Origin of the sequence: Chryseobacterium gambrini (assembly GCF_900156825.1) — a bacterium.
Lineage (GTDB): Bacteria > Bacteroidota > Bacteroidia > Flavobacteriales > Weeksellaceae > Chryseobacterium > Chryseobacterium gambrini.
This window is the reverse complement of the sequence record NZ_FTOV01000012.1, coordinates 57,672-109,669: the sequence shown is the minus strand read 5'-3', so window position 1 is coordinate 109,669 and position 51,998 is coordinate 57,672. Positions and strand designations below refer to the sequence as shown.

43 protein-coding genes (1 of these 43 only partly in view) are annotated in these 51,998 nt (G+C 35.6%); 9 read left to right on the top strand and 34 right to left on the bottom strand.

Annotated elements, in window-relative coordinates; all coding sequences use genetic code 11:
- Window positions 1–721 precede the first annotated feature (721 nt).
- Genes BW951_RS18060 through BW951_RS18050 form a run of 3 tightly spaced genes read left to right on the top strand, consistent with a single transcriptional unit; the run spans window position 722 to window position 3,590 of the window.
- On the top strand, window positions 722–1,924 hold the full coding sequence (locus BW951_RS18060; protein ID WP_072410600.1) for a di-heme oxidoredictase family protein: 1,203 nt from the start codon (window positions 722–724) through the stop codon (window positions 1,922–1,924).
- 2 nt (window positions 1,925–1,926) lie between these two features.
- Window positions 1,927–2,373: a QcrA and Rieske domain-containing protein gene (locus BW951_RS18055; protein ID WP_051879933.1), complete on the top strand. Its 447-nt coding sequence runs from the start codon at window positions 1,927–1,929 to the stop codon at window positions 2,371–2,373.
- A complete protein-coding gene (locus BW951_RS18050; protein ID WP_034975904.1) occupies window positions 2,370–3,590 on the top strand; it encodes a hypothetical protein in 1,221 nt (406 codons plus the stop codon). Before BW951_RS18055 ends, BW951_RS18050 begins: the two co-directional genes overlap by 4 nt.
- Before the next feature lie 285 nt (window positions 3,591–3,875).
- Here the strand turns inward: BW951_RS18050 and BW951_RS18045 are convergent, their stop codons facing one another.
- From BW951_RS18045 to BW951_RS17880, 34 genes are all read right to left on the bottom strand, one after another.
- On the bottom strand, window positions 3,876–4,070 hold the full coding sequence (locus BW951_RS18045; RefSeq protein WP_034975906.1) for a hypothetical protein: 195 nt from the start codon (window positions 4,068–4,070) through the stop codon (window positions 3,876–3,878).
- A gap of 444 nt (window positions 4,071–4,514) precedes the next feature.
- On the bottom strand, window positions 4,515–5,306 hold the full coding sequence (locus BW951_RS18040; RefSeq protein WP_034975909.1) for a phosphatase PAP2 family protein: 792 nt from the start codon (window positions 5,304–5,306) through the stop codon (window positions 4,515–4,517).
- A gap of 210 nt (window positions 5,307–5,516) precedes the next feature.
- Window positions 5,517–7,565: a heavy metal translocating P-type ATPase gene (locus tag BW951_RS18035; protein WP_040995614.1), complete on the bottom strand. Its 2,049-nt coding sequence runs from the start codon at window positions 7,563–7,565 to the stop codon at window positions 5,517–5,519.
- Between the two features lie 27 nt (window positions 7,566–7,592).
- Window positions 7,593–8,054, bottom strand: a complete 462-nt coding sequence (locus BW951_RS18030; protein ID WP_034975913.1) for an MgtC/SapB family protein — start codon at window positions 8,052–8,054, stop codon at window positions 7,593–7,595.
- Between the two features lie 11 nt (window positions 8,055–8,065).
- Complete coding sequence (locus BW951_RS18025) at window positions 8,066–9,796, bottom strand: LTA synthase family protein (RefSeq protein WP_228400877.1); 1,731 nt, start codon at window positions 9,794–9,796, stop codon at window positions 8,066–8,068.
- A gap of 374 nt (window positions 9,797–10,170) precedes the next feature.
- Window positions 10,171–11,067 carry a cation diffusion facilitator family transporter gene (locus tag BW951_RS18020; RefSeq protein WP_072410598.1) on the bottom strand — a complete coding sequence of 299 codons (897 nt, stop codon included), beginning with the start codon at window positions 11,065–11,067 and terminating at the stop codon, window positions 10,171–10,173.
- Between the two features lie 26 nt (window positions 11,068–11,093).
- A complete protein-coding gene (locus BW951_RS18015; RefSeq protein ID WP_028123473.1) occupies window positions 11,094–11,972 on the bottom strand; it encodes a bestrophin family protein in 879 nt (292 codons plus the stop codon).
- Between the two features lie 125 nt (window positions 11,973–12,097).
- The gene (locus BW951_RS18010; RefSeq protein ID WP_028123472.1) at window positions 12,098–13,372 is read right to left on the bottom strand and encodes an efflux RND transporter periplasmic adaptor subunit; all 1,275 of its coding nucleotides are present in this window, start codon (window positions 13,370–13,372) and stop codon (window positions 12,098–12,100) included.
- Window position 13,373: 1 nt separating this feature from the next.
- Complete coding sequence (locus tag BW951_RS18005) at window positions 13,374–17,738, bottom strand: CusA/CzcA family heavy metal efflux RND transporter (RefSeq protein ID WP_072410604.1); 4,365 nt, start codon at window positions 17,736–17,738, stop codon at window positions 13,374–13,376.
- Between the two features lie 159 nt (window positions 17,739–17,897).
- Window positions 17,898–18,227, bottom strand: coding sequence for a DUF6660 family protein (locus BW951_RS23190; RefSeq protein ID WP_072410597.1), 330 nt, complete (start codon window positions 18,225–18,227; stop codon window positions 17,898–17,900).
- A gap of 193 nt (window positions 18,228–18,420) precedes the next feature.
- Window positions 18,421–23,580, bottom strand: a complete 5,160-nt coding sequence (locus BW951_RS17995; protein ID WP_042279187.1) for a helicase-related protein — start codon at window positions 23,578–23,580, stop codon at window positions 18,421–18,423.
- Window positions 23,577–24,257, bottom strand: a complete 681-nt coding sequence (locus tag BW951_RS17990; protein WP_034975921.1) for a hypothetical protein — start codon at window positions 24,255–24,257, stop codon at window positions 23,577–23,579. The genes BW951_RS17995 and BW951_RS17990 overlap by 4 nt, the downstream gene beginning before the upstream one ends.
- 79 nt (window positions 24,258–24,336) lie before the next feature.
- The gene (locus BW951_RS17985) at window positions 24,337–26,319 is read right to left on the bottom strand and encodes a hypothetical protein (RefSeq protein WP_076395293.1); all 1,983 of its coding nucleotides are present in this window, start codon (window positions 26,317–26,319) and stop codon (window positions 24,337–24,339) included.
- Window positions 26,320–26,336: 17 nt separating this feature from the next.
- Window positions 26,337–27,050 carry a hypothetical protein gene (locus BW951_RS17980; protein WP_076395291.1) on the bottom strand — a complete coding sequence of 238 codons (714 nt, stop codon included), beginning with the start codon at window positions 27,048–27,050 and terminating at the stop codon, window positions 26,337–26,339.
- Window positions 27,040–27,915, bottom strand: coding sequence for a M23 family metallopeptidase (locus tag BW951_RS17975; RefSeq protein WP_076395298.1), 876 nt, complete (start codon window positions 27,913–27,915; stop codon window positions 27,040–27,042). The genes BW951_RS17980 and BW951_RS17975 overlap by 11 nt, the downstream gene beginning before the upstream one ends.
- 1 nt (window position 27,916) lies before the next feature.
- A complete protein-coding gene (locus BW951_RS17970) occupies window positions 27,917–29,908 on the bottom strand; it encodes a type IV secretion system DNA-binding domain-containing protein (RefSeq protein ID WP_076395289.1) in 1,992 nt (663 codons plus the stop codon).
- Window positions 29,909–29,959: 51 nt separating this feature from the next.
- Window positions 29,960–30,265, bottom strand: a complete 306-nt coding sequence (locus BW951_RS17965; protein ID WP_123902444.1) for a hypothetical protein — start codon at window positions 30,263–30,265, stop codon at window positions 29,960–29,962.
- Window positions 30,266–30,281: 16 nt separating this feature from the next.
- Complete coding sequence (locus BW951_RS17960; RefSeq protein ID WP_076395287.1) at window positions 30,282–31,151, bottom strand: DUF4138 domain-containing protein; 870 nt, start codon at window positions 31,149–31,151, stop codon at window positions 30,282–30,284.
- 4 nt (window positions 31,152–31,155) lie between these two features.
- Entirely contained in the window at window positions 31,156–32,361 is a 1,206-nt protein-coding gene (gene traM, locus BW951_RS17955; protein ID WP_074231926.1) for a conjugative transposon protein TraM, read from the bottom strand.
- Window positions 32,357–32,710, bottom strand: a complete 354-nt coding sequence (locus BW951_RS17950) for a hypothetical protein (protein WP_074231900.1) — start codon at window positions 32,708–32,710, stop codon at window positions 32,357–32,359. The genes traM and BW951_RS17950 overlap by 5 nt, the downstream gene beginning before the upstream one ends.
- 2 nt (window positions 32,711–32,712) lie before the next feature.
- A complete protein-coding gene (gene traK / locus BW951_RS17945; RefSeq protein ID WP_074231899.1) occupies window positions 32,713–33,327 on the bottom strand; it encodes a conjugative transposon protein TraK in 615 nt (204 codons plus the stop codon).
- 54 nt (window positions 33,328–33,381) lie between these two features.
- Window positions 33,382–34,617: a TraJ family protein gene (locus tag BW951_RS17940; RefSeq protein WP_074231898.1), complete on the bottom strand. Its 1,236-nt coding sequence runs from the start codon at window positions 34,615–34,617 to the stop codon at window positions 33,382–33,384.
- A gap of 2 nt (window positions 34,618–34,619) precedes the next feature.
- Window positions 34,620–35,450 carry a hypothetical protein gene (locus BW951_RS17935; protein ID WP_034975929.1) on the bottom strand — a complete coding sequence of 277 codons (831 nt, stop codon included), beginning with the start codon at window positions 35,448–35,450 and terminating at the stop codon, window positions 34,620–34,622.
- Window positions 35,451–35,456: 6 nt separating this feature from the next.
- A complete protein-coding gene (locus BW951_RS17930; protein WP_074231897.1) occupies window positions 35,457–36,125 on the bottom strand; it encodes a hypothetical protein in 669 nt (222 codons plus the stop codon).
- A 48-nt stretch (window positions 36,126–36,173) separates the two neighbouring features.
- Window positions 36,174–36,857 (bottom strand): hypothetical protein, encoded by a 684-nt coding sequence (locus BW951_RS17925; RefSeq protein ID WP_074231896.1) that lies wholly within the window; start codon window positions 36,855–36,857, stop codon window positions 36,174–36,176.
- Window positions 36,858–36,867: 10 nt separating this feature from the next.
- Window positions 36,868–37,536 carry a hypothetical protein gene (locus tag BW951_RS17920; RefSeq protein WP_074231895.1) on the bottom strand — a complete coding sequence of 223 codons (669 nt, stop codon included), beginning with the start codon at window positions 37,534–37,536 and terminating at the stop codon, window positions 36,868–36,870.
- The gene (locus tag BW951_RS17915) at window positions 37,523–40,597 is read right to left on the bottom strand and encodes a TraG family conjugative transposon ATPase (protein ID WP_175608845.1); all 3,075 of its coding nucleotides are present in this window, start codon (window positions 40,595–40,597) and stop codon (window positions 37,523–37,525) included. The genes BW951_RS17920 and BW951_RS17915 overlap by 14 nt, the downstream gene beginning before the upstream one ends.
- Entirely contained in the window at window positions 40,569–40,883 is a 315-nt protein-coding gene (locus BW951_RS17910; protein WP_074231894.1) for a DUF4133 domain-containing protein, read from the bottom strand. Before BW951_RS17910 ends, BW951_RS17915 begins: the two co-directional genes overlap by 29 nt.
- A 1-nt stretch (window position 40,884) precedes the next feature.
- Window positions 40,885–41,205, bottom strand: a complete 321-nt coding sequence (locus BW951_RS17905; protein ID WP_378086794.1) for a DUF4134 domain-containing protein — start codon at window positions 41,203–41,205, stop codon at window positions 40,885–40,887.
- A 135-nt stretch (window positions 41,206–41,340) separates the two neighbouring features.
- On the bottom strand, window positions 41,341–41,934 hold the full coding sequence (locus BW951_RS17900) for a hypothetical protein (RefSeq protein WP_123891965.1): 594 nt from the start codon (window positions 41,932–41,934) through the stop codon (window positions 41,341–41,343).
- Between the two features lie 45 nt (window positions 41,935–41,979).
- Window positions 41,980–42,630 carry a ParA family protein gene (locus BW951_RS17895; protein WP_034741346.1) on the bottom strand — a complete coding sequence of 217 codons (651 nt, stop codon included), beginning with the start codon at window positions 42,628–42,630 and terminating at the stop codon, window positions 41,980–41,982.
- A 74-nt stretch (window positions 42,631–42,704) separates the two neighbouring features.
- Window positions 42,705–44,195 carry a relaxase/mobilization nuclease domain-containing protein gene (locus tag BW951_RS17890; protein ID WP_074231891.1) on the bottom strand — a complete coding sequence of 497 codons (1,491 nt, stop codon included), beginning with the start codon at window positions 44,193–44,195 and terminating at the stop codon, window positions 42,705–42,707.
- Window positions 44,192–44,416 carry a hypothetical protein gene (locus tag BW951_RS23080; protein WP_228418842.1) on the bottom strand — a complete coding sequence of 75 codons (225 nt, stop codon included), beginning with the start codon at window positions 44,414–44,416 and terminating at the stop codon, window positions 44,192–44,194. Before BW951_RS23080 ends, BW951_RS17890 begins: the two co-directional genes overlap by 4 nt.
- Window positions 44,417–44,556: 140 nt before the next feature.
- On the bottom strand, window positions 44,557–45,369 hold the full coding sequence (locus tag BW951_RS17880; protein ID WP_034741349.1) for a hypothetical protein: 813 nt from the start codon (window positions 45,367–45,369) through the stop codon (window positions 44,557–44,559).
- Window positions 45,370–46,443: 1,074 nt separating this feature from the next.
- Here BW951_RS17880 and BW951_RS17870 point away from each other — a divergent pair.
- The 6 genes from BW951_RS17870 to BW951_RS17845 all read left to right on the top strand — a co-directional run.
- Window positions 46,444–46,773 carry an ArsR/SmtB family transcription factor gene (locus tag BW951_RS17870; RefSeq protein ID WP_028122609.1) on the top strand — a complete coding sequence of 110 codons (330 nt, stop codon included), beginning with the start codon at window positions 46,444–46,446 and terminating at the stop codon, window positions 46,771–46,773.
- 59 nt (window positions 46,774–46,832) lie between these two features.
- Window positions 46,833–47,297 carry a DUF6428 family protein gene (locus tag BW951_RS17865; protein WP_028122608.1) on the top strand — a complete coding sequence of 155 codons (465 nt, stop codon included), beginning with the start codon at window positions 46,833–46,835 and terminating at the stop codon, window positions 47,295–47,297.
- A 19-nt stretch (window positions 47,298–47,316) separates the two neighbouring features.
- Complete coding sequence (locus BW951_RS17860) at window positions 47,317–47,931, top strand: arsenate-mycothiol transferase ArsC (RefSeq protein ID WP_034741354.1); 615 nt, start codon at window positions 47,317–47,319, stop codon at window positions 47,929–47,931.
- Window positions 47,932–47,934: 3 nt separating this feature from the next.
- Window positions 47,935–48,978, top strand: coding sequence for an ACR3 family arsenite efflux transporter (arsB, locus tag BW951_RS17855; RefSeq protein ID WP_034741357.1), 1,044 nt, complete (start codon window positions 47,935–47,937; stop codon window positions 48,976–48,978).
- Window positions 48,979–49,193: 215 nt separating this feature from the next.
- Window positions 49,194–49,757: a helix-turn-helix domain-containing protein gene (locus tag BW951_RS17850; RefSeq protein ID WP_028122606.1), complete on the top strand. Its 564-nt coding sequence runs from the start codon at window positions 49,194–49,196 to the stop codon at window positions 49,755–49,757.
- Between the two features lie 83 nt (window positions 49,758–49,840).
- Window positions 49,841–51,998, top strand: the 5' portion of a protein-coding gene (locus BW951_RS17845) for a heavy metal translocating P-type ATPase (protein WP_034741361.1). Its footprint extends 383 nt past the window's final position; only the first 2,158 of its 2,541 coding nucleotides appear in the window; its start codon is at window positions 49,841–49,843; its stop codon lies beyond the right edge, outside the window.

Sequence of the window (51,998 nt, the reverse complement as noted above, 5' to 3'; positions counted from 1 at the left end):
CCGCCGTGACAGGGCGGCATTCTAACCAGCTGAACTACCGGATCAATTTTGTTTTAAAAGTAAATTGAGAAAACTTCTGCGATCCGGACGGGACTTGTTCTTATTTGAAAAACTCCCTATCCATAAGCTTTATGTCGTTCTCTTATTTTTAGGTCACCGAATAGGTCACTTTAATAAACAAAAATAGAGTGCGTCGTTTTTACTGGTGCAAAGATATGTTTTTTTTTATTTTTCACAAATAAATGTAGATCTTTTTTCTATCTCTTCCATAATCCACAGATTTTCAAATAACAAATATACCCTGCCCTAATCATTTTTCGCTTTTGATATAAATCCCCAAACCAAAAATCATTAATGAACTATCATCCTTTTTATCTTTGGTAAGTTTAGATGGTAAAATTGTATAATTTACAAAAAATAATTACCTACTACTATTAAGACGGTCAACCTTAGCACTTGGCAACCAACTGTTTCGTCTGGCTATTAAAATTTGTACACTAGGACTGTTCAATATCCACATTAATTTACTATGCGATAAAGGTTATTGTTTTTCAAGAAAAATATCCTAACAGCACATATCCTGAGATTAAATTCCGTTTCAAATTATCTAATCTTTATTTATAGTGTTTGCTATAAATGCACAGCAGTCATAAAAATAATTAGACATAGCGAAATAAAAAGTTAGATTAATCTAACTTTTTATTATATTTGAAAAAAAAACGTGAGCAAGAGATATATACCTATTATTATAATTTTCTATCTTCTTTTTCTGATCGTACAAGCTTGTGATAAACTTCAGCCTGAAGCGATAGATGAGAGTGAATTACTTGATGGCTCCATTGTGGGGTTATCATATGCTGAAAACCAACAATTTTTGCGAGGGGATATCGCCTTTAACGATGAAACCTTCACGGTCGGGAAAGGTCTTGGTCCAACCTTCGTGGCAACAAGTTGTGGAAGCTGTCATGCTGGTGATGGAAAAGGGACTCCCTTTACTACTCTTATACGTTTTGGACAGACTGACGAAACAGGAAATTTATTTTTGCTTTTAGGTGGTCCTCAATTGCAAAATAGGGCGATACCAGGTTATACTCCGGAAGCAATTCCTCCCGGAGCAACATTTTCTAAATTTACTCCGCCTGCCAATACCGGATTAGGTTTTATTGAATTGGTTTCTGATATGGATATTTTGGCAATGGCTGACCCTTTTGATACAAATAATGATGGCATCTCAGGAGTCCCCAATTATATTGATCTTCCGGCATATCAAGCACCATTCTTCTTTGCTGTAACAAAAGGAGGGAAGTATATCGGAAGATTTGGTAAAAAGGCATCCACATACAGTTTACTACAACAAACCGTTAATGCTTACAATCAAGATATGGGCATTACTTCAACTTTTAATCCTCACGATGTTTATTCAGGAATGAATGTTGATCCCGAAGTTTCTGATAAGACCATCGCAGATGTTGTATTTTATCTTCGTACATTGAAAACACCTATTCAGCGAGACGCAGAAAATAGTATCATTAAACAAGGTCAGACTATATTTTCTCAGATAAGTTGTAATAAATGTCATGTCCCGGAACTGAAAACTTCATCCTCCTCAATTTCACCATTATCCAATAAAAAGTTTTATCCGTACACAGACTTATTACTTCATGATATGGGTGCTTCTTTGGATGACAACTATACGGAAGGCACTGCGAAAACTTATGAATGGCGTACGCCTGCACTGTGGGGGTTAGGTTTATCTCCAAAATCACAAGGCGGTCAATACTTCTTAATGCATGATGGCAGGGCAAAAAGTATAGAAGAAGCAATACAGCTTCACGGGGGAGAGGCTGCAACCAGCAGAACCAATTACACTCAATTACCAGTCCAAGAAAAAGAAGCTATTATTAAATTTTTGAAATCCTTATAATTATGGACAGACTTGAATTTCTCAAAAAATGCAGTTTGGTCTGTTTAGGCTTTACTGCAATTCCTCCCATTCTTTCAGGGTGTATAAGCAATAAAATGATTTCAGGAGCGATTAAAGACGATTATATCATATTGCCTTTGGAGGATTTTATGGATACAAAATATCCTGACAAAAAATTATCCTATGTAATTATTCAAAATGAATCTCTCAAATATCCCATTTGTGTATTTCGTTTTTCGGAAACTGAGTATGAAGCATTATGGATGCAATGTACCCATCAGGGTAGCCAGTTACAAGTATTTGGAGATAAGCTACAGTGTCCTGCACATGGTAGTGAATTTTCCAACCAAGGTTTAGTACAAAACGGTCCTGCTGATCAGACCTTAAGAAAATTTCCAGTATACATAGAATCGGATTTTTTGAAAATTTCTTTAAAAAAACCGGTATGAAAAAAATTATCTATCTAATTATAATTTTAATTTTTCAGGAAGCCACAGCACAGATAGATTCTGAATTACTAAAAAGAATACCTGTAGACAGTTCTCGCTCTTTGAACATGGATGCCGTTTACAAGCGTCCCTTCTTAGGATTAGGGAAAGTGCCTGTCTCTATTGGTGGCTATGCGGAAGCCAATTGGCAGCATATCAGCACTGATGGTATATCTGATGGACATCAATTTCAATTACGTAGGATGACACTTTTTGTATCTTCTACAATTTCCTCAAAAATTAAATTTCTGAGTGAAATAGAATTAGAAGAAGGAGGTAAAGAGATTAATATTGAATTTGCTGCCATTGATGTAGAGTTTAATCCCTTGCTTAATTTGAGAGGAGGAATTATTATGAATCCAATTGGTGCTTTCAACCAAAATCATGACGGTCCGAAATGGGAGTTTACCGATCGTCCTATATCTGCTACAGAAATGTTGCCTGCTACATTCAGTAATGCTGGTTTCGGATTTTATGGAAAAATGTATAAAGCCGAGTGGATGTTCGGATACGAGGTATATCTATCAGGAAATTTTGATAATTCAATTATTGACAATAATCAAAACAAAACGTACTTACCTGCTGCCAAAAGTAATCCTGAACGTTTTGAAGAAATTAACAGCGGTGTTCCTCTTTTAACAGCAAAAATTGCCACAAGACATGAAAAAGCAGGAGAATTTGGAGTCTCTTATATGGGAGGAATCTATAATAAATTTCAGGATGAAGGTCTTCAGGTTGACGATAAAAGAAGGGTTCGGGTATTTGCATTGGATTATAATAATACACTTCCAAACCTTGGAACTTTAATTACTGCAGAATGGGCTTGGGTTAAAGTAGATGTCCCGGAAACTTATACACAACAATATGGAGACAGGCAGCATGGAGGATTTATAGACATTGTTCAGCCAATAATTAAAAGAAAAATTTTGGATTGGGAAAGAGCAACCGTTAATCTTGCATGCCGTTTAGAGTATGTAGATTGGAACGTAGGTCATTTCAGAGAAGACAACAGCAAAATTGGAGAAGATTTATGGAGTATTATGCCTGCAATCAGTTTTAGACCCAATGCACAAACTGTTTTTAGACTTAATTATAGATTTCAGAAACAGAAAGACATTTTTGCGAACCCTGCGGCAAAAACTGTAGGCTTCAGCTTTGGTATTTCAACGTATTTCTAATAATTTGCCTCCGCAGATCTTAGGATTGAGCAAAAAGTCATTCTTGAGTTAATACTCCGTGGATATTCTTTATGTTTTTGTTAAGGGACAAAAAGCAAGAAAGACTGTTTCGTAGGATTACTGGAATTAGCGAATTCAATCTAGATTTTATACATAACGACTCAATTAAATATTAATATTTGAAAATGCTCACTTATGAAGAAAGATTAAAATACGGTACATTATATTATTAAAAATATACTGAATTCCAGTATTGAAATTCAGTATTTATAAGAACTATGCTATTTACTTCTTATTCTCATCATGATGTTCTTTCTCATCGTGATGTTCTTTTTCTTGATGATGCTCGGCCTCATCGTGATGCTCCGGCTCATCTGCATGTTCAGGACCCTCGTGATGTTCCTTGTGCGGATGATGTTCTTTGTGTTCGTGATGTTCTGGATGGTCGTGTGTCTCTTTTTTTTGATCTTCGCTGTTCATAACATTTTAATTTAAAGGTGAATATTAATTTATATATGTTGTTATTTGTGAAAGGCAAATAAGATGCCAAAACAAAGCTATAATCTACTGATTTTAAATACTTTCCATTGTTTTAAACAATATTGCTTCAAACATCTAAATAATTTTAAATGTCCTTTAAAAACGTGATATGTTAAAACATTACTCTAAAAAAATATTATTTCTATCTGTCCATAGTTAACTATTGATCGTTTTAGGAAGTAGATTGATTAGTTTTTACTTTGATGATATTTAAAATGATGGTCTTTGACAGGATGAAAATATTTCTTAAATCCATATGTTATAAGAGATAGTATCAGGATACTAAAAACTATCAAATAGAATATATCTTCTGACGCAAGCCGATGCTTTCCCCTCCTGATTATTCGTCTCCTAAATCGTCTTTTAAATCCCATAATTTCTCATTTAAAAAAATAGCTGGTAATTCAAACCCAAACTTTTCTGCTGATAACTCTTCTGGAAATAAGGAGAAATCATAGATAATGTTTTTTCATTCTTACTTTTAAATAAAGTTTTGATCTTTGGATATAACCAATATGCTATCTCAGTAGAAAAAATTCCGATACCAGCACCAGACAGGACATCTGTAACCCAATGCTTATTATTGATGATTCTGTACACACTAGTAAAAATGGCAAACGGATATCCTGACAGACTGATCCAATAATTGCTGTCCCTATATTCTCTGAACATAAACTGTGCAGTTGAAAATGCGATCGCTGCATGACCTGAGGGAAATGACATATAATTTGATTGATCAGGCCGCTCCCTGCCGATCAATGATTTTGAAGGAATAACTATTGCCAATAAGATAGCTTGTGATGTTGCTAAAATGATCGTTCGATCTTTTAAGTTATGTTTCCCTCGAACACCCGCTATGTTTAAACCATAAACGAGCGCAGCTGGTACAAATAAGGTATAGTTGTCTAATTTTGAATTGTTTAATGTATGATCGTTTACCTCCCTTCTCACATCATAATCAAACTTTTTGATTTCAGGAATTGTAAAACCAATTGCACCTGCCGATATCAAGCTAACCGGAACAATAAGTTTTTTATAATCCAAAGTATCATCTCTTATTATTAAAGAATCTTGTTGAGCAGTTTTTTGCAATGACAAACTATCCTGAGCATAAATACTTAGAGAGAATTTCAGTAAAAGGATTAGTATTGAGTTTTTTTTTACATAAGTCCACATAAAAATTATATTTCTGATTTTTATTGTTCGGATCTAACATTAATAGTATTCAATTTTATATCGTAAAATTGGATGTAACTTCCCTGTTCCCATCTTTTATGGGAACTCAATCTTAATAATATGAGTGGAGGCAAATTTTCCTTAGAATTGTAATATCCTAAGGAAACAGGATACTAGAATTTGCTCTATTTTTATCTGTGATAATCTCTTTTAAAATTTCATTCTTTGAATCCTGACTGCATTGAGTATTGCAATCAAAGCAACTCCCACATCAGCAAATACAGCTTCCCACATCGTAGCCAGTCCACCAGCTCCAAGTACGAGCACGATGGCTTTTACAACAAAGGCAAGAATGATATTCTGCCAGACGATCCTTTTGGTCTTCTTTCCAATATTGATCGCCATAGGTATTTTTGATGGTTTATCATCCTGGATCACAACATCGGCAGTTTCGATGGTCGCATCGCTGCCAAGTCCACCCATTGCTATTCCAACATCACTTAATGCTACTACAGGCGCATCATTTACACCATCACCAACAAAAGCCACACTTTCATTTCTTGCTTTGATTTCTTTGACCTTGTTGACCTTATCTTCCGGAAGCAGGTCTCCAAAAGCATTGTCAATACCGATCTGCTCAGCCACATATTTTACTACAGTTGTCTTGTCACCACTTAGCATAGTCGCTTTTACATTCAAGCTATGAAGTTTTTCAACTGCTTGCTTTGCATCGTCCTTGATTCGGTCGGCAATCGTAATGAATCCTGCAAATTTTCCATCATATGCGATAGCTATCACCGTATATACGATTTTGGATGGGTCTACATCATAACCGATCTTAAATTTATCCAATAGTTTAAAATTACCCACCAGGATTTCCTTCCCATTAGCTCTCGCTTTAAGCCCATGCCCTGCAATTTCTTCAGTATCCTCTAAATTGATCGAATTGTTGATCTCTCCTACAAACTCGTGAACAGCAGTAGCCACAGGATGGGTACTTTTACTTTCAACAACATTGACCAATTGGAGAATCTCATCTTTGTCAAATCCTTCTTTAATGGTAACGTCCTGAACTTTGAAAACACCTTCTGTCATAGTTCCGGTCTTATCCATTACCACATTCTGAATCTCAGCGATCTTATCCAAAAAGTTGCTTCCTTTAAATAATATACCATTGCGGCTCGCTGCTCCGATACCTCCAAAATAGCCAAGCGGGATAGAGATCACCAATGCACACGGACAAGATATAACTAAGAAAATCAATGCTCTGTACAACCAATCTCTGAAAACATAATCATCAACAAAGAAATAAGGTACTAAGCAGATCAAAACAGCTAATGCAACCACAATTGGGGTGTAAATTCTTGCAAATTTTCTGATAAAAAGTTCAGTCGGAGCTTTTTGAGCTGTTGCATTTTGTACCAGTTCAAGGATCTTACTGAGTTTGCTATCCTCATAAGCTGTATTAACCTTAATCAAAGCTACGCTGTTCATATTGATCATTCCGGCTAAAACTGTTTCACCTTTATTTTTAGAATCAGGTTTGCTCTCTCCTGTTAACGCTGCGGTATTGAAAGACGCAGAATCGGAGATCAGTTCTCCGTCCAATGCCAGTTTTTCTCCTGATTTTAACTGAATCGTATCCCCGATTTTGGCTTCGGCAGCTTTGATTTTTTTAGGCTGATTATTTTCAATAATCGTTACCTCATCAGGACGTTGATCTAAAAGAGCCTTAATATTGGTTTTAGCTCTCGACACAGCCAGAGTCTGAAAAACCTCTCCTACTGCATAGAACAACATAACCGCTACTCCTTCAGGAAATTCTCCGATAATGAAAGCCCCTATCGTTGCAATGCTCATAAGGAAAAATTCTGAAAACACATCACCTTGTTTGATACTTTCAAATGCCTCTTTTAAAACCGGTAGGCCTACCGGTAGATAAGCAACACCGTACCAGACAATACGTACCCAGTCTTTAAACCATTCAGGCTTAATGTAATTGTCCAATGCAATGCCTGCTAATAACAATACCAAAGAAATAATCGCAGGCAAGAACATCTGAAACGCTGTTTTATCAGTTTCTGCATGATCATGTCCATCATCATCTGTATGTTGATGATCTTCCGTTTTCTTCTTTGGAGCGCAGCATCCGTCTTCTTCAACTAATTTTTTGGCTCCAGCATCTTTATAGATTTTGCCTTCCTGTGGAGTACAGCAGAGCTGCTTTCCATTTTCGTCGTAGATGTGTTTATGTTCCATAATAATATTATTTTTATGATTTTTAGGTTACTTTATATATATATCCTGGTCTGATTGTCTTCCGGTTTTTAGAATTTTTTTATACCAGCCAAATTTGTTAATACTTAAGATGAACAAGGTAAGAACAGTTGCTAAAAAAGATAACAAAAACATGTTCAGTGCAAGGGCAGATCCTATTGCCGATGCAGCCCATAAAGCAGTGGATGTTGTAAGCCCCTGCATGCTTTTGGAACTATCTTTAAATGCCAGTCCAGCTCCGATAAATCCTAAACCGGCAGGTATCGCCGCCAACATTCTCGCTATTGCAGATTTATCATCTGTAAGATGCGAGGCAACTGCCACAAATAAGCAAGAAGCCATACAGAGAACGCCAAAAGTGCGAACCCCTGCATCTTTATGGGCAGTTTCTCTTTCGAAACCTATTATCGCGCCAAAAAACAGTGCTAATAATAATTTTCCGGCAAGTAAAAGTTCAAATTTTAGATCCATTTTATATCACTTTATCTAGTTGTGGTTATATTTCCCTTTTTAATCCGCTTCTGTTTTAATCCTTCATTCTTGAAAAGATAGTAGGCCGACTGATAATTTGCTATCGCTTTTTTTACATACTGTTCAGACAGCATCTCTGGATTTTGTTTATTTTTCTCCTTGTCATACAAATACGTCTCTGTTTTTTGCTGTGGACCTAGAATAACCAATTTGTTGTTTTCCATATATCCAAGTTTCTGATAGGTACTTACAAATATTCTTGGAATATAGCTTTCGCCTAAAACATTTTTACCATAAAGATTACTCTGATATGTCCAACCTAAAAGTGCGAAAAGTGTTGGATACAAATCGATCTGAGAGCACATTTTTTCAATTCTGAATGGTTCGTTGTCGTTCAGGTTGACAATCATTGCAGGGATATGGTATTTTGCGACATCGATATCGTTCTTGCCCGCACTGCTGGCACAATGATCTGCAACAATTATAACAATGGTATTTTTGTACCAGGATTTATTCTTTATCTTTTTAAAAAACTGACCGATCGCATAATCTGTGTATTTCACGGCGCCTTCCCTTCCCGATCCCGAGGGAATATCAATCTTTCCTTCAGGATATGTATAAGGACGATGATTGGAAGTGTTCATTACAAAATCGTAAAAAGGTTTCCCCGCTGCAAATTTTTGATCTGCTTGCTTTATCACCTGATCATAAAGATTTTCATCACTAATACCCCAGGCATTTTCAAAAGTGACCTCATTGTCTTCTATTGGTATTCTTGGAGACTGATAATCTTCCCCTACAAAAGAATTTCTTTTCCTGTCAACAATTGTGTATCCATTATTACCGAAATAATTATTCATATTATCAAAATATCCATCACCACCATATAAGAATGAAGTATCATATCCCTTTTGACCGAAGATAGATCCTACAGTGGTCAGATTATCGTTGTCTTTCCTACGAACAATACTATTCCCCGGTGTAGGCGGAACGGCAAGTGAAAGTGCCTCCATTCCTCGCACGGTTCTTGTTCCGGTAGCATACATATTGGTAAATAAAATGCTTCGATTCGCCAATGAGTCCAACGTAGGTGTCAGATTCTGATTGTTGCCAAATGTTTTCATAAAGTCTGCACTGAAACTTTCCAATGTGATCATAATAACATTGGGCTTCTCAGAGGAGTCATCTCCCTTAATGTTACGTACAATTGAGAAATCTTTTGATACATAATGTGAGTCAGTTTCCTGCAGATCAGTTCTCACAATATTAAACGCCTCTCTATTATCGATGAGTGTGTAGAAGTGCTCATAATTGATCTCGTTATTTTTATAAGCTGAAAAAAAAGAATAGATTCCTGATTTTGACAACTCATTCCTATACCTGTTCTCACTGCTCTCTGCTAAACTGTTGTCAATAAAAAATGTGTAGAAGACTGAAATAAAAAGCAATCCTAAAAAAATAGTGAATCGCTGTATAAAAGGTGTACTGCCTTCAAAATTATCTGTGAAATAATGCCTCTTATAGAAAAGTAAAAATACCAAAGAGGTCATTAGTAACATGGCTGTAATGAGCAATGGCAAAGGATATGATTCATTAATATTATTGATTACTTCATAGGTATAAACCAAATAATCAACTGCAATAAAATTAAACCGACTTTCAAATTCCTGCCAGAATGTTACTTCAGCAAAAAATGAAAACAACAATATAAGCACAGCTACAGTAAAACAAAAAAAAGTCATAGCTCTATTGAAAAGCGAATTATTATATTTCTGGGGAAACAAAAGCAGATATAGGCTGTATGGTAGCACAAAAAATACCCCTACACCAATATCAAACAAAAATCCCATAGCAAATACTTTCAACAATGAAATAAAACTAAGATCAGCTTTTTGAATGCTGGCCACAGAAAGCCCTATCCTAAGAAAAAAGGACAAGATCATGTATAATAAGAAAAAATTAGTGAGCAGGCTATAAGTGCTTCTCTTAATTTTAATTAGTCTCATAAACAAGTTTTATAAGTGATTAAAACATTATTATCCTTTGAAATCAATTTTATGTGATAGAGAACTAACCATTAGATTTTATTTATTATCAATCTATTTTTACCGTTCATCTATAAGTGTATTACACTTTCATCATAGCCTTCATATTCGATTTGAAAAGTGGTGTGGGTTATTTTAAAATCTGTTGTCACTTTGTCTGTTAATATTTTCAGGATTTCGTTGCGATTTTTATTTTCATCTGCAATCACATGAGCACTCATGGCATTAACGCCTGACGTAAGAGACCAAACATGAAGATCGTGGAGTCCCTTGATTTCCGGGAGTTCTTCCAGTGATGCTCTAAGCTTGCTGATATCTACATCTTTCGGTGTACCTTCCAATAAGACATTAACCGCTTCCATAAGCAACTTTAAGGTTCTGGGAATGATTAATAGACCTATTGCCGCAGAAATGATCGGATCTGCGTAATACCATTGTGTTGTCAGCATTATCACACCTGCGATCATTACTCCTACGGATGTCAGCATATCCGACAAGACCTCAAAATAAGCACCTTTCATATTAAGACTTTCATTGGAGTCCTTTCTTATGATAAGGATACCGATGATATTGACCACAAAACCAATTCCTGCAACGATCATCATGGAGCCACTTTGCACTTCAGGAGGATTTTTAAATCTTTGAAATGCCTCATATAAAACAAATAATGAGATACCCAATAGCACAACAGCATTAATCACAGCAGCCAAAATCTCTGTGCGATAGTACCCAAATGTTTTTTCAGGACTAGCCTTTCTCTCACCAATTTTGATTGCAATAAATGCTAGGAGTAAACCGACAACATCTGTTAGCATGTGAGCAGCATCCGCAAGCAATGCAAGACTTTTTGTTGCAATTCCTCCAATGACTTCAGCAATAAGATAAGTACCACTTAGTGCTAGGACGATGAGTAAATTTTTCTTATGTCTGCTTGATGCAGATCCAGTCTGTTTATTTGTGTCGCTCATAATTTTATGTATTTACTAGATTGACTCTACATTTCGAAGTAAGTATTATTTTCTTTTTTAACAGGAATATCATTTTCTTTGATCATCTGTAAAATATTGATTTCTATAGTTTGTGCAATAGATGTCATTGGCGTATCCACAGGAGTATTCTCGAAAGGATCCTGCATGATGATTGCTGTTTTCTCAATGGCTATAAATAGCAGAGGAATAGTGATCGTTGTAATAATTTCCAAGGTGAGCTGGGAATCTTCCAATCCGAAAGGGAGTATAAAAGCAAAAACATATATAAGAGTATGCAGTAAAATACTATAGGCACGTGGAAATACCGTATTTTTCAATCTTTCACATTTTCCCATATTGTCACACAGCCTCATGAGAACTTCGTTAAGCTGAACCTCCTTGAAATCTGATACCAATCCTTTTTCGGCTATTTGTCTTAAGTGATAAGAATGTTCATCCAAAATTGCATTGGGTATATTAACAGCGTTAATCTGATGCATATTCAAATACTCCCCTACTTTACCGGAAAAAGGCTGTTTTCTTAATGCTTCGCCTAACGCATAGACCCATACGATTTGTCTTTCTGCAAATATTTTAACGTCCGCACTATCCTGAGGAATGAACTGAATAATTAATCGGATAAGAGACCTGGAATCATTAACAATAGCACCCCAAACGGTTCTTGCTTCCCACCATCTCTCGTATGACTGCGCCGTCCTAAATGCAAGTAGCAGTGATACAGCAGTTCCTAAAATTGCGGGAATGCTTAATGGAATTGATATTTTTTTGAAAATAGGATGCAGATCCAACAAACCTATACCTACAGCAAGTATAACAATCAGTAATATTTGGCTTTTAATTTGATCAATAAAATACCAGATTGAAATTTTCTTGTTTAGTAACATAACTTTTGTTTATAGATTTGATATAACATTATGATACGTAGTTCACGATTTAATTCGATTCGTAGCATAATGTTATTTTTTATTACAGCTGAAACTTTTATATAAAGGCTTTCGTAATAATAAATCTAATCTTCATGCCCTCCTGAATTAGATAATTTAGCATTGACGAAGAATGCACCTTTTACCACAATGTTTGTATCAGGTGCAATTTTGGTCACTGGAGTGATTGCAGTATAACCTAGATCTGAAGAACCTTTAACAATTTCTATTTTCTCAAAATTCAATGTTTTTCCTTGATTCTTGGTATGCGCTGCCTCTTTTGTACCTTCCTCTTTCTCACCCCCTTCTTCCTCTTCAGCATGTTCTTCAGGCTTTTTAGAAGTCTGTATGAAAACATAGAATTTACCGTCAGCTTCCACGATTGCTTCATCAGGAACGGCAGCGGTGCTTGAGTTTCCAAGGCTTACCATTCCGGTAACATTCATCCCATCGATCAACCCCACTTTATTTCCTGTAACACTCGCATGTACAGAGATCGTTTTACTCTCATTTTCGAATGACGACCCGATACTAAATACGGTAGCGTTATACAAAGTTTCCGGATTATTGGTCAGCTTAAACTGTACAGTTTGTCCAACTTTCATTTTAGGTAGATCCTTTTCAAAAACCTGAAGATCTAAATGGATAGAACTATTATCAATAATATCAAGAACTGGTGATGCCACATCAACATAACTTCCAATCTGCGCATTGATACTGCTTACGGTTCCACTGATCGGTGAAGTTATAACCAACCCAGATCGTAGATTACCATTGCTTACTTTACCCGGGCTGATCCCCATAAGCTGGAGCTGTCTCTGTAGTGATGATCTTTGGGTTCTTAAACTTTTTAATTCAGCATCAGAGCTTTGCAGATTCTTTTTTGCTCCGGCATCATTATCAAATAGTTCACGTTGCCTTCTATATTCCTGTTCAGCAAACGCGATCCTGCTGTTCACTGTAAGATATTGCTCCTGAAGCTGAATATACTCGGGATTATTGATTGATGCAATTACCTGCCCTTTCCTCACATGATCTCCTATCTGTACATTTAATGTCTTAATCACCCCACCATACAGAGAGGTAACGGTAGCTTTTCTATTGTTGGGAACACTCAATACACCATTGGCTTTAACAAGTGAGGTCAGATCTTTCATCTCAATTTTACCTAAGGAGATTCCGACTGCTTTCATTTGTTCTTCTGTTAATGCCGCGATCGTTTGCGGTGCCTCTTCATGAGCCTCCTCTACCTGTTCGGTTTTTGCTTTTACTTCCGTTTCCTCAGAGGCTTCTTTTTTTCCACAGCTTAAGACTAAAAAAGAAATTAACAGCGTAGATACTATATTATATTTAATTTTCATTTTATTTGTTTATGATAGAATTAATGGTAATAACAGATTGATTAACCTGTTGAATCGATTCGAGATACTTTAATTGAATATTGGTAGAAGTCTGAAGCGCAAAAAGATATTCAACGTAGGAAATTTCTCCTGTTTTATATCCCAATTGTCCGGCTTTAGCTATTTTCTCAGCATTGGGTATAGCCTGATTAATATAATAATTATATTGCTCTACATCCTGCTGATATTGATTCAAAGCGTTTTCCAGTTGCGCTTCCAGCTGTTTTTGCTGTAATTTTGCATTAGATTCCGCTACTTGCTTTTGGAACTCCCAAGATTGCATTCTCGCTTTTGTAGCACCGAAAGTCAGGGGAATCGTAACGCCAATAGTTGCTGCGTGAAATCTATTTCCCGCATTAAAATTCCGATCCATACCATTGATCGTCTGGGTACCGATTAAAGACTGATTGGTGTAACCTATACTGAAATCAGGTAGGCCCAGAGACCTTTCAACGTTTTTATTTTTTTCTGCTATGGTCATCTCCTGATAGTAAGACCTTACTGTTGGATGATTCGCTATTGACGCGCTGTCAAATACATAATTAGCTTTCAGGGGCTCATAATTTGTGTTATAAGGAACCGAGATGTCTCCCGAAGTATTCAATAAGGTTTTTAAGTTTTTGTATGCATTATTCAAATAAACTTCATTTTGCTTCAACAACAAATTGATCTCCCCTTTCTGAGTTTCTGCAGTATTGATCTCTATCTTTTTAATATCTCCTGATTTAAATCTGACCGTAGCAATTCTTATAAAATCCTGATATAAACTATCCAGATTTTTTAATTTTGACTGGTTAAATTGCAGATATTCGATCTGATAGTAATAGGTCCTAACCTGTCTTGCAAGTTCGTTGACCGAAATCTCCTTATTGATCTGCTTTCCTTTGATCTGTTCAGCGATAAGTTCTCTTCTTGCTTTAAACAATGTTGGAAACGGAATACTTTGAGATATAGAAAAAGATTGATCGAATTTTTTACTGTTGTATTGGCCTAACTGAGCATCTAAACTCATTTTTGGAAGTTCTTTAGCAGTAGGTTTCAGTGCCTCTGTTACTTTAATATCCAAATCTTTCGACCGCATTAAATTATTGTTGGTCAATGCGATGCTCGTAGCTTCCTCAACTGTAACAGGGGTACCTTGTTGTGCGTTAAAGGTCTGTCCAATGAATAAAAAACCTAAAACTAAAACCGCTGTCAGTGGCTTATTACCTGAAGGCTTTTTGATTTTTAGTTTAGTACTGAAGATAATGTATAACATCGGTAAAACAAAAAGAGTCAAGAAAGTTGCTGTAACCAGTCCCCCGATTACAACGGTCGCCAAAGGTTTCTGAACTTCTGCCCCGGCTCCGGTTGAAATTGCCATAGGTAAAAATCCTAATGATGCGACTGTGGCTGTCATTAAAACAGGTCTCAGACGAGTTTTAGTTCCTTCCATCACACGTTTTAAAATATTGGTTTCACCTTCCTTCTCTAACTCGTTAAATGTTCCGATCAACACAATACCATTAAGTACCGCTACACCAAATAATGCAATAAACCCAATTCCCGCGCTGATACTAAAAGGCATACCGCGAAGCATTAACGCGAATATACCGCCGATAGCACTCATTGGAATTGCCGTAAAGATCAAGGCAGCCTGCTTTAGCGAACCAAAAGTAAAATATAACAGCATAAAGATCAAAAATAATGATACAGGTACAGCAATGGTCAGTCGTTTACTGGCAGCTTTAAGATTCTCAAATTGTCCGCCATATGTATAATAATATCCTGATGGTAATTTTTCTTTATTAAGCTTCTGCTGGATTTCTTCTACTACACTTTCTACATCTCGGCCTTTTACGTTAAAACCAATGACGATTCTCCTTTTACCTGCCTCACGACTAATCTGTGCGGGGCCAAGTTTATAATTGATATTGGACACCTGTGAAAGCGGGATCTGTATTCCTGTCTTCGTAGACACCATCAGATTGTTGACATCATCAATACTGGTTCTATGTAAACTATCCAAACGAACCACCAGATCAAACCTTCTTTCATTCTCAAATACCTGACCTGCAGCCTGACCTGCAAAAGCAGTACTTACAGCAGTATTTACGTCTTCAATATTCAGCCCGTAATTAGCCATTCTTGTGCGGTCATATTCAACATTAATTTGCGGAAGACCACTAACACGTTCGATCTGTGGAGCACTCGCACCATTAACAGACTGAATAATTTTTGCTGTTTTATCCGCATATATCGCTAAAGAATCTAAATTTTCACCGAAAATTTTAACCGCTACATCTTGTCTGATTCCTGTCATCAACTCATTGAAACGCATCTGGATCGGTTGATTTTTTTCGAAAAATACCCCGGGAATAGCTTCAAGCTTTTCAGAGATCTCATCTGCTAATTCATCATATGATTTTTTTGTTTTCCATTCACTTTGCGGTTTTAAGATCACCATCATATCAGTAGCTTCAGGAGGCATTGGATCAGTAGGCACTTCAGCAGCACCGGTCTTCCCTACAACCATTTTAACTTCGTCAAACTGCTTGATCAGCCTGGAGGCCTGCATAGAGGTTTCAATACTCTGACTTAATGAACTTCCCTGTGGAAGAATACAGTGAAAAGCAAAATCACCTTCTTGGAGTTGAGGGATAAACTCGCCCCCCATTCTTCCAAATATAAATAATGAAACTGCAAATAATGCAACAGTAACACTTACTAACCAATATTTTACTTTTAAAGCTTTCTCTAGTAGAGGTTGATAGATTTTTTGGAGTCGGTTCATCATTTTATCTGAGAAATTTTCTTTATGCGAGATTTTCTTCGATAAAAAAAGTGCACTCATCATTGGAATATAGGTCAATGATAATATCAATGCACCAAAGATTGCAAAACCTACAGTTTTAGCCATCGGAGTAAACATCTTACCCTCAACACCTACTAACGTTAAAATAGGAATGTAGACAATCAAAATAATAATCTCCCCAAATGCTGCGCTGCTTCTGATTTTAGAAGCTGAAAGAAATACCTCTTCATCCATCTCAGACTGGGTAAGAAGACGTGTTGTTTTCCGCAATCCTAAGTGATGAAGAGTCGCTTCAACAATAATAACAGCTCCGTCGACAATTAATCCAAAATCAATCGCCCCTAAACTCATTAAGTTGGCACTTACTCCGAAAACGTTCATCATTCCCAAAGCAAAGAGTAAGGACAACGGAATGGCAGATGCCACAATAAGACCGGCTCGTAAATTACCGAGAAATACTACCAGCACAAAAATCACTATCAACGCTCCTTCGATAAGATTTTTCTCGACAGTATCAATAGCTCTGCCAACTAGATTAGTTCTGTCTAAATAAGGCTCAATAATCACATCAGTAGGTAAAGATTTTTGAATAGTTGGTATTTTTTCTTTGATTAATTGCACTACCTCATTACTATTAGCACCTTTAAGCATCATCACCACTCCACCTACAGCATCCACCTCACCATTAAATGTCATGGCACCATATCGAACCGCACTTCCCAAACGAACCTCAGCAACATCTTTAATGAATATAGGCACACTCCCTGTTTCATTTTTAACTACAACATTCCCAACATCTTCAAGAGAGGTCACAAGTCCAATTCCACGGATAAAATAAGCATTAGGCTTTTTGTCAATGTAGGCTCCGCCTGTGTTCTGATTATTTTTTTCAAGAGCTGCAAAAATATCAGAAATACTAACTCCCATCGCTCGTAGACGATCAGGGTTAACAGCGACCTCATATTGTTTTAGCTGTCCTCCGAAGCTGTTAATCTCTGCAACTCCGGGAGTACCATTAAGCTGTCTTCGAACGATCCAGTCCTGCATTGTACGAAGTTCTTTGGAATCGTATTTTTTCTCACTTCCTTTCTTTGGATGAAGGATGTATTGATATACTTCCCCAAGTCCTGTACTTACCGGAGCCAACTCTGGTGTGCCAATTCCTTTTGGAATTTCTTCAGCAGCCTGCTTCAGCTTTTCACTGATCAATTGGCGGGCAAAATAAACGTCAACCTCTTCTTTAAATACAACAGTGATTACAGACAAACCGAATCGTGAAATACTTCTGGTCTCCTCAATATCAGGAACATTAGCAATACTCTGTTCTATAGGGAATGTCACCAACTGTTCAACTTCCTGACCGGCCAAAGTAGGACATACCGTGATTATTTGAACCTGATTGTTGGTGATGTCGGGTGTGGCATCGATCGGAAGTTTGGTTGCGCTCCAAACTCCCCAAATAATCAACAACAAGGTCATTATACCAATGACAATCTTGTTCTTGATGCTAAATCTTATGATTTTATCTAACATGAGAATATAATTTTTATTGAATGTCACAACTACCTTTTGGAACAACTATTTGTTCTAAAAATCGAGCGACAAAAATGAGTAAGAATACAACGCAATGCTATTGCAATGTTTCCATAACTGTTTTGACGAAAGACAATTCTTCCGTCTGATTAACAAAAATTATATTTTAGGAGGTTGCCATATCTGATCGTACACCAAATATGCAAAGTCATTCTTTATGAAAAGAATTTTTTTAGAATAGTACTCTTTTATCTGTTTACGATATTCTAAAACAGGATTTATTTTGAGCGAAGTAACGCTGATTCTGCAGCAATTACAATAACAAAAAGGAGAACAAGAATCTGTTTTTGAATGAGCATCGTTTTGCTCAGATTTTATATAGGAATATGATACATTTTCATTTTTTGATTGCGCTTTTGCAACATCCATGCATGGCATTAATGATAATGCCATGAAGTAGACTGTAAAAAGCAATCTTAGAAAATTCATGCGACAAAGTTAATTATTTTACATTTATAAATATATATTAAATTTTATCTATTTTTTTAAAATTTATTACTAACAAGACTTTTAAAAAAAATTATTTATACTACAGTATCTTACAAAGCACAAATCTCTTTTAATAATCCGTACTAAACAATCAATATAAATATATCTTACTAAGCTATATACAAATAAATAACTACCTTCTTCGGACAACATTCTGAAAATTATCTAAGTAAATATTCTCTTTTTGGTTTAATACTTTATCTATAAAATCTACTGTTGTTAAATTGTTATATAAAACTGTATTTTCCCTCGCTCTTTCTCTCACATAATTTCTATTTTCATTCGCTTTAAGCTGTTCCTCTTTTTCTATTCTGTATTGAACTACTAAATTTTCTCTAACTGCTGGAAGCTCTTCCAGCTTTTTATCCAGTTCCGCAATTTTATCTTCAGTCATTTTGGTTTGATATTCAATTTGAGTAACATCTATTCCTTTCTGAGCTAAATTTTCAATTACTTCTTGTACTTGAACTTTATGAAGTTCAATTGTTTTTTGATATGATGGTAATTGGGTTGCCCAATATTCAGCATTTGCATCGCCATTTTTCGAATAGCCTTCAATTCTATTATATGAATGCTCGGCTTGGGTTACCAATTCTTTTACTTTCAAAACATCTTCATATTTTCTCAGAACAAATGCACTATCGGCCAAATGTTTATTTTTTTCACTTTCAATCTTCTTTTTAATGAGTTCGATTTCGATATTGGCTCTGGTTTCGGGATTGGTAATGATGGAGGTTTTTAATTCTTGAGTCCTGATGTCTGAAATATCCAAAACATCGGCTCCTTTTTTCATTGCTTCTAAATATCTTGCCTGTTTGGATTGCAGTTTTTGAAGCATAAACACATCAATACTGTCATTGGTCAGCATAAAATTAACCCGCACATTTTCGTTCTTGTTTCCTTGCCTCCAGGCTCGTCCTTCCACTTGTCGGAGTGACGTAAAATTATATGGCAACGTAAGCATATAAACATCGGTTGTGTTTTCCTGAAGGTTCATTCCTTCCTGAATGGCTTCACTTCCAATAACTACTTTTATTTTTCCTTCATTAAAATCATTTTGAATAGAAATTCTTTGGTTTTTATTGGTCGCCCCGGTAATGATTCCGATTTCTTCGGGTTTGTAACCAATTTCTGTTATGAGATATTCTTTTATTTTTGGAAACTGAGCAACTGCTAATTCAGAATACACAATTTGTCCTGAGTCAGGAAGATCTTTTTTGTTCTGCCTTATCAAATCCATCGTGTCTTTTAACTTCGGAGAATTTTCTATGAATTTTTTTATTGAAGGTTCTTCGCCATCATAAAATGGCGATAAATACGGTGAAATAGCAATCAATCTGGCATTGAGAATATGTGTTAAAATTGCTCCTTTTTCAGTCTCACTGAAATTTTCATTGAGCAGCTCATACTGTTCTCTTGTGAGATCATTCTGTTCAATTTTATATTCTTTGTTAATTTTGTTGGGACGAATTAATTCAGGATTGTCTTCTTCTCCTTTTATATCAATGAATTCCGAAAGTAATTGTTGAAACAGCGAATTATTTTTAAATCTCCGAACGTTGGCTTTAAATTTCACATCACCCTTTGCATCAATTTCCATATCATTATCCGCTTCCATAAAGGTCTCGAAGAAAGTATTGACGTTGAAATATCCCGATTCTTCTAATCTTTTATTTGCTATTAAAGAAAGAATGGAATAATATTCCAAAGGCTTGTTGGTAAAAGGCGTTGCGGAAAGCAAGGTCACATTTCTTCCGTCGTTTTTGTCTTGAATGTACTGAGCTGCCATCCAGGTATTGATTCCCAGTTTGGAAGTCTGTTGGTTTTGACTTCTAAAATCGGACGCAAATCTTCGGTCCTCAATTTTTACTTTTCCTACAATATGATTGGCATTGTGAACTTCGTCGTAAGTCAAATGGTCGAATCCAAAATCTTCCCAGTCATAGATTTTACCACGCTTCATTTTTCCCTCAATCTCCTTTTCTTTCTGAAACTCAATTTGGAGGTCTCTTTCGGTATTGGTAACGCCCTTCATTTCACTTGCAGAGATGTAACTGAATTTTGACGAAAGTTCTTCGGTTATTTCTGATGAAAATCCAATATTGTTAAAACCTTCATAAGTAACGATGGTTATTTCTCCGTCTTTATTATCAAATTTTGAAAGGTCATAATCTTTCCCCAAATTCCCTAAAACATTAACTTTCGCGTTGGGAATCGTTTCAAAAATCGTTTCCACCCATTGTTTCATAATGCTGTCATTCGGAACTACGATGATTGGTCTTTTCGCATTTCCTCTTTCCATTGCTTCGTGCATTGAAAGGATTCCGGACAATGTTTTTCCATAACCCACTTCGTGCGCTAAAAGTCCTACGCCTTTTGTGGTCTGTCTTCCGATTCCCGCCTTCTGAACCTCTGCTAATCTAAATTCCTTTCCTTTGAAATTCTTATGAATCTTTGAAAACAATGGGAATTTAGAATAATCCGGAACGTGGATGTTATTGTAATTGCGGTTAAAATCTTTTACAAAACGAGTTCTAATGTCATCTGATAATTCTTCACGTACAAATTTGTAAAACAAATCATTCGCAGCAGCTTTTCGTCTTTCTCTGACTAACGCATTTCGCTCTTTATCGCTTCCTGTAACCGTTTCATTATCTACAAAGCTTCGCACTTCCCAAGCTGAAGAACCCGCAAAGGCTTCACTTGACAAAGTGCCTACAAAGTCTTTGAATCTTTCCGCAAGATTGTAATCTACAATGACTGATTCGGTACGTTTTGTAATATGATTATATTGGTCTTTTTCTATTTGGCCTAACTCAAATTTGTGCACGAACTCGTGGTTCGGACTGATATAAATTTCATCTAAAGATTTCGCTTTTGGTAGAACATTTTCTAATAATGCTTTTTGTTTTTCGTACTGATTTTCCGTTCCACCAACAGCATTTTTATCTGCAAAATCTTTTTCGAGCTGCTCTAACTTCGCATAAATATTTCCTTCTGCATAATAAAAATCGTGAATCCAAACTCCATCAGAATAATTTGAAAATTTGGAATGTTTTTCGTGATTGTTGAGCGTTCCATCGTAAGATGTATCTCTGAATGCTTCAATTTGTTCTTTCGTAATGTTTGAACTATTTTGCAAGGAAGTATTTACAATTTCATCCTGTTTGGAGAATTGATATTTTAAAATTCCTTTCTTTATGGAAGGCTCCGTTTGGACTTTATATTCCTTCTCAGTTCTCGTATTGTGAATAGAAATTATTCTATCACTTTTTTCTATCAATTCTTTTAATTTTTCTTCTGAAAACGATGCTGGTTTTGTGATTAAATCTTCGCGCAGTTTTTCATACTTTCTTATTTCAGTCGTAATGGTGGGAGATTTAAACTTGATGTTATTGAGTTTAGAAAGTACCAATTCAATTTTTTCTTGAGTTTCTGTTAAATTCAACTCATCTATTTTCTCCGCAATAATTTCTTTTTTTACAGGAACTTTTGTAACAGAATTGGACTCAGTATTTTCTAAAAACAAATCTTCAAAAAGATTTCCGATTCTCTCGGTTTCTTTTTTATTTTTAAATTGTTCAATCTTAAAGAGAGCTTCATCCAAATTTCCGTGGATATAATTTTCCAAACGCCCAAAACGATTGGTTTTCTCACGGTTTTCCCCGAGAACTCTTGTGTGATTATTTTCAAAATATTTGGAAATATCCGCAGAAATCTGGTGATTGTTTTTTTTGAGAATGATAATATCCGTTCCGATTTGTGTTCCTGCAAAAGCGCCATTGGGTAAACGGAAACCTTCCAAAACACTAGCATTCTGTAAATTCTTTTGTCGGTTGAGCCAACCTGATGGAAGAACCATCGCCAAAACGCCGTTGGGTTTCAAAGAATCTAATGACCGTTTAACAAAATAATCTTCGTATTTTGAAATTTTAGGTTCTTCGCCTAATCCTTTGTAAAGCCCACGATGTTCGCCATAAGGCGGATTTCCGATGACCAAATCATATCTTTCTGAAAAATCTTTTGAGTCTTTTTTATTACCTCTGTCATCAATAAATTCAGTTTCAAACGAACGAAGGTTGATCTCGACTTCGGGATGTAGAATTTTTGCAATTTTCGCCGTGGTTTCGTTGATTTCAAAGCCTGTAATTTTAGAATTTACAGATAATTCGCGAGTGGCATAGATAAAATTTCCTGTACCAACGCTGGGTTCTAAAACAGAAATTTCTTTTTGAGTTTTGAAATGGTCTTTGATTAAATTGCGGACTGCATCGACAATTTTATCTTGTGTGTAATATTCATCTAAAATCCCTCTGCCTTCTTTTGCGGTTCCGCCACTTTGGAATTGATTGCAGATTTCTTTTAAATCATCCGTGACTTTCAGATTTTCTTTGAGAAGAATTCTGTTGTCATTAGAAACAAAACAAGCTGCAGAAACTACTTCCGCAACTTGTTCATTATTAAGTTTTCGCCCTTTATATTTTGAAATGAGAACATCTAGCTCTACCTTATTTGTTGAATTTTCACTTACCTCGGAAGGTCTTCTATCGGATCTTCTTCTATCGGATATAGCTCTCCCGGATACGATTCCGCCCAAGGAATATTCTCTTCCCTCATTTTTTTCATCATTTTGCGGTTGTGTTCCTCCATTGGATCCTCTTCCTCGGTTTCGGTTTCCCAAATCGCTCCGTTCTGTGCCTGCAAGTCCATTTCCAGCATTGTTGCTGCCCACTGCTTGTCCGCTTTCGTAACTTCCGTTTTGCTCGGATTGGATTTTTGAGCCAAGTTCTCCAGTGTTTTGTTCAGGTGTTCCGTTTCCCACTTGCTGAGGATCGGATGTTGTTCCGGATTCAATTGCATTGCTTTCATTTTCAGAAATTTTTGGTTCAACTAAATTAGTATTTTTATCTTGAAAATTGAGTTTATTCTCTAAATATTCGGTCAGGTCTTGATTCCCATTTTCAGAAATTTCATACAACGGACGAACGTCTTTGATATTTTTGCCATTAAATTCTGTAAGAATTTTTCTGGTTATTGCATTTCCTGTTCTGTCCCCGCTCAGACATAAAAACATTTTGCCATCATAATTCTGGTATCTATTGAGGAACTTTTTGCTATTGGAACCGGAATTTAAGGTAATAATTGTTCTATTATTGACTTGCTTGTTCAATTGAAGAAGCTCCAAGAATGAAAGCATATCCTTACTGTTTGTGAAAACAATAAGTTCCTTTTTATTTCCTTCAACTACAGAAATGTCATCATTTATCTCATTAAAAAAATCTTCATCTTTCACTTTTTTCTGTTTTTTATGAAGTGGTTAAATTCAAAAATTTCTTTGGCTTCACTGTCCCAGTTTTTTCTTGATATTAATTGAAGCGTCACGAATATGTCCGTCTTTTTATTGTAAGAATCAATCCTTTCGAGCCTTCCGTGGTAGTCCTTTTCCGCGTGTTTGTAAATAGAGTACGGTAAAATAGTATCCGTTGGATAAATGTAAAACCGGGTGTACATCCAAGGTGAGTTGATTTCAAATCGTTTGTATTTTTTCTTAAACAAAACCGTATCATTCAGATTTTTTCTGTTTCTGTAATTGGGGATTTTTTCCTGAGAAAACAATGTTCCTCCTTTTTTCTTTTCAACCGAAAGCGGCTTTTGTTTCTTTATGATGTCTGACAGAATAATTTTGCCGGGATTTTCATTTTCAATAGTATAGCACAATGAATCTTTAATGAAATAAATCTGTTGGGTTATTTCGGGAGCATCAACATCCGGAATCCTTTCTATTATGGAATCTCCTGAATAATTAAGGCTTGACAAATGAAAACTTTGGATATTGTTCAGATTTTTGGAAACATCAAAATATACATTGGAGACAACATCGATTCCTCCTTTTTCGGATTTGATTTCTTTGTGGCAGGAAGTGCTTACAAAAAGAAAAAACAAGCTGGGTAGTATTAAAAGTTTTTTCATAGATATAGGGTTTAAAAAAGCGGCAGCCTAATTAATTTGACTTACCGCTGGGAAATAAATGATTGGTTGTAAGTGTTATCTATCGTTTAATACTTTGTTCTTTCACGTTATTTTTTTCGTGCTTGTTGTCTTGTTCCAAACCTTCTAAAGGCTTGTTGGTATTGATTCTGTTCATATCAGAATCATACAGATTCAGATTTTTGTATTGCGGATTCAGCACCGCTTTGCCTTCTATTACTTTATCATCCAATTCAAATTTTACCTTCACGATATTTCCTTTTTCCAAAGATTTTATGGTACTTTCCTTCCATTCCGGCTTATCGAAGATCAGTTTGGATTTTTCTACGATCTGAGCCGTATCAACTCCATAATTTTTGTAAAAATTCTGGAAATTGTAATTTCCTTTTTCGGTTTTGGGTTCGTTAAAATTCAGTTTGGCAAATGCAGGTTCTATTTTTTCTGTTTTCGGATTGTGAAATTGTATTTTTACCGTACGCCCTTCCAAAAGGTTGACTGCTTCTTTAGCAGTAAATGTATTCACCCTGTTAACAGGAAAATTGTGGGAGATAACGTCGCCATTTGCTTTAGTGAGTTTAGCATTATAAAAATTCATAAAGACACTTCCATTTTCTATCTTATTGAATTTTAACGTGAATTCCATTTCATTTCCGGGCATCGTTTTGTCGGAAGTGGTTTTAATTTCGAACTCTTTTTCGGGAGCATTAATTCCGTTTTCTAAATCTTTGTGCAGTTGTTCTCCTTCTCCGAAACCAAGATATTTTAATTGAAATTTCGGATACTGAGATGGTTCATATTCGTTCTGTGTTTCCATAATGTTTGGGGTTTGATTGTTAAATTTTATATCATTCATTGTTAATATTCTGTTTCTTGAAAAAACATTTTCATCCAGATAATTTTTTAGAATTTCACCGCTATCCAATAATTCGTAGGATTCCCCATATAGCTGTTTTTCCAATAGGCCGAAAGCCAATTCGTATTTGTCATTTTTTGACAACGTATGACCATCAATAACATTTGGGATTGTGTCCATTTGTGCCTTTGTAAGAGAATAATCTCCATCTGTTGTTCCGAATTCCATTTTCTCTGAATAAGCTTTTCTTTGGCTCGCTGTGATCTGCAAGTTCTCCAGTATGAATTCGTTTTCTTTCATAAAGATCCTGTATTTGAGAATATCATTTTTTTCCTCTTCGGAAAGTTTCGGATAAAGATTATTTTGCACCGCTTTTGCTTTTAAGTCGTTTTCGACATAGCTTTTGAATTCGTTCAAACTTTTTGGAGCATCATAAAAATCTCTCATACCTGTCCATTCTCGCCGACCGTACGGTAATGTATATTCCTGAGTTTGCAGATCATAGCTGTAATACCTATGACCGCTTGGACTCTTCAGCGAGCCACTCCCATCATCGTAATCGTTCCAGGTCCAGCCGTCCGGAAGGTCAGATGCAGGGGTTAAATTTTCTTCAAAGCCTTCATCTGAAAAAAAGTCTGCATTTTCTTCCAGATCAGTCATTTCAATTTGATGAATCCCTTCTAATGATATCTTTGCAGCTTCAACTTCATAATTTCGATAATGATGAGCTTGCTTTTCATCAATTTGTGTATAGGTCAATCCGGAACTTAAATCAGTTTTTTTTTCCAATTCCTGAGCCCAGAGATCAGAAAGAAATTTCTGCTTTTTTGACTCGCTACTTACAGTGATTTCAGTAGACTCCCTGTTATTTTGCAAAATCAAATGTTTATTGGCTAGTTGTTGCTTTTCAATAAATCTGACTAATTCAGCAGGATTGTTAAATGTATCCTTAGTAACGAGATCGGGATTTGAATGAAAAATTGTTTTCAATGTGAAATTTGAACCTATGATAACTGCTCTTCCCTTAGATTGGTGAATTACCATAAACTTTTTCTCTTTATCAGTAAACAGCCTCTCTCCGTCCCGAAAAAACTGTTCAGGTGACATACTTTCCATTTCTTTTACAAAATTTTTATAGGCTCCTGTTCTTGGAGTTATATTCTTATCAAACCAGGTTAGATTATCTTCCATTTTTTCCACCTATTAAGCTATCTTCTAAAACCTCTTGACTTTTGTATTTCCTCGTCCTGCTCTTGGCTTTCCTCCTCTCTCATTCGATTGGCATCTTGATAGACATCGGGGTCGTTCACATTCAGTTGTACGTCTGATTTTTCCTGTTTTTGAGAGTGATTTTGCTTTTCAGAGATTCCAGCAACCGTATTGAATTCTTTGGACACAATATTCAAATCATTCGTAATTTCTTTTGCCATTTCTGGGAACTGAACTATTTTATCTTGCAGAAAAGATTTAAGTTTTAGAAGTTCTGCTATGTAACGGTTAAGTTCTTCGGTATTCTTTTTGTCGGCAATAATTGCGGTCAATTCTCTTGCATTTTTAATGAAATCGAATTCTACTACCTTATTGGTTTCTTTGTCGAAAATGAAAGCTTTTTTTTCAAGCGTCGAAAATTCCGGCAACAGATTGTTAGAGACCTTTTGAATATCGGTATATTCAACTCTGTCCTTACTGTTTTTAAGTATTTCCGGTAGGTTTTTGTCTCGTTCTAAATGGATGACCTTAAGTTTGGTATTATTATCAGTCAGTTGAAAAGTTGCTCTGCTTTTGTCGTTATCCGCAACGATGGTATATCCTTGTAGAAACTTCTGAATATCATCCGCATTTAGTTTTTTTGAATAAGAATTATCTTCATTAATAATTCCATATTTCTTTAGTTCGTCTGTTGGTAAAGTATTAGTGTTCATAATGGTTTGCTATTAAATTGTTTACTTTTATGAGGTCATTTAAGAAATGAGAAGGATTGATGCTCTGTCCAAATTCTTTCACCGAAAAATGCAGATGTGGACCCGTAGAGTTTCCGGTATTCCCACTTTTTCCAATGATGAATCCCGCTTTTACTTTTTCTCCAACTCGATAATATATTTCTGAGAGATGTAGGTACGAGGTTTCGAAACGGTTAAAATGTTTTACTTTAATGTAATTTCCACCGCCTTTAGAATCCCAACCTGTTGCAGTAACAATTCCGTCCAAAACGGAATAAACATTTTCATAACTGGCTTTTAAGTCGATACCGTTGTGCGTTTTTTTTGTTCTGAAAATAGGATGCGTTCTTGTCCCGTAAGAAGATGTAACTGTAATTTTGTTTTTAAGGGGCATCACAATTTTTGAAAAAGATGCCGCCGGCTCATCTACGAAATCATACGTTGTAGAAAAGTTTTGTTTTTTTGATGTTTGCTGTGCCTCTTCTACTCTATTCAGTGATTGCAGCACCAAGGAATCTTTCAGTTTTTCAAACTCATTTTTTCGTACTTCATTTACACTGCTAGATTCTTTAATCAACATTTTCAAAGAATCAATTTGACTCGTTAACCACTTCGTCGAACCTTTGGTTTCATTTTTTAAATCTGATTTTGTGGTGATATTTAAAACTTGCTTCCAAGATTTCTTAGCATTCTTTTGTTTTACTGGATCTTCAATATTAGATTTTTCGGATAGCTTTGGATTTTCAGATTTTTTCGGTATTGTTGGTGTAATCGTATTAAATTGCGCAGATGATAAACAACTGTAAAACAGCGCCATCAAGGTAAATGTGTATTTTAGTTTTTTCATTTTATGCAGCTTTAATATTTTCATTCACAATGAGTTCCACTTCTTTGTTGATCTTTCTAAAGTTGGTCATCAACACTTCTTCTTTGCGGTTAACTCCTTTTTTATCTACAAAAGAATAATAAGAGGGCATTTTCACATAGTGTTTTTCTTCTTCTTGAATGGCTTTCATATCCAAATTTATTTTACCCCTAATTGCAGACGTTTTATATTCCTCAGCAGCGTTTTCTTCTCCCTGTGCGATCATTCCAACCATTTCTCCTGTTTTCAGAGCCGCAATTTTTCCGGCAGGAATCATATTGTCCATTTTTTCATTGATACTGGTGGTCGTTCCTTGCTGGGAAATAGATTGTGAGTATGACTTCTGTTTTATTTTTCCGAATAGTTTTTCCAGCCAATCGAGCGTATTTTTGTCTCTGGCGGAACCGGAAAGAATATTTCCAACAATTGCAGAAATGGTATCTGCTACTTCTTTTTTATAAAATTGTCGAAGTTGTGGTAGTTCCTGAAGCCCTAATAAAACTGCAACCCTATTGCTCCTTGCAGTTGCTACGATGTTATCAATTTTATGAATATAAATCGTCGGAAATTCGTCTGCGATAATTCCTCCCGGTAAATTGTGTTTGGAATTGATCAATCTTAAAGTCCTGTTTAATACCGAAGAATACAATGCAGAATTAATATCCTGTGTTCCCGGGTCTGATGCCAGAATAATAATAGAAGGATTATCTCTGTCGGTTATCTTCAATTCTACTTCATCTCCTGAAAACACCCAAAAACTTTCTTTTGTTGCCAATCTTGAAAGGAAAATTTTGAGTGTTCCGATTTGGCCTTCCAATTGGTCAAATGCTTTGTTGTCATAGGCCGTCTTGAAAGGTGACAGCAAAGAGAAAATTTCTTCATTGGTAAAAAGAGTATCGAAAATTTCTTTATAGCTTCTATTCATAAAGGAAAGAATATGAGGTAAATCAGAATATTTTCCATTTTCGAATGTTGCAAAAAAATAAATGCAGGACGAAAGGAAATTTATCGCAGATTGGGTAAAGAAAGCTTCAGAACCACCTCCGGAACTGGAACCTCCTTTCTGTAAAGATGAAACCATCGATTCTGCCATTTCCTGGGCTTCTGCCAAAGTTTGGATGTACTTTTTATGAAACGGGTTAACTCGTTTTGATTTTTCAACTTCATTCAGATTGATAACATAAAATTGATGTTTGTAATTGGGATCTTTTTGTTTCTTTAATAGATAATGATAATAAGCAATTTGGGCTAAATCCGGGAACTTAAAATCATAGATGCAGAGACAGAAACCTTTTGCGATCATTTGTCTTATGGCAGGATTGATGACACCGAACGACTTCCCTGAACCCGGTGTTCCGATGACCATTGTTCCTCTAAAAGGATCAATATTAATATACCCTTTATATGTCTTATTGTTATATCTGAAGATGTAAGGAATGTTGATCGATGTGTCAGTGTTCACTAACTCCTGGTTTTGATCGAAGGATTCTTCCTCTACATTCCATCGGTCTTTTCCCATTTTCTGCTGCATCAGTTTTGAAATACTGTCTGCACCCATTTGAAGGATAACGGCTCCCAAAAAAGAAAGAACAGCATAAATTACCTGATAGAGATTGAAGCCGGGAAATACTTTTGGAAGTGTTGCATTTCCTGCCTCATTTTGCCATATCAGCGAAGAGAAAATCATCAGCAGTCCGAAAATCATAGGAGCGATAATTTCTTTACTAATATTAAGGTCTTTCTTTTTCTTGGCTTTTGTTCCTACAGCTACTAATCCAATCAAAATTAATGTTGCAAATTTGGCATTGATGGGCGGGTAAATAAAACTCAGCTTTGAAAAATTTTTTAACAAGTTTGATAATACCCGAACATCAGCATTAAGGTAAAAAAGCGAAGCACAATCTAATGCAACGACTGCATAGACAGCTTTTTGTAGAAAGCCATAGATCTTGATTTGATGTTGTTGTTCTTGCATTAAGAATAATTTTCGAAGTATTGATTCAGTAATTTGTGTTCTTCTAATAGGTTACTGTGTAGCTTTTGTTGCTGTTCCTGCAATTTTTTTTGCTTTTCTTGTTATTGCAATAAGATTGGAATTCAACAGATTCAATTGATTAATTAGCTCATTTCCTCTTTTTTCGACTCTCTCAATAATGTATGAGCGGCTTGCTTCTTCAGATATTTTCTCATACCAATCTTTAAGGTTTAATAGCTTTTCATAGTCATTTATGAGTAATTTTCGTTTTTTAGAAAAAATGATTATCAAAATAGAATGGTAGGTAAATATTAATAGCAAGAGCGCGAAGCATAGTGTAATTGAAAAATTTTCCATTGTATAAATCATTAAATTAAAAGGTATCGGCTTTAAGAATTTCAGAATAATTGACCTTCATTTCTATGGTACGTCCGGAGAGTTGCTCTTCAATGAGGCGAATCATCATTACCTTACTGTTTGGATAGGTAAATTTTTTGAAAACATAAACGTTTCTAAAATTTTTCCTAAAGTGCTTTTGAGGATTGAGTTGTAAAATGGGCGTCAGATCTACACTTTGGTTGTTTGTTGCTTTGTGGATTTTTTTGTCTTCTAACGAAAATTTCAAATCCTCAATATCATAGCTCAGATTAGAATTGTTTTTGATAGTCATATCCAAAAAGATGTAATCGCTTATCACATATACATTATTGAGTTGAAAGCTGAGTTTTAAATTTTTCTCTTCTCTAATTGGATTTTTCTCAGATTTTTTTTGAATAATATCCATCGCAAATTTTCGCAATTCAAGATTTGAGAAAACCATTTTATCAAACTCTATAGGTTGCATCGCTTCGGGTTGAATATGGATATTGGTAATCGTATTGAGGTTGTCCTGGTTTCTGTAAACAGCTTTATACTGTGCGATGAAAGATTGAGCAACAACGGTTATCACTCCGATTTTCTTACCATTAAAAAAAACAGATGGTGTTTTGATTTTTCCTTTCTCGTCAGAATCAGGATGGTCTGTGATTTTTATTCTGGCAATATTGGTAGTTGGAAGATCTCCAGTCAGTTTTTCTGTTGACAGATCCACATACTGAATGGGCTCCGGCGAAATAATATGCAGGTTGATTCCTTCAGTAATTTCAATTTCCGGTAAGTCGGAAATAATTTGCTCTTTGGTTGCTGTTTGTGCAGTGAGTAAGTTTGCTACGAAAATTAAAAGCGTGTATAATAAAGTTTTCATTGTTTTATTTTTTTTGGTTTTGTGAATCTTTCAATTGTTTTTCGTCGATGAGAAAGACATAAGAATTGTACTTCAATTTTGCTTTGTTCTCTTTGATCAGGTTGGCAATAGATTTGGATGTTGATGTAAACAGGCTGGATCCAATACTTGAGAAGAATCCTTTTCCGCCCATATCCATTTGAGTTCCTTGTACGGAGTTACTTCCCATTTCCCTCATCATATCTCTGAAAATACTTTGCGGAACGTACAGTCCTTTCATACCGTCAACATCGTAAATGGATAGATTGACAGGGTAGATTTCCCCTTTGGTAAAGACTGAAACAATATTGAGATTGACTCTTTGCATTGAAAATCCTGAGATTTGACCATATAATATCGAACCTTTGATTATTTTTATGTTTCCGACAAAAATGTCTTCCAACAAGCGGAACCTGATTCTGCTGCCCAGAAAGCCTTTGTTATTTTCGTCAATGACCGCTTTGATAAAACTGTTATCTTTCTCCTTATAGAAAGCATTAAAACCGCTGTTTATTCCGGATTTGCTTACATTGAAAGTTGAATTGAGAAAATCGTCCATCTTATCCTTATTTGATTTCAATCTCTGTTCTGCGGCAAGTTTACTTTGGTACTCAGGGTCACGGGATTTTTCTAAAGAATCCATCACGAGCATTTGTTCTTTCAGATATTTTACAGGGTCTGGTTGGACACTTTGTGTCTTTTCTTTTGGTGTATCAGCGTATTTATCTTCTTGGTCTCCGTAAGATTTGTCATTCAGCATTTTGATGATCTCCGAAGACCTGTTGTAATCTTTATCGTCACTTTGTGATTGATTTGGTTTGTAATAGGAGGATTGATTTCCTTTCGCCTCATATTGATTTTGTCTGCCATTGACTGCTTTTAATGAATCTATTTTCCTTTTTTGTGCTAAGGACAGTTGATCATCATAGTTCAGTAAACTATCCTCTTCTTTGTCCAAACCACCAAGCATCGTTCGGTTGTCCTCTTTTTTGAAAAACGCATCGTAAGCATCATTTTTGGTCATAATGGAATCCTGCGTATCCCCCAGTGAAAGAGATAATTCTTTTGGCTTGTCTTTTTCGGACGTGTCTTCTTTGACAAACTGCGCTCCTACATATCCGAAAAGAAAAAGAAACGGTAAAGCCAGAAGTGGCAGAACATATTTTTTTTCTTTAAAATTTATTTTTTTAATGTCCATTTTTTAGTTTTTGGTATTGGTTAAACAAGTAGTCAATTCGTAAGCTGTCTTCTTTTTTCAAAGCATTTTGGTCTCTTTTTACTTTTAAAGCTTTCAGTTCGTTTACAATCTTCTCCATCTCTTTATCATTATTTAAGGATTGATTTTGACTCATCTTACTCTTAGAATAGAGGACTGGAGGTCTTATTTTGAACGTAGTGTCGGAAGAGAAAAAGACACCTTGAATGAGAGACCCAATAAATGAAACCGACAGTAGAATCATTGAATACGTAAAGAATTTCTTTGGATTTTGAACTGCCCACTGAAGCCATTTCTGACCCTTTTGTTTTAATGTAGTTTCCATTTTTAATAAGAGTTTTTATTTTGATTGGATATTTCTTCGTTATTGATGATTCGCCAGTTTTTAAGAATCACACCGTGGGGATTATTGGGGCTTCTAATGATGTCTTCAAAGAAACCTTCGGTGATGAGCTTCCTCGTAATGACAGAAGATTTTCGTGTGATCATCTGTTTCCCGAAAAAAGAGAATTTCTTCTGTTCCATATTGAGTGCAATTGAATCAGTATGAATACTTACCATCGAACTGGAGGCAATGATCTGATTGTAAAAACCTTTTTCCTTTAGGTTTGTATATTCCTTTTTTCCGCTGTCATCGATGAGATACAATGACTTTTGAATATTATCCTTGATATAGGTATCATCTGGTGCGAGCGTGAAAAACAATCGGTGGAATAATTCAATTTGAGCTTTGTATTCAACAGGTCGGTTCAGCAGGACATCTGTCTGCTTGGCAAGAACCGGAACACCATTGTCTAAAATGTAAATTGATTTTCTGGAATCCTCGATCATTCTGTATGCAAAGAAAAATCCGGCTATGACAATAAAAACAGCAAAAGCAATGGTAGATAATGAAATGACCTTGTTGATCTTGATTCTTTGTTCTATATTTTTGATAAGCATCTTTATTTTAGTTGTTGGTTGATAGTGTTAGGTTGTTGGTCATGCGTAAAACATTTATTTTCCGTTTTTCATCGCTTCCTTAACCCTTCCCGAAGCGGAACCTGCTGCTGCACTTGCTGCTACTGAAGCACCTCCTGTTTTAGCTGCCAAGATTGCTGTTTTAGCACTACTTGCCATTTTTCCTGCGGCACTTTTCATTTTCGTCATCGCCCCGGCTCCTCCTGCTGAAACAATACTGTCGGCAATAGTTGGAGTCATTAAAACCCCGATACCTGTTACAACATAGGCAACACAGGTAAAGAGCTGGTTATAGATCATTCCCGAATTACTCACATAGACCATTAAAGCGTCTAAGTTGGTAATGGTTCCATTGGATAATAAGGTATCATACCTTTCGATCTCCATTGTATAACCGGAAGCGATCAATTGCTGACCGATGTTGATGATCGTGTAGGCAACAAAAGTGTAAAGATTAATGTTGATGAATTTTGAGACCCAACTGTATAATGAATTTTCAAATCCGGGAATAAGAGCCATTCCAACAGCTATCGGTCCCAAAATAATTAAAATGTAAGACCATATTTTCTGAATGAAGAAAATGAGATACACGCAAATGCGTAGAATCGACAGGCAAACAAACTCAATGAGTTCCGCGACTAATTTTTGCATTTGGAATTCCATTCTTATCGACCATTCCTTGATGGGCTGAATGAGTTTATCCAATCCTTCGCTGATGTCATACCAAGAATCATCCGCATCTTCAGTAGTATTCTCAATGACTTCCTGTTTGGCATCTTCTTCCGCCTTTAATTTGATGACAGCATCGAGTAATTGCTGCTGCTTCTTAAATCTCTCGACCCTTAAGTCGTTAACTTCTGATTCTATCTCGCTGAAAATTGATATTCCGGGCTCGGCAATGGCTTCAAATGGTGCCTGAATCATACTGACAAATCCGCTCCAATAAACAAGCGTAAATCCAATAAGAATTGGTTTCAGCATCGGTGTGATTTCCCATTCTCTGTCTCCGGCAGCCATTTGCCAGCCCATGTACCCGAGGTACATCAGAGCGCCTAAACCGCCTATTGCTTTTCCTACCAAAGCTGAACCGGCGGCGCTATCCTGCACACTGTTGTCCAGTTTTGTAAAAACTTCCATAAACCACTTTTCAAAGGCACCATCTCCCTTTAAAAATTGGAGTAGATTGCTGTAATCACCGTCTGTCTGGGCGAAACCCATAACAGGTAAAAGAATTGTTAATAAGCAAAAAGTTAATGTTATCGTTTTATTCATTTTTAAAATCGGTGTTTATAATGATTCATCAAATTTTGAACAATTTGCTGGTCTGAAGCGGGTGTCCAACCAGGTGGCAAAGCATAATTTGAATGGTTCTTTAAAATATTTTTGTAATCTGTAAGAAGTGTTGTCTTGTTATTGTAATCCCTTAACTCTCGCACAAATTTTCTCCATTTAATAAGGGTTTCGTGGTACATAATGAACCGTTTTCCTCTTGGCATATCCATACTTCTGGACATTGCGTATTTTTCTTTGATGAGATCCAGCTCTTCCTTAAGCCTTCTAATGGTTCCTGTCGTATTGAGCGTTTCAAACGTTTGTTGGTCTTTCAATCTCCATTCAATAAAATTTTGTGGATGGTCGGGGAATTCGGTAATTGGTTTTAACATTCGTTTGTAATACAAAAGCCAAAGAGGATCGGCATCAACAGTAGCGGACGTCCAATGGGCAAAATCCTGAACACTTCTTTTATGAATGGTATCTGAAGCTGCTTTTATTTTTTTTGCTTCTTCCTCCTGAAATTTTAACTGGGCGAATCTCTGATTTTGCACCCCTGTAGGTTTTAATGGTCGAATATCTTCACCGTCTTTATAATCCCTGTTGATCTTTGGAGCCCATATTCCCCAGACTGTTGCGTAGGCAAAATTGGTTTGGATTCCCAAAAAATATTTTGGATATGGTCTCCAATCTCCCCAATCTTGAAAGACAATTCTTTTATGTTGAGCAACAATGGAAGGGTCATTCAATCTCTTTACACTCAATTGTCCAAACACAGTGGCTGTAAAAAAGAGCAACTGAAATAGACTGATTTTTTTTAGTAGATTTCCCATAATTTTTTAATTAAAGAGGTAATGGTATTTAGTGATGATGTCGCCAACAATGGCTTTGTCTATATTGATGTAATTGCGGAGAACCTGAACCTGATACAGATAAGGGATTTTCTTGGCATTCTCTAACCGTAAATTGATGTACAGAATATTTCCGTTGATATTTCTGACACGGGTAAATATCTTTTCAATAAGCATTTCCCTATCCATTGCATCCATCAGAAAATCTTTGTCTTCATTGAGAATATCCTGGGTAACTTCCTGCTGAAGCTTCATCGTCTGCTTGCCTATTTCAACATAATATTTTGAAATGAGTACGGAATATTCAGGATGCTGCGCTGATAGATCCAGCATTTTATTGGAGTTCGTCACTATTTTACCTAAATATTGATAGAGATAAATAAGTTTCTTGCTCTGGGTCAAAGCTGAATTCACATTTTTCAGTTGTTGATAGATATACTCCTGAATGGCTATGATCTGCGTGATTTTATTGTTGATGTCATCATACAATTCTTTTTGCTTTTCATAGGAATCCAAAAAAGCTTGTTCGCTTCCCAATCGAACACCGTGATTTACGGTGATCTGCGAAAGGAGTTTATCATTAATGACTATTTGCTGGCTTTTTACCGATGCAACGGAGAAGAATAAAACTCCGGAAAGAAATATTTTTTTGCTCATATCATTATTACTTTTTTGCTATAGAATTTGCGAATCTTTGATTTCATTTTAGAAAGATTTGATGTTATCCATTATGCTTTCAACTACTTGCTTATCTCTATTGACATAATATTGAAAGGCTCTTTTATTACGTTTTACTTTGGCTTTGATATCTCTAATTTTCAAAAGCATATGAGTAGAATTTCTGCTTATTGCTTTTACTTCATCTAAAGCATAGTCTAATAATACTTTACGTTCTGATTTTTCCATTTGGTTAATAGCTCCGTAAGACAAAATGATCCCTGTTATTAGCCGTGTTACCATTTGCAGGTCATCAACAAACTGAACCTGAGAAGGCAATACCGCAATAATTGAATAAGGAGCATCGTTTATTTCATTGATAATGGCGGATTGATTGTTTGTTATTTTCGTTATTTCCCTGCTCATTGCTATTCCGGTCGGTACAGCCTGAATAGCAAATGAAACAATCCTAAGCCGATCTTGTATCTTTGTAATCTTTTCCTTGAATTGATTCCATTGGGCTCTGTTGGCTGTTTCTACGGTGGTATTGGCTATTTGTTTTTGCCGCATTTCTTTTTGTCTGTCGTGTTCTTTCATCGTCGCATTAATTACAATATCCATCATCGGAAAGGAAACGTTTTCCTGCTGCCAAGCCGGTGTAGAACCACCGCCGGAAGAAGTCAGCACGATATAAACCATTGGAATCAGTAGAATTTGAAAAACTTTCTTCATCGTATGATTTTTAAAAATTCCGTTTATATCTGTTCATTATGTTTTCAACAATACCTTTGTCTGTATTGATGTATCCTGCAAATGGATTAATGGAATTCCAAAATCCCAATCGATTGGCTTTTTCAAGTCTTAACTTAATCGCCAAAAGCCACAGTTTCAGATTTTTTACATTCTCGGAAATATTATGAAGAATTTTGTATCGATCTCCTGCGGTAGCAAGATTAAGTTCTCCAGATGCGAGAATATCTGATACATCGGTAACAATTTTTAGACTTTGCTCGTAGGTTTTCTGCGAAGCCTTCACACCGAATATCGCATACTCAGGTTGCTGTGATGCTAATTGTACCACTTGTGATGAATAATTGTAGCATTTATTGAGTTCAGAATAGATTTCCTGTGCCTGAATTCCGTTTTGTAATGTCCCTGAAACTTCTTTTAATCCCTTCAGTATTTTATTCTGAATATCATTGGCGACCACCATTTTAGTTCCCACCCAAGTTTGTGCGTCCTTTAATTTTGAAGTTTCTTCGATGACTTCATTCTGTTTGGCTTTTAGATTTTCTGAATAGAGAATCATTGCTGCCGTTACCGTTGGGTCGATGTAAGTGTTTTGAGCGAATCCCATTGTCCCCCAAAGTGGGAAAAGCAGCATTGCTATTTTGAGACTAAATTTTTTCATATAGCTCTTGTTTTTGGTTGATTAATTCTAAAAAGCTGAGATTTCGGTCTTCTAATTCCTGAGAGATGATTTTGAAAACATTCCTTCCTTTGTGTTCATTTTTCATCATTCTGTAAAAAGAATTGATTTTTTGATCCAAAGGATTTTGATATAAATTCACGAGTGATACAAAGTTTTCGAGGCTATCTCCAAAGGTTTTCAAATCACCGACTAACCTGCGTAATGCTTCATCATAGTTTCCGTATTTCTGAACATAATATTCAACAGCTGATTTTTCAGGCTTTTCTGTAGTGTAGGTTAAATACTGCTCCAAGGACACTTCATTTCCATAGACTTCGCCTTTTGAACCTCTTTTCAGATAAAATTCTTTGAATCGGCTTCTCCCGAATTTGTTGTTCAGATTATTGATGGTGAAAATCTTGTTTTGCTCTACTTTATTGAGCGAAAGCAATGATGCGATTTTGTCGAAATTATCTTTGAACTTCGTCTGATCCAACAAAATAAAAGTGTCGGAATTATTGATGATGGAATCTTTTACCACAGCATTTCCAATAATATCGTCCAGTTCCTGAGTTACAACCACAGCTTCACCCCAGAACTTTCTTACTGTTTTGTATAAATAGAGAATGTATCCACCCATTAATTTACTTGCAATTGCCTTCCACGCTTCCTCAATTATTAAGGCTTTTCTACGCTCTTGTCTAAGCCTCATTTTCTGAATGAAAGTATCCATAATAATGAGCGTCACGATCGGAAAGAGTTTGGGATTATCTTTTACGTTGTCAATTTCAAAAACGATGAATGTTTCATCAAAAAGCGTATTGTCTGCACTTTCATTTAAAGTCGTTCCGTACCTTCCGCCTTTGTAAAAATCTTTCAGTACAAATAAAAAGGTGCGCAGATTAAACTCTTTCTCTATAATATTATGTTTTTTATTATTCAGGTAAATAGGAAGAAATTGATCGCAATAATCATAAAACCCATTGAACGAAAGTTCTGTTACAACCAGCTTTTCTTCCAGTTCTTTTATTTTCCTGATGATGGCTTTTCTAAAGGATTCATTCCATTCTTCTGCTGATCGGGGTTGCCTGATGATGTCATTCGACTTGATTAAAATCAACTGCGTTTCATTGTATATTTTCCTTCTTTCTTCATCGTTCAGCGTGTCATACGCTTCATACACTTTATAGAAATTTTCGCTTTCATATTCCGGGTTATTGATGTTCTTATCAGGATGATAGAATTTCAATAATTTTCTTCCCGCTTCCTTTATTTCATCGGAACTGGCATCGAAAGTAATTCCCAAAATGTCATAGTAAGTATGCTGTCCTTTTGCTTCATTCTCATATTCCGTGAATAGATCATCTTCGTGAATGTTGTATTTTCCGAGATATAGAATCAGTTCTTCAGAAGTTTTATTTTCATACCATCGAGTTCCAGCATTGAAATACCCGTGGTAAAACGACATCAACACATTGTCTAAAATGGATTTTTGTGCGGAAGACATTGAAGAATCCGGACCTTGCCAAATCAAGAAGATCAGGTTGGTTAAAAATTCTATTTTTTCGATATTAAATTCTTTTTGATCCATAAGAAAAGGATTCATCGTGATTGGTTTTTCTTCAGTGTATTGGATGTATCTGCCTCCCTTATATTTGCACGTTCCCGAATACGAATCTCCTGTATCAACAATGACCACGTCATAATTGTAGGTCAAATACTGCTCAATAATATTGTTCATCAGGAATGATTTCCCCGAACCTGACGGTCCTAATACAAACTTGTTCCTGTTGTTTATTCTTCCTGTTTTCATCGGTAGATCCGATGGGTCAACTTTTAGCGGAACACCTTGTCTGTCGGTGAATCTCAGGTAGAAATTGGACTCTTCATTGACGGGGTAACTTTCCTTAAAAAAAAAACACAAGGCCGCTTCGCTTGTCGTCATAAATAAATCATACTCCCTAAGTTCTGTTCCATTGCCCGGAATAGCTGACCGAAAGAGTTCCAATTGGTTATAAGCGTTTTTAGAAACAATGATTCCTTTCGTAAAAAGCTTGTTTTCAATCATTGACTGAATATTTTCCATTTTCTCCAGTGTCTGTGCTGAAAAAAGGATTGAAAAATGAGCATTGACAACGAGCTGTCCGTCAATGGCTATGTTATGAAGCAGGGTCTGGATTTCATCTGCTATAATGGCGTTGGACGGAGAATTGTTGGCTGCTCCTTCGTGCTTTTTCTTTTTTTTGTCGAGTTCCCTCTGCTGTTGTGCCTGAAGCGGAATCGTAATGATCTGATTGTAGACAATGGTCTCATAATCTTCTAGTTCATTGATAAAACTAAAATTATCAACTGCTGTTTCTGCTGCTGCACCGTTACCGCCGAGAACAGAGTAAGGCTCAATTTCTGAAGGAAGATCAATATTTTCTACATCCACGTAGGAAATATTTTTTACAAACCTGTTTCCGATCTGCAAAAATTCGTTGGTGCTTTTGATATTATCAAATATGGGAGAATCGGAAAATTGCATCGACAAAACACCTGATATATAATATTCAAAATCTTTCTCAAACAAAAACTGCGGTTCAGAGTCATTCTGCTTCAAAAGCATCAATACTTTCTGACATTTGTCCCGTAGTTCTTTATAGCTTTTTTCAGAGAAATTGTAATGCTTATTTTTCTTTTTCAGCTTGTCATCAATAATATCGGTAAAGAACAGAACCGTTTCAATGGTTTTGAAAAGTCTGCCGTCAAAATGTTCCGAATATTTTTGTTGTAGAAATTGGTTGGATTGTTCGGCTGAATATTTCTTCTTGGAAAAGATATCGAGCTTCTGAACAATTCTTCCTTCTCCAATGATTGATACCACCTGATTTAAAACCGTGTGGAAATTGAGATAGCTATCCGGGTCTGCCGAATATTGCTCAACAATATTTTTTATTTTGATCCCGATAATAGGATTCCCGTACTGTCCGAAAAGAACATCAAAATCCCAATTGAAATCTTTTCCCTGATCATATCCAATAAATGGGATGCTAAAGGCTTGTTTTTTTATTGTTGCCATTCTTTAAAAGTTTATTATTATGTAACCTTTTTGGAAAAATTAAGATCTGATCGAAGTTTTTGGTTTTGTCATACAAACCATATTTGTCCTGTCTTCTGAAGATGAGATAAACTCCGCCTGCGGTGACTGCAAGACCCAATAAAGAGCCTAAGAGACCGAACTTTGAGAGTACCAATGCTGATATGACCCCGCCTCCGATGACGCCGACTGCATAAAAGATGTATTTTCCTTTGAGTCCGAAGAATACAAGGGGCTTTTTGAGCCCCTTATAAAGGTAGAATCCCATATTAGGCAAAGAATGCTGTTACGAATTCAGGAACGACAATCAAGAAAATCATTGCTCCTCCATAACCAAGGATCTCTTTGTTGACATCCTGATCACCATTGGTCCATTTGTTATACACTCGGAGACCTCCGATAAAACCGACCAATCCTCCTACTGCTTTCAAAATCAGCTTGACCGGATCCCAATAATCAGTGATATCACTTGCTGCATTCGAGATTGCCGTTGCTCCACCTTGGGCAAATGCGGGAGTTATCGCCATAAGTGCCAAGGCTAGGGTTAAAACTTTTTTTGTTGTCACGTTTTTTGTGAAATAATTTTTCATCATAATTCAAAAATTTTATAAAGGGTTAATAATCATTTGAGTGTTAAATTTTGGGCATGGAAGTCCCGGACAACGAATGTAAATCCGCTGTTAAGTCTAATATTCAGTACGTTAGATTTTGTTTAAGTTGGCTAACTACATCGTGGATTGATAAACTTTGTATCCGTCGTAGTTCACAACCATTTGAACCAGGGTTTCAGAAAGATTAAGCATCGCCTTCCATTCTTTTATTCTGGAAGTTTCCTGGTCTGCACTAACTGTGATTGGGTTTTCGCGAATCACTTCGTTAGGTTTCTGATTTTCCTTTTCGGCTGATATTTTTTCCGTCTGGTCAAAATCTACTTCGATTGTTTCAGCTTTTTCAGGATGTGATTGGTTTTCGATTTCCGTGGAATCTTTTTTTAGTGCAATGCCCGGTTCATCCAGATCTTGTTCAGATTCAAATATTTCCCTCAAATACTCCAGATCTTGTCGTTCTTCGTTTCCTTCAGTGATATCAGAATGGATTGCATTTTTATTAAAGGACTTGGGAGTGTTGAGATTTTCTACATCTTCAATCCCTATAGTTGCAGTAAGATCTTCGTACTGTTCAGAAATTTCGGACAATGAAAATTCCTCCGTCTCTTCTTTATAGATTTCTTTTTCTTTTTTCAGAAACAGATCGTATAAAATATTTCCGGCGTAATACGTCAGATAAACAGCCAAGATGCAAAGCGAGATTTTTATCATTTTTACTGAGGTTATAGAGATTAATACTTAGGTATATTTTTTATTTCAAAGGGTGATCTTCAATGTTTGATTAATATATTCTATCAATTCATCGAAAGATTTTCTTACCCCATATTTTTGTTCGTAGGTCAGCTTTCTGGTATCAATCTTTTGTAGACAGTTTTTTTTGAATACAGGATTTTCCAGTAGCAATCCGAATTTTTTCAGCTCAATGTCCATTCCTTCCTGATTCAGATACTTGTAGCCTTTATCATACTTGGAACGGATAAATACTCTTTCAGCCTCACTTTCCAATAGTCCCAGCATATTGATAAAGACCAATGTGGACTTGACAGAAACATCTGAATACTCAAACGGGATCACGATAAAATCACTGTAAATGAGCAGATCGCTATATTTTGCATCGAGTGTTCCTGCCAAGTCAAAAAGGTTGATGTCATCGCTATCTTTTAAATTAATGAGGGTCTCAAAGTCTGAAAATGGCTGTTGGTCATCATCGCCAATAATTTCCACTTCATACAATTTCGGACTTTCCGATAATTCATCATCTTTCCATTTGTAGTAAAATGATTTCTGATAATCAAAATCAAAAACATTGATTTTCCTTTCCGAAATTGCCGAAATGTAATTGGCAAAAGCGATGGCTAAAGTTGTTTTTCCGGTTCCTCCTTTTTGTGTAGCAAATGTTATGATCATTGGATTTAGTTTATGTTTCTAACTGATTGTTGTTGGACCGAAGATGATTTTTATATCAGCCGACAACCATCATTTTATCGTCTTTTTTTTCGTCTTTTTTTGAGCTCATTTTCGACAGGGTCTTTTGCAGTTCCTGAACTTTTCATCAACTCAAACAGCAGTTCATCAACTGCTTTGTTTAATTTTGTTTTCTCATTATTTTCAGTCCGGTTTTCTGCCTGCACTTCATTTACGCCTGTCGGATTCAGAAATTTTTGATACTCCTTTTCCCCAATTAATGATTGGAGCTCTCCGATATAATGGAACCGAGTATGAACCGCATACAGCTTTCCGTCTTCAGCCCTGGTTATGGAAATATCCTTTTTTTCATCATTTGTGTTTTTTTGATTTTTAATGAAACTTTTGACTTCAAACTGAACTTTTCGATAGGTTTCCAAATCTTTCTTTCCTCGGTTTTCAAAAAGCATAAAGCCCTTGATCTCTATTTCCGGATATTTTTTATTTAAAAATTCAAGCAATATTTTTTTTGATTCCTGGTTCGGAATATTATAATCTTTCAGGATTTCAAAAGTCTTCTTATCTAGCTTGTCAGAAGTAAATTCAAACACTTCATTCATTTTCAGTAGATCACTTCCTTTATAGACTTTTCCTGTTTTATGGTCGATCACGGTGTAGCCAAAAGGATTTTTATCTTCTTTATGATGGAAAACCACATCGATCCCGAAAACATCTTTCAGCTTCTTTTGGAGTTCACTTTCAAAACTGATTTTTATTTTTAAATTATTTTCTCGTAATTTTTCTTTTGGGAGCATTGACTCCTTTTTTCTGTCATCTTCCACCTTGAAAACCTTGGTGGAATACAATTGTTTGTATTTGCTTAATATGGCTTTGATCTGCTTTGCCCTTTTATCATTTTTACTGTTATCAAAAACAATCTGATTTCCTGAAAGTGTTTGCTGTATTACTCCGTTTTTTAAAATGTTAAAAGAATTTATATCATCTGTGTTTTTGCCTATCTTATAACCATTTCTGCTGAGTAAAGTTTCCAACTGATTGAGCGAACTTATTTTATAGTTCAACAGTTTGCCAAGTTCTTCTTCCGGTTTCTGACCATACAATTTTTCAATTGTAACGCTTAAAGCTTTTTGGGCTTTAAGCCTTTCATAACTATCATTGATCTTTTTCCCTGTCTGTTTATCGACTCTTGTAGTAACTATATGAGCGTGATTATTATCGGTGTCACTATGAAAAACTACAATGAAAGGCTGTCCTCCATATTTCATTTCATCCATAAAATTCTCAGCGATCTTAGTTAGCTCTTCTTTCGAATGTCCTTGAAATTTCGTAGAGATCATCGCATGAAATTGAGGCTTTAATACTTTTTTGTTTCCAATCGAAATAGCTCTCAAATAGTTTCTTACTTCCTCCTTGCTGCTTGATTCGTTAATGAAGGAAGGAAAATTTTTCATCAGCATTAATTCTCCGGTTCCTTTGTCAATTTTCTTATCGTTATAATGAACTCCTGGAAAACTGGGACCTGCCGGATCCATAATCTTAACAATCATCTTGATAGCATTGCGTAGATTTTTGTAAACATTTCGTTCTGTTCTTTCTTCAGAATTATGATCTCTGATAACTTATTCGAAAATTTTCTGATTTCATTTTCGCTGATAAACTTTTGACTATTTGCTATTTTTGCTACCTGATTGATATTGTTTTCAATCTTTCCGAATATGTTATCCTGCTTTTCTATGAACGCTAATACTTTTCTTCTCTCGTTGTCCATAAGCCTATTTTCAACAGAATTAACAATTAGACTTGTTAAAGAGATTTTTTTTTCTGAACAGGCTTTTTTCCACTTTTCTTTTTGGATGATGGAAATCCTTATTTTAATGTAATGTTTCTTCTTAATATCCGTCTTATTTATCATTCAATTACATTCAGATAATTAATCGGAAAAGTGGTCATGCCCTTTATGGTACCGGTAAATTTTTCGATTTGATTTTTCCAAAGAAGTAGATTGAAATCAACGTTCGTTAATGAAATAATGCCCTGCTCTACTCCTGAACTAATTCCATTTGAGTTCCCACTTACTAAAATATTGCTCAGTGAACCCACACTGCCATCCGACATAAAACCTAAATCCCGTAATGGTTTTGAAAGATTCAGTATTACGTAGCTTGAAGTGATAGGTGTTGAACAAATTATACTGACATCTAAATAGCCAATTGTTCCTATTCGCCGCGCATCGATTTGCCCAGTTATTCCTAGACCTGATGTTCCTAATCTATATATTTTTGTAGATAATGTATGCTGACGAGGATTTGTAGGAAAAGGAAGGTATGTGTTCCACGAGGATTGTTCAGAAATAGTATTTGCAGAAAGTGTTTCGTCCAATACAATAAGAGCATCGTAATAAGTAGGCTCCTTAAACATCTGATTCCAAAACATACCATTGAAATAGTAGTACCCTTCTTCAACAATATGAATGACTTGACCCAAAAGATTTGATGCAGGTTGAGTCACGTAAACAATGGCACCTTTTTGCAATACTGAATAAGTTTTATTTGCAAGTTGATCACCTGTAATTCTTGGGGGAATTATGCCATCAAAGTGATTGGGCAGATCTGGTTTGCCGACAATATCCAAAGTTGCTGCGGGTGTCTGCGTATTAACTCCAACCTGAGCTTTAACGATAATTGCAAAAACAAATATTAAAAGGTTAAATGATTTTTTCATTTTTGATAAAATTTCTACGGCAAAGTTGTATCATAAAAACCTCTAAAACAATAGTTTTGATGGGAGTTGGGCTAATTAAGAATACTCTGGATGAGTCTAAAATCTATAAAGATTAAAAAAGAATAAATTGGATTAGTTTGGAATCTTAACTTAAATTTCACCTAACATAAAAAAACAAGTTCCGCCGTTTTTTCTCCTTTTTGCAGAAAAGGCAAGATCGTCTTTGTACTCGAAAATTTGCAAAAATTTGTGGGTACAAAGACACATCTTGCTCAAAAAAAGCCGCTTATTTTTCGGAGTTCTGAAAAACGATTAATAGTATTGATAATCAGCAGTTTTGATTCTTTTATTGTTTTTATTGGAAATGTGTGGAAGTGAAGTCTGAGCATACGAAAGTAAATAATAAATCCTTTCAAAGTGATAATTTATCTATCGTATTGTAGATCAAATCGTAAGGATTTTGACCTGTACTTATCTTAAGCAGGTGACCTGTATATGATTTACGCAGGTATGAACTCCAGCTGTATGTGTATTACGCAGGTTTGATGATCGGCATGATTCTATTTTATGATGATGATCTGTATCTTATTTACACAGGTATGAATTTAAAGCTGTATTTATTTTATGCAGGTTGATGACTAGTATAATCCTTTTTATACAGTTTGCAGGGAAAGCTACAGCAGAGTTCACAATACATTCCGTCAAATTAAAAAAGGGAAGAGAACCTGACATCCCCTCAAAGCTTTTTTGTTCGGAAAAACGTAGGACTTTAGACTTTGGAATTGCGTTTTGCAAAAAAGCGAAGTGGCTTTGAAAGGACATCCAACAAAACCAACCCTAAAAGCAACCGCCATCATTGCCCGGAAATCAACAACAGGATATCTTTACTGAATTACCGCCAGATAAAAATAAACATTGTAAATATTATTGAAAATGAAAAAGAGCGGATAAAAAAAATGATCCGAATTTGCAACATTTGGTGCAACAGGGGTAAACTTCACTAAATATTTTTTTAAACAATTTTGGTAGTTAAAATATTAATCGTAATATTGCGATGTATAATTTTTGATAAAAATGGGAGTTACAAAAACTGAAATATACACGGAACAGCAGAACCGTTTAGCAACTTCGCTAAAGGCATTGGCTCATCCTGCACGCATAGCTATCCTGCAATATATCATTAAACAAAATGCCTGTATTTGTAATGACTTGGTAGAGGAATTGGGATTGGCACAAGCTACCATTTCGCAGCATTTGAAAGAACTAAAAAACATTGGTATTATCAAAGGAAATATAGAGGGAACCAGTGTATGCTACTGCATTGATGAAAATGTCTGGCAGCAGATTAAGAAGGAACTCAATACTTTCTTTGTTGACGATATAGGTATTGATAAATGTTGCTAAGCATTTATTTTAACCAAATCAATCGTAATAATGCAATATAACAATTAAATAATGAAATTATGAAACTATCAAAAATCAAAGAAATCTTACCAACATTAGAGCATGTTGAATTTCAATTAGAGAACGGAACGTTTGTTCCCGAACATTTCCACGTTACCGAAGTTGGGCAAATCAATAAAATTTTTATTGATTGTGGTGGTGTAATCCGCAATGAAAAAGTTGTCAATTTCCAATTATGGAATGCTGACGATTACGAACATAGATTGAAGCCAACCAAACTATTAAATATCATCAAACTATCCGAAGAAAAATTAGGTATGGAAGATGCCGAAATTGAAGTAGAATATCAAATTGATACTATCGGGAAATATGATTTGGATTTCAACGGAAAAACATTCGTACTGAAAAGTAAAACAACAGCTTGTCTTGCTCAGGATGCTTGCGGTATTCCTGTCGAAAAGCAAAAAATAAAATTATCAGCGTTGAATAATGCTTCCTGCACACCTAATTCAGGATGTTGTTAAACCCTTTAAATCAATCAAAATGTATAAGAATTTAGTTGAAACAATAAACAATGTTACTACTTTTCAAAACATCAGTGAAGAACGCAAAAATATATTACGACCACTGATAGATTTTGTACAGCAAAAAGTAAACAATAGTCAGGAAATAAGTATCAACTTCATTTGTACCCACAATTCCCGAAGAAGCCATTTATCGCAGGTTTGGGCACAGGTAGCAGCAGCACACTATGTTATCCCAAAGGTACATTGTTATTCGGGTGGTACAGAAGAAACGGCATTATTCCCGAAAGTGGCAGAAGCATTGACACATCAGGGATTAAGTATTTTCAAAATAGCAGATACCGACAATCCTGTATATGCCATAAAGTATAGTGATAATTCTTTGCCGATTGTTGGTTTCTCCAAAAAATATGATAGCCCTTTCAATCCTGTATCAGCGTTTGCAGCTATTATGACCTGTTCACAGGCAGACGGCGGATGCCCTTTTATTGCAGGAGCAGAAAAGAGAATACCTATCACATTTGAAGACCCTAAAATTTCAGACAATACACCGGAACAATCAAAGGTCTATGCTGATAGAAGTTTACAGATAGCAACGGAAATGTTCTATGTTTTTTCAATGATTAAAATGTAGCCGATGCAACCAAAACTAAAATTCTTAGACAGATACCTTACCTTATGGATATTCCTTGCAATGGCAGTAGGTATAGGATTGGGATATATTTTTCCCGGTATTTCAAAAATTACAAATGCGCTATCCGTAGGCACTACAAATATTCCGTTGGCAATAGGTTTAATATTGATGATGTATCCGCCATTAGCAAAGGTTGATTATTCATTATTGCCTATGGCGTTTAAGGATAAAAAAGTAATTGGTATATCCTTATTGCTGAATTGGGTTATCGGTACAGTGCTAATGTTCGGGTTAGCCGTTTTATTTTTAAGGAATGAACCCGATTATATGACAGGTTTGATACTGATAGGTTTGGCAAGATGTATCGCAATGGTAATCGTTTGGAGTGATTTAGCTAAAGCAAACAGAGAATATACAGCTATGTTAGTTGCATTAAACAGTATCTTCCAGATATTTACTTACAGTTTTTTAGTATGGTTATTCATCAACGTATTACCTGCAAAATTAGTATTAGCCAATTTCAATGTAAGCGTATCAATGAAAGATGTTACCGAAAGCGTATTGATATATTTAGGTATTCCTTTCTTGGCAGGTTTTTTAAGCCGATACATCCTTGTAAAATCAAAAGGTATAGAATGGTATAACCGGAAATTTGTACCCAAAATATCGCCCATTACATTGTATGCTTTACTGTTTACTATAGTATTGATGTTCAGTCTGAAAGGCGATAAAATAGTAGAGTTGCCAATGGATGTAGTAAAAGTAGCAATACCGTTAATCATCTATTTTATACTTATGTTTTTCGTGAGCTTCTTTATCAATAAATCTCTTAAAGTTCCTTACGATAAAAACGCATCCATCGCATTTACAGCCACAGGAAACAATTTTGAATTGGCAATAGCCGTAGCAATATCGGTTTTCGGTATTCATTCGCCACAGGCATTTGTGGGCGTTATCGGCCCATTGGTGGAAGTTCCTGTACTGATATTATTGGTACGTGCAAGTTTGTGGCTAAAGAAGAAATATTATGACCAAAATGCTCATTGATGCTTTGAATAAAGAAATGATATAAAGAAAGTCAGCAAACTACTTGACCAGTTTTCCATTTGGCAGATTTAAATTTAAGCAATATTAAAAATGAAGAATTGGACAACGCAGTGGATAAATACATCAATTGACAACTGTTCTACAATTACAAGAAAATATTAATTGTAATTTTATAGAGCTTATTTTAAGCTAATTTCAAATAAAGCACAAAATATATGACAACACTCTTTATAAAAAATATGGTTTGCAACCGTTGTATTATGGTAGTGCAGAATGAATTGGAGAAGCTTGGATTGACTGTGAAAAATATAAAGCTGGGAGAAGTTACCTTGGATAAAGAATTAGCTGAAAACGTTAAAACCAATTTAGTGCAAGCACTGACTGTATTAGGTTTTGAATTAATAGATGATAAAAAAAGCCGAATTATAGAAAAAATAAAAAATATTATTATTGACCTCGTTCATCATCAGGATGGCGAAACAAAATACAATTTGTCGGATGTTTTAAATAGCAAGATACACCACGACTATAATTATCTCTCTAATTTATTTTCAGAAATTGAAGGCACTACTATCGAAAAATATTTTATTGCCCAAAAAATAGAGAAGGTAAAAGAATTATTGGTATATGATGAACTATCTTTGAGTGAAATTGCTTTCCGTTTAAATTACTCAAGTGTAGCCTATTTAAGCAACCAATTCAAAAAGGTAACAGGACTTACCCCAAGTTATTTCAAGCGAATACGAGAGGATAAAAGAAAACCTTTGGATAAGGTCTAAGTAAATCTTACAAATCATTCCCAAAATTCCACAACGAAAAAATGGAAACAATACGGAACTTTGTATCATAAAACTCATACAAAATGGTACACAAATATCAAGTAACAGGTATGACCTGTGGAGGTTGCGAAGCAAAGGTGAAATCAGCTTTATTAAAGGTTGAAAATGTGACAAATGTTGAAGTTTCAAAAGATGAAAACTCAGCTACCCTGACAATGGATAAACACATTCCAACTACACAATTGCAAAAAGCATTAACCGCTGTTGGAAAATATACCATAGAAATGAGCAATAACAAAAGCCCACAACATACCACGACAAATGAACCAGTGGCAAAATCCTGCTGCTCTGCTCATTCTCACGATGATAAAAAAACAATCGAAGTGACTAGCAATATAAAAGGCAAATACTATTGTCCAATGCATTGTGAAGGCGATAAAACTTATGATAAAGCTGGCGATTGCCCTGTTTGTGGAATGCATTTGGTAAAAGAAGCAGAATTGAATGTAAAGAAAACGATGTACACCTGCCCAATGCATCCCGAAGTTATTCAAGATAGTCCGGGTTCATGTCCTATATGCGGAATGGATTTAGTACCCATGGAACCAAGCGATTCCGAAGAAAAAAAAACCTATCTGGATTTGCTTAAAAAAATGAAAATTGCAACCCTCTTTACGGTGCCAATTTTTATTATTGCCATGATGGAAATGGTACATAACAATCCGTTATTTCAAATAATGGACAGCAACATGTGGAACTGGGTGCAATTTCTGTTTTCAATTCCTGTTGTTTTCTATGCTGGTTGGATGTTTTTTGTACGAGCTTGGAAATCCATAATCACTTGGAATCTAAATATGTTTACCCTTATCGGAATAGGAACTGGAGTTGCATTTTTGTTTAGTATTGTAGGAATGCTGATTCCGAATATCTTTCCGGAAGAATTTAAAACCGAACACGGAACCATTCATCTTTATTTTGAAGCAGCAACAGTAATCATTACACTGGTCTTGTTGGGACAATTGTTAGAAGCAAGAGCACATAGCCAAACCAGTGGAGCTATAAAAGCGTTATTACAATTAGCACCAACCGAAGCTACTTTGATTGGTGAAGGGGGCGATAAAGTGATTTCCATTCATGATATTAAGAAAGGTGATTTATTACGCGTAAAACCAGGAGATAAAATTCCAGTTGACGGAAAAATAACCGATGGTGAAAGCAGTATTGATGAAGCAATGATTACAGGAGAACCAATTCCCGTTGACAAAAAGAAAGACGATAATGTAATTTCGGGAACAATCAACGGGAACAAATCATTTGTAATGATGGCCGAAAAAGTAGGTTCTGAAACATTACTTTCTCAAATTGTACAAATGGTTAACGATGCTTCTCGTTCAAGAGCACCCATTCAAAAATTAGCCGATAGTATTTCTAAATATTTTGTACCCATTGTAGTAATCATTTCAGTAATTACCTTTTTTGTTTGGGCACTATTTGGTCCAGAACCAGCGAAGGTTTATGGATTTATAAATGCCATTGCAGTTTTAATCATAGCTTGTCCTTGTGCTTTAGGTTTAGCCACGCCGATGTCTGTGATGGTGGGTGTGGGCAAAGGAGCACAATCTGGAGTATTAATTAAAAATGCCGAAGCCTTAGAAAATATGAATAAGGTGGATGTTTTAATAACAGATAAAACAGGAACGCTAACTGAGGGAAAACCTTCTGTAGAAAAAATTTACGCATCAACTAATAACGAGGATGATTTATTGCAAAATATAGCTTCCTTAAACCAATACAGTGAACATCCATTGGCACAAGCAGTAGTCAATTATGCCAAAACAAAATCTATTTCATTAATTGGAGTCAAAGATTTTGAAAATGTTACAGGAAAAGGAGTTACAGGAACGGTTACCAATAGAAAAGTAGCATTAGGCAATAAAAAACTAATGGAACAGGTTAAGGCAACTATTTCTAACGATTTAGAAACCAAAATTATTGCAGAACAAAAACTTGGTAAAACGGTTTCTTACATTGCTGTTGATGATGTTACAGTTGGTTTTGTTTCAATTACCGATGCGATAAAAACTTCGAGTGCAGCAGCGATAAAAGAACTAATGCTCCAAGGTGTAGAAGTAATTATGCTTACTGGCGACAATGTTAATACAGCCAAAGCAGTAGCGGATGAATTAGGTTTATCTTCCTATAAAGCAGGATGCTTACCCGAAGATAAACTCAACGAAATTA

Excerpts from the sequence above, each read along its gene's own strand:
- BW951_RS17890 (WP_074231891.1), bottom strand. The coding sequence starts at position 44,195 with ATGATTGTTAAGATTATGGATCCGGCAGGTCCCAGTTTTCCAGGAGTT.
- BW951_RS17960 (WP_076395287.1), bottom strand. The coding sequence starts at position 31,151 with ATGAAAACTTTATTATACACGCTTTTAATTTTCGTAGCAAACTTACTC.
- BW951_RS17925 (WP_074231896.1), bottom strand. The coding sequence starts at position 36,857 with ATGAAGAAAGTTTTTCAAATTCTACTGATTCCAATGGTTTATATCGTG.
- BW951_RS17850 (WP_028122606.1), top strand. The coding sequence starts at position 49,194 with ATGACAACACTCTTTATAAAAAATATGGTTTGCAACCGTTGTATTATG.
- BW951_RS17980 (WP_076395291.1), bottom strand. The coding sequence starts at position 27,050 with ATGAACACTAATACTTTACCAACAGACGAACTAAAGAAATATGGAATT.
- BW951_RS23080 (WP_228418842.1), bottom strand. The coding sequence starts at position 44,416 with ATGGACAACGAGAGAAGAAAAGTATTAGCGTTCATAGAAAAGCAGGAT.
- BW951_RS17985 (WP_076395293.1), bottom strand. The coding sequence starts at position 26,319 with ATGGAAGATAATCTAACCTGGTTTGATAAGAATATAACTCCAAGAACA.
- BW951_RS18015 (WP_028123473.1), bottom strand. The coding sequence starts at position 11,972 with ATGTTACTAAACAAGAAAATTTCAATCTGGTATTTTATTGATCAAATT.
- BW951_RS17900 (WP_123891965.1), bottom strand. The coding sequence starts at position 41,934 with ATGATAAAAATCTCGCTTTGCATCTTGGCTGTTTATCTGACGTATTAC.
- BW951_RS17930 (WP_074231897.1), bottom strand. The coding sequence starts at position 36,125 with ATGAGCAAAAAAATATTTCTTTCCGGAGTTTTATTCTTCTCCGTTGCA.
- BW951_RS18005 (WP_072410604.1), bottom strand. The coding sequence starts at position 17,738 with ATGTTAGATAAAATCATAAGATTTAGCATCAAGAACAAGATTGTCATT.
- BW951_RS23190 (WP_072410597.1), bottom strand. The coding sequence starts at position 18,227 with ATGAATTTTCTAAGATTGCTTTTTACAGTCTACTTCATGGCATTATCA.
- BW951_RS17935 (WP_034975929.1), bottom strand. The coding sequence starts at position 35,450 with ATGGGAAATCTACTAAAAAAAATCAGTCTATTTCAGTTGCTCTTTTTT.
- BW951_RS17975 (WP_076395298.1), bottom strand. The coding sequence starts at position 27,915 with ATGAAAAAACTAAAATACACATTTACCTTGATGGCGCTGTTTTACAGT.
- BW951_RS17905 (WP_378086794.1), bottom strand. The coding sequence starts at position 41,205 with ATGAAAAATTATTTCACAAAAAACGTGACAACAAAAAAAGTTTTAACC.
- BW951_RS17870 (WP_028122609.1), top strand. The coding sequence starts at position 46,444 with ATGGGAGTTACAAAAACTGAAATATACACGGAACAGCAGAACCGTTTA.
- BW951_RS17910 (WP_074231894.1), bottom strand. The coding sequence starts at position 40,883 with ATGGGATTCTACCTTTATAAGGGGCTCAAAAAGCCCCTTGTATTCTTC.
- BW951_RS18030 (WP_034975913.1), bottom strand. The coding sequence starts at position 8,054 with ATGGATCTAAAATTTGAACTTTTACTTGCCGGAAAATTATTATTAGCA.
- traK (WP_074231899.1), bottom strand. The coding sequence starts at position 33,327 with ATGCTTATCAAAAATATAGAACAAAGAATCAAGATCAACAAGGTCATT.
- BW951_RS17950 (WP_074231900.1), bottom strand. The coding sequence starts at position 32,710 with ATGGAAACTACATTAAAACAAAAGGGTCAGAAATGGCTTCAGTGGGCA.
- BW951_RS18010 (WP_028123472.1), bottom strand. The coding sequence starts at position 13,372 with ATGAAAATTAAATATAATATAGTATCTACGCTGTTAATTTCTTTTTTA.
- BW951_RS18035 (WP_040995614.1), bottom strand. The coding sequence starts at position 7,565 with ATGGAACATAAACACATCTACGACGAAAATGGAAAGCAGCTCTGCTGT.
- BW951_RS17970 (WP_076395289.1), bottom strand. The coding sequence starts at position 29,908 with ATGCAAGAACAACAACATCAAATCAAGATCTATGGCTTTCTACAAAAA.
- BW951_RS17920 (WP_074231895.1), bottom strand. The coding sequence starts at position 37,536 with ATGAAAAAATTTAGTCTCAAAATAGCAATGCTGCTTTTCCCACTTTGG.
- BW951_RS18040 (WP_034975909.1), bottom strand. The coding sequence starts at position 5,306 with ATGTGGACTTATGTAAAAAAAAACTCAATACTAATCCTTTTACTGAAA.
- BW951_RS18025 (WP_228400877.1), bottom strand. The coding sequence starts at position 9,796 with ATGACTTTTTTTTGTTTTACTGTAGCTGTGCTTATATTGTTGTTTTCA.
- BW951_RS17940 (WP_074231898.1), bottom strand. The coding sequence starts at position 34,617 with ATGAATAAAACGATAACATTAACTTTTTGCTTATTAACAATTCTTTTA.
- BW951_RS18050 (WP_034975904.1), top strand. The coding sequence starts at position 2,370 with ATGAAAAAAATTATCTATCTAATTATAATTTTAATTTTTCAGGAAGCC.
- BW951_RS18045 (WP_034975906.1), bottom strand. The coding sequence starts at position 4,070 with ATGAACAGCGAAGATCAAAAAAAAGAGACACACGACCATCCAGAACAT.
- BW951_RS17895 (WP_034741346.1), bottom strand. The coding sequence starts at position 42,630 with ATGATCATAACATTTGCTACACAAAAAGGAGGAACCGGAAAAACAACT.
- BW951_RS17965 (WP_123902444.1), bottom strand. The coding sequence starts at position 30,265 with ATGGAAAATTTTTCAATTACACTATGCTTCGCGCTCTTGCTATTAATA.
- BW951_RS17880 (WP_034741349.1), bottom strand. The coding sequence starts at position 45,369 with ATGAAAAAATCATTTAACCTTTTAATATTTGTTTTTGCAATTATCGTT.
- BW951_RS17865 (WP_028122608.1), top strand. The coding sequence starts at position 46,833 with ATGAAACTATCAAAAATCAAAGAAATCTTACCAACATTAGAGCATGTT.
- BW951_RS18020 (WP_072410598.1), bottom strand. The coding sequence starts at position 11,067 with ATGAGCGACACAAATAAACAGACTGGATCTGCATCAAGCAGACATAAG.
- BW951_RS17990 (WP_034975921.1), bottom strand. The coding sequence starts at position 24,257 with ATGAAAAAACTTTTAATACTACCCAGCTTGTTTTTTCTTTTTGTAAGC.
- BW951_RS17860 (WP_034741354.1), top strand. The coding sequence starts at position 47,317 with ATGTATAAGAATTTAGTTGAAACAATAAACAATGTTACTACTTTTCAA.
- arsB (WP_034741357.1), top strand. The coding sequence starts at position 47,935 with ATGCAACCAAAACTAAAATTCTTAGACAGATACCTTACCTTATGGATA.
- BW951_RS17915 (WP_175608845.1), bottom strand. The coding sequence starts at position 40,597 with ATGGCAACAATAAAAAAACAAGCCTTTAGCATCCCATTTATTGGATAT.
- BW951_RS18055 (WP_051879933.1), top strand. The coding sequence starts at position 1,927 with ATGGACAGACTTGAATTTCTCAAAAAATGCAGTTTGGTCTGTTTAGGC.